At 62.7% G+C, this 55,011-nt stretch carries 59 protein-coding genes, 1 tRNA gene and 1 pseudogene (1 of these 61 cut by a window edge); 21 read left to right on the forward strand and 40 right to left on the reverse strand.

The genetic code is table 11. The features are described from left to right. Positions 1 to 25: 25 nt before the first annotated feature. Complete coding sequence (locus tag EN859_RS02425; protein ID WP_127852228.1) at positions 26 to 769, reverse strand: creatininase family protein; 744 nt, start codon at positions 767 to 769, stop codon at positions 26 to 28. Positions 770 to 774: 5 nt separating this feature from the next. Further along, entirely contained in the window at positions 775 to 1,341 is a 567-nt protein-coding gene (gene hxlB / locus EN859_RS02430; protein WP_127852229.1) for a 6-phospho-3-hexuloisomerase, read from the reverse strand. Between the two features lie 180 nt (positions 1,342 to 1,521). Between hxlB and EN859_RS02435 the strand changes: the two genes are divergently transcribed. Further along, positions 1,522 to 2,541: an aldo/keto reductase gene (locus EN859_RS02435; protein ID WP_127852230.1), complete on the forward strand. Its 1,020-nt coding sequence runs from the start codon at positions 1,522 to 1,524 to the stop codon at positions 2,539 to 2,541. An 87-nt stretch (positions 2,542 to 2,628) separates the two neighbouring features. On the opposite strand, the gene EN859_RS02440 is transcribed toward EN859_RS02435, so the two are convergent. From EN859_RS02440 to EN859_RS02465, 6 genes are all read right to left on the reverse strand, one after another. Beyond that, positions 2,629 to 2,901, reverse strand: a complete 273-nt coding sequence (locus EN859_RS02440; protein WP_006201846.1) for an HU family DNA-binding protein — start codon at positions 2,899 to 2,901, stop codon at positions 2,629 to 2,631. Positions 2,902 to 2,931: 30 nt separating this feature from the next. Next, complete coding sequence (locus tag EN859_RS02445; protein ID WP_127852231.1) at positions 2,932 to 3,144, reverse strand: hypothetical protein; 213 nt, start codon at positions 3,142 to 3,144, stop codon at positions 2,932 to 2,934. 57 nt (positions 3,145 to 3,201) lie between these two features. Continuing rightward, positions 3,202 to 5,613 carry an endopeptidase La gene (lon, locus tag EN859_RS02450; RefSeq protein WP_127852316.1) on the reverse strand — a complete coding sequence of 804 codons (2,412 nt, stop codon included), beginning with the start codon at positions 5,611 to 5,613 and terminating at the stop codon, positions 3,202 to 3,204. A gap of 308 nt (positions 5,614 to 5,921) precedes the next feature. Continuing rightward, positions 5,922 to 7,196, reverse strand: coding sequence for an ATP-dependent Clp protease ATP-binding subunit ClpX (gene clpX, locus EN859_RS02455; protein ID WP_127852232.1), 1,275 nt, complete (start codon positions 7,194 to 7,196; stop codon positions 5,922 to 5,924). A gap of 295 nt (positions 7,197 to 7,491) precedes the next feature. Beyond that, positions 7,492 to 8,121: an ATP-dependent Clp endopeptidase proteolytic subunit ClpP gene (gene clpP, locus EN859_RS02460; protein WP_127852233.1), complete on the reverse strand. Its 630-nt coding sequence runs from the start codon at positions 8,119 to 8,121 to the stop codon at positions 7,492 to 7,494. Between the two features lie 193 nt (positions 8,122 to 8,314). After that, positions 8,315 to 9,418 carry an FAD-dependent oxidoreductase gene (locus EN859_RS02465; protein WP_127852234.1) on the reverse strand — a complete coding sequence of 368 codons (1,104 nt, stop codon included), beginning with the start codon at positions 9,416 to 9,418 and terminating at the stop codon, positions 8,315 to 8,317. A 105-nt stretch (positions 9,419 to 9,523) separates the two neighbouring features. Between EN859_RS02465 and EN859_RS02470 the strand changes: the two genes are divergently transcribed. Continuing rightward, on the forward strand, positions 9,524 to 10,765 hold the full coding sequence (locus EN859_RS02470) for a cytochrome P450 (protein ID WP_127852235.1): 1,242 nt from the start codon (positions 9,524 to 9,526) through the stop codon (positions 10,763 to 10,765). 2 nt (positions 10,766 to 10,767) lie between these two features. Here EN859_RS02470 and EN859_RS02475 read toward each other — a convergent pair whose 3' ends face one another. The 5 genes from EN859_RS02475 to EN859_RS02495 all read right to left on the reverse strand — a co-directional run bounded on the left by EN859_RS02475 (position 10,768) and on the right by EN859_RS02495 (position 14,403). Continuing rightward, positions 10,768 to 11,118 (reverse strand): cupin domain-containing protein, encoded by a 351-nt coding sequence (locus EN859_RS02475; RefSeq protein ID WP_127852236.1) that lies wholly within the window; start codon positions 11,116 to 11,118, stop codon positions 10,768 to 10,770. A 5-nt stretch (positions 11,119 to 11,123) separates the two neighbouring features. Beyond that, positions 11,124 to 12,404, reverse strand: coding sequence for an O-acetylhomoserine aminocarboxypropyltransferase (locus tag EN859_RS02480; RefSeq protein ID WP_127852237.1), 1,281 nt, complete (start codon positions 12,402 to 12,404; stop codon positions 11,124 to 11,126). A 149-nt stretch (positions 12,405 to 12,553) separates the two neighbouring features. Then, complete coding sequence (locus tag EN859_RS02485) at positions 12,554 to 13,075, reverse strand: CoA-binding protein (RefSeq protein WP_127852238.1); 522 nt, start codon at positions 13,073 to 13,075, stop codon at positions 12,554 to 12,556. A gap of 79 nt (positions 13,076 to 13,154) precedes the next feature. Then, the gene (locus EN859_RS02490) at positions 13,155 to 13,577 is read right to left on the reverse strand and encodes a VOC family protein (protein ID WP_127852239.1); all 423 of its coding nucleotides are present in this window, start codon (positions 13,575 to 13,577) and stop codon (positions 13,155 to 13,157) included. 4 nt (positions 13,578 to 13,581) lie between these two features. Beyond that, entirely contained in the window at positions 13,582 to 14,403 is an 822-nt protein-coding gene (locus EN859_RS02495) for an enoyl-CoA hydratase (RefSeq protein ID WP_127852240.1), read from the reverse strand. Between the two features lie 193 nt (positions 14,404 to 14,596). On the opposite strand from EN859_RS02495, the gene EN859_RS02500 reads away from it, so the two are divergent. The 5 genes and pseudogenes from EN859_RS02500 to rpsI all read left to right on the forward strand — a co-directional run bounded on the left by EN859_RS02500 (position 14,597) and on the right by rpsI (position 16,910). Beyond that, positions 14,597 to 15,052 (forward strand): PaaI family thioesterase, encoded by a 456-nt coding sequence (locus EN859_RS02500; protein ID WP_127852241.1) that lies wholly within the window; start codon positions 14,597 to 14,599, stop codon positions 15,050 to 15,052. Between the two features lie 56 nt (positions 15,053 to 15,108). Next, positions 15,109 to 15,285 (forward strand): annotated as a pseudogene (locus tag EN859_RS02505) (type II toxin-antitoxin system HicA family toxin). 28 nt (positions 15,286 to 15,313) lie between these two features. Further along, complete coding sequence (locus EN859_RS02510) at positions 15,314 to 15,712, forward strand: type II toxin-antitoxin system HicB family antitoxin (RefSeq protein WP_127852242.1); 399 nt, start codon at positions 15,314 to 15,316, stop codon at positions 15,710 to 15,712. A gap of 255 nt (positions 15,713 to 15,967) precedes the next feature. Then, positions 15,968 to 16,432 carry a 50S ribosomal protein L13 gene (gene rplM, locus EN859_RS02515; RefSeq protein WP_127852243.1) on the forward strand — a complete coding sequence of 155 codons (465 nt, stop codon included), beginning with the start codon at positions 15,968 to 15,970 and terminating at the stop codon, positions 16,430 to 16,432. A 1-nt stretch (position 16,433) separates the two neighbouring features. Next, on the forward strand, positions 16,434 to 16,910 hold the full coding sequence (rpsI, locus tag EN859_RS02520; RefSeq protein ID WP_127852244.1) for a 30S ribosomal protein S9: 477 nt from the start codon (positions 16,434 to 16,436) through the stop codon (positions 16,908 to 16,910). 112 nt (positions 16,911 to 17,022) lie between these two features. On the opposite strand, the gene EN859_RS02525 is transcribed toward rpsI, so the two are convergent. Continuing rightward, complete coding sequence (locus EN859_RS02525; RefSeq protein WP_127852245.1) at positions 17,023 to 17,916, reverse strand: LysR family transcriptional regulator; 894 nt, start codon at positions 17,914 to 17,916, stop codon at positions 17,023 to 17,025. A 95-nt stretch (positions 17,917 to 18,011) separates the two neighbouring features. On the opposite strand from EN859_RS02525, the gene EN859_RS02530 reads away from it, so the two are divergent. Then, the gene (locus EN859_RS02530) at positions 18,012 to 18,884 is read left to right on the forward strand and encodes an aldo/keto reductase family oxidoreductase (RefSeq protein ID WP_127852246.1); all 873 of its coding nucleotides are present in this window, start codon (positions 18,012 to 18,014) and stop codon (positions 18,882 to 18,884) included. An 88-nt stretch (positions 18,885 to 18,972) separates the two neighbouring features. On the opposite strand, the gene EN859_RS02535 is transcribed toward EN859_RS02530, so the two are convergent. Further along, positions 18,973 to 20,031, reverse strand: coding sequence for a glycerophosphodiester phosphodiesterase family protein (locus EN859_RS02535; RefSeq protein WP_127852247.1), 1,059 nt, complete (start codon positions 20,029 to 20,031; stop codon positions 18,973 to 18,975). 277 nt (positions 20,032 to 20,308) lie between these two features. Here EN859_RS02535 and speB point away from each other — a divergent pair, with 277 nt between their 5' ends. Together speB and argC are read left to right on the forward strand one after the other, a co-directional pair. Then, complete coding sequence (gene speB / locus EN859_RS02540; protein ID WP_127852248.1) at positions 20,309 to 21,316, forward strand: agmatinase; 1,008 nt, start codon at positions 20,309 to 20,311, stop codon at positions 21,314 to 21,316. Between the two features lie 29 nt (positions 21,317 to 21,345). Next, positions 21,346 to 22,278: an N-acetyl-gamma-glutamyl-phosphate reductase gene (gene argC / locus EN859_RS02545; RefSeq protein WP_127852249.1), complete on the forward strand. Its 933-nt coding sequence runs from the start codon at positions 21,346 to 21,348 to the stop codon at positions 22,276 to 22,278. Positions 22,279 to 22,320: 42 nt separating this feature from the next. On the opposite strand, the gene EN859_RS02550 is transcribed toward argC, so the two are convergent. Beyond that, entirely contained in the window at positions 22,321 to 22,692 is a 372-nt protein-coding gene (locus EN859_RS02550) for a DUF559 domain-containing protein (RefSeq protein ID WP_127852250.1), read from the reverse strand. A gap of 74 nt (positions 22,693 to 22,766) precedes the next feature. After that, the gene (locus EN859_RS02555; RefSeq protein WP_127852251.1) at positions 22,767 to 23,861 is read right to left on the reverse strand and encodes a COX15/CtaA family protein; all 1,095 of its coding nucleotides are present in this window, start codon (positions 23,859 to 23,861) and stop codon (positions 22,767 to 22,769) included. Between the two features lie 252 nt (positions 23,862 to 24,113). Here EN859_RS02555 and EN859_RS02560 point away from each other — a divergent pair, with 252 nt between their 5' ends. Then, positions 24,114 to 24,329: a DUF2842 domain-containing protein gene (locus tag EN859_RS02560; protein WP_127852252.1), complete on the forward strand. Its 216-nt coding sequence runs from the start codon at positions 24,114 to 24,116 to the stop codon at positions 24,327 to 24,329. Between the two features lie 155 nt (positions 24,330 to 24,484). Here the strand turns inward: EN859_RS02560 and EN859_RS02565 are convergent, their stop codons facing one another. Further along, on the reverse strand, positions 24,485 to 25,543 hold the full coding sequence (locus EN859_RS02565) for a polysaccharide deacetylase family protein (protein WP_127852253.1): 1,059 nt from the start codon (positions 25,541 to 25,543) through the stop codon (positions 24,485 to 24,487). Positions 25,544 to 25,632: 89 nt separating this feature from the next. On the opposite strand from EN859_RS02565, the gene EN859_RS02570 reads away from it, so the two are divergent. Then, complete coding sequence (locus EN859_RS02570) at positions 25,633 to 26,859, forward strand: GNAT family N-acetyltransferase (protein ID WP_127852254.1); 1,227 nt, start codon at positions 25,633 to 25,635, stop codon at positions 26,857 to 26,859. A gap of 145 nt (positions 26,860 to 27,004) precedes the next feature. Here EN859_RS02570 and EN859_RS02575 read toward each other — a convergent pair whose 3' ends face one another. Further along, on the reverse strand, positions 27,005 to 29,197 hold the full coding sequence (locus tag EN859_RS02575) for an exopolysaccharide transport family protein (RefSeq protein WP_127852255.1): 2,193 nt from the start codon (positions 29,195 to 29,197) through the stop codon (positions 27,005 to 27,007). 265 nt (positions 29,198 to 29,462) lie between these two features. On the opposite strand from EN859_RS02575, the gene EN859_RS02580 reads away from it, so the two are divergent. The 6 genes from EN859_RS02580 to EN859_RS02610 all read left to right on the forward strand — a co-directional run bounded on the left by EN859_RS02580 (position 29,463) and on the right by EN859_RS02610 (position 35,344). Continuing rightward, positions 29,463 to 30,026, forward strand: a complete 564-nt coding sequence (locus tag EN859_RS02580) for a polysaccharide biosynthesis/export family protein (RefSeq protein WP_127852256.1) — start codon at positions 29,463 to 29,465, stop codon at positions 30,024 to 30,026. A gap of 12 nt (positions 30,027 to 30,038) precedes the next feature. Then, on the forward strand, positions 30,039 to 31,178 hold the full coding sequence (locus EN859_RS02585) for a glycosyltransferase family 4 protein (protein ID WP_127852257.1): 1,140 nt from the start codon (positions 30,039 to 30,041) through the stop codon (positions 31,176 to 31,178). Positions 31,179 to 31,260: 82 nt separating this feature from the next. Then, positions 31,261 to 32,796: an undecaprenyl-phosphate glucose phosphotransferase gene (locus EN859_RS02590; protein ID WP_127852258.1), complete on the forward strand. Its 1,536-nt coding sequence runs from the start codon at positions 31,261 to 31,263 to the stop codon at positions 32,794 to 32,796. Continuing rightward, the gene (locus EN859_RS02595; protein WP_127852259.1) at positions 32,793 to 34,040 is read left to right on the forward strand and encodes an O-antigen ligase family protein; all 1,248 of its coding nucleotides are present in this window, start codon (positions 32,793 to 32,795) and stop codon (positions 34,038 to 34,040) included. The genes EN859_RS02590 and EN859_RS02595 overlap by 4 nt, the downstream gene beginning before the upstream one ends. Positions 34,041 to 34,199: 159 nt before the next feature. Then, positions 34,200 to 34,276 (forward strand) — tRNA-Pro (locus EN859_RS02600). 522 nt (positions 34,277 to 34,798) lie between these two features. After that, the gene (locus tag EN859_RS02610; protein ID WP_245525443.1) at positions 34,799 to 35,344 is read left to right on the forward strand and encodes a hypothetical protein; all 546 of its coding nucleotides are present in this window, start codon (positions 34,799 to 34,801) and stop codon (positions 35,342 to 35,344) included. Positions 35,345 to 35,348: 4 nt separating this feature from the next. Here EN859_RS02610 and EN859_RS02615 read toward each other — a convergent pair whose 3' ends face one another. Together EN859_RS02615 and EN859_RS02620 are read right to left on the reverse strand one after the other, a co-directional pair. After that, positions 35,349 to 35,810, reverse strand: a complete 462-nt coding sequence (locus tag EN859_RS02615) for a YbaK/EbsC family protein (protein WP_127852261.1) — start codon at positions 35,808 to 35,810, stop codon at positions 35,349 to 35,351. Positions 35,811 to 35,935: 125 nt separating this feature from the next. Continuing rightward, a complete protein-coding gene (locus EN859_RS02620) occupies positions 35,936 to 36,214 on the reverse strand; it encodes a helix-turn-helix transcriptional regulator (RefSeq protein ID WP_127852262.1) in 279 nt (92 codons plus the stop codon). A gap of 360 nt (positions 36,215 to 36,574) precedes the next feature. Here EN859_RS02620 and EN859_RS02625 point away from each other — a divergent pair, with 360 nt between their 5' ends. Further along, the gene (locus EN859_RS02625; RefSeq protein WP_127852263.1) at positions 36,575 to 36,847 is read left to right on the forward strand and encodes a hypothetical protein; all 273 of its coding nucleotides are present in this window, start codon (positions 36,575 to 36,577) and stop codon (positions 36,845 to 36,847) included. Positions 36,848 to 36,922: 75 nt separating this feature from the next. On the opposite strand, the gene EN859_RS02630 is transcribed toward EN859_RS02625, so the two are convergent. The 7 genes from EN859_RS02630 to EN859_RS02660 all read right to left on the reverse strand — a co-directional run bounded on the left by EN859_RS02630 (position 36,923) and on the right by EN859_RS02660 (position 41,786). Continuing rightward, the gene (locus tag EN859_RS02630; protein ID WP_127852264.1) at positions 36,923 to 37,225 is read right to left on the reverse strand and encodes a hypothetical protein; all 303 of its coding nucleotides are present in this window, start codon (positions 37,223 to 37,225) and stop codon (positions 36,923 to 36,925) included. Positions 37,226 to 37,323: 98 nt separating this feature from the next. After that, a complete protein-coding gene (locus EN859_RS02635; RefSeq protein WP_127852265.1) occupies positions 37,324 to 37,866 on the reverse strand; it encodes a MerR family transcriptional regulator in 543 nt (180 codons plus the stop codon). Between the two features lie 208 nt (positions 37,867 to 38,074). Then, complete coding sequence (locus EN859_RS02640) at positions 38,075 to 38,398, reverse strand: integration host factor subunit alpha (RefSeq protein WP_126041188.1); 324 nt, start codon at positions 38,396 to 38,398, stop codon at positions 38,075 to 38,077. Positions 38,399 to 38,501: 103 nt separating this feature from the next. Next, the gene (locus EN859_RS02645) at positions 38,502 to 39,473 is read right to left on the reverse strand and encodes a beta-ketoacyl-ACP synthase III (RefSeq protein WP_127852266.1); all 972 of its coding nucleotides are present in this window, start codon (positions 39,471 to 39,473) and stop codon (positions 38,502 to 38,504) included. A gap of 9 nt (positions 39,474 to 39,482) precedes the next feature. Continuing rightward, the gene (gene plsX, locus EN859_RS02650) at positions 39,483 to 40,553 is read right to left on the reverse strand and encodes a phosphate acyltransferase PlsX (protein WP_127852267.1); all 1,071 of its coding nucleotides are present in this window, start codon (positions 40,551 to 40,553) and stop codon (positions 39,483 to 39,485) included. Positions 40,554 to 40,683: 130 nt separating this feature from the next. Then, positions 40,684 to 41,232 (reverse strand): YceD family protein, encoded by a 549-nt coding sequence (locus tag EN859_RS02655; RefSeq protein ID WP_127852268.1) that lies wholly within the window; start codon positions 41,230 to 41,232, stop codon positions 40,684 to 40,686. Between the two features lie 11 nt (positions 41,233 to 41,243). Then, positions 41,244 to 41,786 (reverse strand): ubiquinol-cytochrome C chaperone family protein, encoded by a 543-nt coding sequence (locus EN859_RS02660; protein ID WP_127852269.1) that lies wholly within the window; start codon positions 41,784 to 41,786, stop codon positions 41,244 to 41,246. A gap of 114 nt (positions 41,787 to 41,900) precedes the next feature. Here EN859_RS02660 and EN859_RS02665 point away from each other — a divergent pair, with 114 nt between their 5' ends. After that, positions 41,901 to 42,431, forward strand: a complete 531-nt coding sequence (locus EN859_RS02665; protein WP_127852270.1) for an outer membrane protein assembly factor BamE — start codon at positions 41,901 to 41,903, stop codon at positions 42,429 to 42,431. A gap of 150 nt (positions 42,432 to 42,581) precedes the next feature. Here EN859_RS02665 and EN859_RS02670 read toward each other — a convergent pair whose 3' ends face one another. From EN859_RS02670 to EN859_RS02685, 4 genes are all read right to left on the reverse strand, one after another. After that, on the reverse strand, positions 42,582 to 42,803 hold the full coding sequence (locus EN859_RS02670) for a hypothetical protein (RefSeq protein WP_127852271.1): 222 nt from the start codon (positions 42,801 to 42,803) through the stop codon (positions 42,582 to 42,584). Between the two features lie 297 nt (positions 42,804 to 43,100). Next, positions 43,101 to 43,376: a hypothetical protein gene (locus EN859_RS02675; RefSeq protein WP_127852272.1), complete on the reverse strand. Its 276-nt coding sequence runs from the start codon at positions 43,374 to 43,376 to the stop codon at positions 43,101 to 43,103. A gap of 320 nt (positions 43,377 to 43,696) precedes the next feature. Then, on the reverse strand, positions 43,697 to 44,563 hold the full coding sequence (locus tag EN859_RS02680) for a class I SAM-dependent methyltransferase (protein WP_127852273.1): 867 nt from the start codon (positions 44,561 to 44,563) through the stop codon (positions 43,697 to 43,699). 432 nt (positions 44,564 to 44,995) lie between these two features. Next, the gene (locus EN859_RS02685; protein WP_127852274.1) at positions 44,996 to 47,137 is read right to left on the reverse strand and encodes a sodium-translocating pyrophosphatase; all 2,142 of its coding nucleotides are present in this window, start codon (positions 47,135 to 47,137) and stop codon (positions 44,996 to 44,998) included. 411 nt (positions 47,138 to 47,548) lie between these two features. On the opposite strand from EN859_RS02685, the gene EN859_RS02690 reads away from it, so the two are divergent. Beyond that, the gene (locus tag EN859_RS02690; RefSeq protein ID WP_127852275.1) at positions 47,549 to 47,695 is read left to right on the forward strand and encodes a type II toxin-antitoxin system HicB family antitoxin; all 147 of its coding nucleotides are present in this window, start codon (positions 47,549 to 47,551) and stop codon (positions 47,693 to 47,695) included. Positions 47,696 to 47,955: 260 nt separating this feature from the next. On the opposite strand, the gene EN859_RS02700 is transcribed toward EN859_RS02690, so the two are convergent. From EN859_RS02700 to EN859_RS02735, 8 genes are all read right to left on the reverse strand, one after another. Beyond that, positions 47,956 to 48,705, reverse strand: coding sequence for an ABC transporter permease (locus EN859_RS02700; RefSeq protein WP_127852276.1), 750 nt, complete (start codon positions 48,703 to 48,705; stop codon positions 47,956 to 47,958). Further along, a complete protein-coding gene (locus EN859_RS02705; protein ID WP_127852277.1) occupies positions 48,702 to 49,640 on the reverse strand; it encodes an ABC transporter ATP-binding protein in 939 nt (312 codons plus the stop codon). The genes EN859_RS02700 and EN859_RS02705 overlap by 4 nt, the downstream gene beginning before the upstream one ends. Further along, complete coding sequence (locus EN859_RS02710; protein WP_127852278.1) at positions 49,637 to 50,803, reverse strand: ABC transporter permease; 1,167 nt, start codon at positions 50,801 to 50,803, stop codon at positions 49,637 to 49,639. The genes EN859_RS02705 and EN859_RS02710 overlap by 4 nt, the downstream gene beginning before the upstream one ends. 24 nt (positions 50,804 to 50,827) lie before the next feature. Then, positions 50,828 to 51,739 carry an ABC transporter substrate-binding protein gene (locus EN859_RS02715; protein WP_127852279.1) on the reverse strand — a complete coding sequence of 304 codons (912 nt, stop codon included), beginning with the start codon at positions 51,737 to 51,739 and terminating at the stop codon, positions 50,828 to 50,830. Between the two features lie 240 nt (positions 51,740 to 51,979). After that, complete coding sequence (locus EN859_RS02720) at positions 51,980 to 53,203, reverse strand: MFS transporter (protein WP_127852280.1); 1,224 nt, start codon at positions 53,201 to 53,203, stop codon at positions 51,980 to 51,982. Then, complete coding sequence (gene nusB, locus EN859_RS02725; protein WP_127852281.1) at positions 53,200 to 53,700, reverse strand: transcription antitermination factor NusB; 501 nt, start codon at positions 53,698 to 53,700, stop codon at positions 53,200 to 53,202. Before nusB ends, EN859_RS02720 begins: the two co-directional genes overlap by 4 nt. Beyond that, complete coding sequence (gene ribH, locus EN859_RS02730) at positions 53,697 to 54,191, reverse strand: 6,7-dimethyl-8-ribityllumazine synthase (RefSeq protein ID WP_127852282.1); 495 nt, start codon at positions 54,189 to 54,191, stop codon at positions 53,697 to 53,699. The genes nusB and ribH overlap by 4 nt, the downstream gene beginning before the upstream one ends. Before the next feature lie 244 nt (positions 54,192 to 54,435). Continuing rightward, positions 54,436 to 55,011, reverse strand: partial view of a riboflavin synthase gene (locus EN859_RS02735; RefSeq protein WP_127852283.1) — the 3' portion only. The gene runs 42 nt beyond the window's last position; the window shows 576 of its 618 coding nt (coding positions 43-618); the start codon falls outside the window, past its right edge; its stop codon occupies positions 54,436 to 54,438.

The raw sequence follows: 55,011 nt of genomic DNA on the forward strand, positions 1-55,011 counted from the left end.
TTCATTCTGCACCACTGCATTCGCACTAGCGCGACAGTATCTCCCGCAGATGATCGAGGATCATGGCGACGCCCTTTTGCCCCAATTCCGCCGAAGCGTCAGGCGCGGTCGCCGTGTACCAGCCCTTGTTGTCGGCGAAGTGGCCGGCGTCCACCGCTTCCGGGCACAATGCCAGCATCAGCGAGGTCTCGCCGATACCGGCGTGGTCGAACGGGTATTGGCCGTTCATTGCGGCCGGCATCAGCGGATGCACCTGTACCCAGTTGAAGAAATTGGCCCCCTCGGCGTGCGCGGCATAGTAGTCGGCCATCGTCTCGGAGCCCCACCAGCCCTCACCGCGTTCCTTTTCGAGGAAGCGGAAGATCGCCTGCCGGCCAGCGGTCTTGAAAGAGAGATCGGTCGGCATGCCGGCGGCAAAATTCTCGGTCTGGTGGTGGATGATGGCGTGGATGTTGCGGAAGCCGATGCGCAGCAGGCTATAGAACAGCTCCTCAGCGAACGGCGCCAGCGCATTGCCACCAACCTGCACCGAGCCGCTGCCCTCGGGCGGCGCCACCGCGTAGCTCGCCGCGCCGTAGTAGAAGGGCGGAAGGATGACGATGTCAGCCTCTTTCTCGAACAGTTCCAGCGTCTTGACGACCGCCAGCGTGTCCATGCCGACGGCCATGTGCTCGCCATGGTATTCGAGCACGCCGAGCGGGAGTACGACCGGCCAGTTCTCGGCGATCGCCTTGCGGATCTGGTGTGGCAGCATCAATTCGTAGCGCATGGCGGCTACTCCATGTTGGCGTGGCGGGCGCGCATCGTCTCCGGTGACTGGCCCGTCAGATCTCGGAGCTTCAGCACCATCACCTCGAACAGAACGAACAATGCGCCTTCAAACACCGATCCCATCGGCAGCACGGATGTCTTCTCCGACCCCTGGTCGTTGGCCATGGTCTGAGCGGGAATGAGCAAGCTGAAGTCGGCAAGTCTTGCCGCGCTGCTCTCGCCTTGTGCGGTCAGCAGCAGGATCGTGGCACCCGCTTCGCGGGCGATTTGCATCAAGGTCAGCACGGTAGAAGTCTCGCCCGGGCCGGAGCTGACGAGGAACACATCGCCCGAGCCCAGCGGCGGCGTGGTCATGTCGCCGACCACCGACACCGGCAGGCCGAGATGGTAGAGCCGCATCGCGAAACCCTTGACCTGCAGCGCCTCGCGACCGCAGCCATAGACGGCGATCTTTCTCGCGCCGGCCAGCATGGCGCAGGCGGAATCGATGCGGCTCTCGTCGACCCTTGCCAGCACGTTGCCGAGCTCGTTCAGCGCAATACCGAACAGATCCGTGCCGGCATTGGTCATGACGGTTGTACCCGCTTACCGGAACCAGAAAACCGTCTGGATTCTTTGGCCATTTCTTCCCCGAACAGCTTGTTTTTGTTCATGCTATCACCGCGAAAATCGGTGTCCAACGGCACGCAGCGCTTTTGATGGGCCACAAGCGTGATAGTGTCAGGGCAAACAGAGAGGAAACGGCAGAATATGAAGACACGGCATTTCGACCGCATCGGCAATGGCATCGACTTCACGGAACTTGGCTTCGGCACGGCGCCGCTCGGAAACCTCTACCGCGCCGTCTCCGACGAGGATGCCAATTCCACGCTGGAGGCGGCGTGGCGGGTCGGCTGCCGTTACTACGACACCGCGCCGCTCTATGGGCTCGGCCTGTCGGAAACGCGGCTCAATCCGTTCCTGCGCTCGAAAAAGCGCGACGACTACGTGCTGTCGAGCAAGGTTGGGCGCCTCATGCGCGCCTGCCCGCCGGAACAGCGCACCGGCATCGGCAAGTTCTTCGACACGCCGTCGCGGCAGGAAGTCTACGACTACAGCTATGATGGCGTCATGCGCTCGTTCGAAGCCTCGCTCGAACGGCTCGGCGTCGACCGCATCGACATCCTCTTCGTGCATGATGTCGACATCTTCACCCATGGCAGCAAGGAAGCCTCGGACCAGCGCATCGAGGAGTTCATGCGTTCCGGCTATTACGGGCTGCTGGCGCTGCGCGACCAAGGGGCGATCAAGGCTTTCGGCGGCGGCATCAACGAATGGCCGGTCGCCCAGACGCTGGCCGAGCGCGGCGACTTCGACCTTTTCCTGCTCGCCGGGCGCTACACGCTGCTGGAGCAGGAGGCGCTGGAATCGTTCCTGCCGCTGTGTCAGAGGCGTGGCATCGGCATCGTTCTCGGCGGGCCGTACAATTCCGGCATCCTGGCAACCGGACCGAAGCCCGGCGCCTTCTACAATTATTCCGAAGCGCCGCAGGACATCCTCAATCGTGTCGCCGGCATCGAGGCGGTCTGCAAGCGCCACGGCGTGCGCCTGATCGAGGCAGCGTTGCAGTTTCCGCTGCTGCATCCTTCTGTGGTGTCGGTGATCCCCGGCGGCCAGCGGCCAAGTGAGGTCGAAAGCAACCGGTCACTGCTCGACGCCAAGCTGCCCGCAGCACTCTGGGCCGATCTCAAGAAGGAAGGGCTGATGCGCGCCGATGCGCCGACGGGATAAAGCCCCTGCCCTCCAACGCATCTGCGCCGAACGCAAAAGAAAAGCCGAGCAAGCCCGGCTTTTCTGATCTCTGAAAAGAAAAGGGTCTTAGTTGACCGCGTCTTTGAGGCCCTTGCCAGCCGAAAACTTCGGCACGGTGCGCGCGGGGATCTTCACTTCCGCGCCGGTCTGCGGGTTGCGGCCGGTCGACGCCGCGCGCTTTGACACGGTGAAATTTCCGAAGCCGACAAGCCGGACATCGCCGCCCTTTTTCAACTCGCCGGTGATTACGGAAAACACCGCATCCACAGCCGATTGCGCGTCGCCCTTCGAAATGCTCGCGGCGTCGGCGACAGCGGACACCAGTTCGTTCTTGTTCATCAAAATTCCCTTCCATGAGAAAACCGGAACTTACGACTCATCCGGCAGGAAACGGACTTTAGAAAGAAGCGCTTCGGCAACCAAGTCGAAAAGCGCCAGAAAAAACGAAAAAAGCCCGGAATTCCGGGATTCTTCACATGAAAAAGCCGGGTTTTTGGGCCCGGCTCTCTCTTTGTGCATTGCAACCTTAGCAGCAACTAATGCATAGCCCCGAAAACCAGCTTCGGTTTTCGGAAGGACCATGCATAGACTCAAGAGCGTTAGCGCGTCCTTTGCCAGTCCAACAGGACGCGCGATGCTCTAATGTGCAAGCGTCTTTCCAGCGTCGTCTCCGGTATCAACCGCAGCCGGCGGATTGACCGGTTCGACCCACTGGATCGGCTCCGGCATACGCACCAGCGCATGGCGCAGCACCTCACCGACCCGCGAGACCGGAATGATCTCCATACCGCTCTTCACGTTGTCTGGAATCTCCGCCAGATCCTTGGCGTTCTCTTCCGGGATCAGCACCTTTTTGATGCCGCCGCGAAGCGCCGCCAACAGCTTCTCCTTGAGACCGCCGATCGGCAGCACCCTGCCGCGCAGCGTGACCTCGCCGGTCATCGCGACATCGGCCTTGACCGGGATACCGGTCAGCACAGAGACGATCGCCGTCGCCATCGCCACGCCAGCCGAAGGTCCGTCCTTGGGCGTAGCGCCCTCGGGTACGTGGACGTGGATGTCGCGCTTGTCGAACAGCGGCGGCTCGATGCCGAAATCGATAGCCCGCGAGCGGACGTATGAGGCCGCCGCCGAGATCGATTCCTTCATCACGTCGCGCAGGTTGCCGGTCACCGTCATGCGGCCCTTGCCGGGCATCATGACGCCTTCGACCGTCAGCAGCTCGCCGCCGACTTCCGTCCAGGCAAGACCGGTGACGACGCCGACCTGATCGTCGGCTTCGACCTGGCCGAAGCGGAAGCGCGGAACACCAAGGTAGTCGGCGAGATTGTCCGCCGTGATGTTGATCGTCTTCTTCTTCGTCCGCAGGATCTCGGTCACCGCCTTGCGCCCGAGCTTCATCAACTCGCGCTCCAGGCTCCTGACGCCCGCTTCACGGGTGTAGGTCTGGATGATGCCGCGGATCGCGTCCTCGCCGACGGCGAACTCCTTCGGCTGCAGCGCGTGATCGCGGATCACCTTTGGCATCAGGTGACGCTTGGCGATCTCGATCTTCTCGTCCTCGGTGTAACCGGCGATACGGATGATCTCCATGCGGTCCATCAGGGGCGCAGGGATATTCAGCGTATTGGCGGTCGTCACGAACATCACGCTCGACAGGTCGTATTCGACCTCGAGATAGTGGTCCATGAACGTCGAGTTCTGTTCGGGATCGAGAACCTCGAGCAGCGCCGACGACGGATCGCCCCGGAAATCCTGGCCCATCTTGTCGATCTCGTCGAGCAGGAAGAGCGGGTTGGATTTCTTCGCCTTCTTCATCGACTGGATGACCTTGCCGGGCATCGAGCCGATATAGGTGCGCCTGTGGCCACGGATCTCGGCCTCATCGCGCACGCCGCCCAGCGCCATGCGGATGAACTCGCGGCCGGTCGCCTTGGCGATCGACTTGCCGAGCGAGGTCTTGCCGACGCCGGGAGGTCCGACGAGGCACAGGATCGGCCCCTTCAGCTTCTTCTGACGACTCTGCACGGCGAGATACTCAACGATGCGGTCCTTGACCTTGTCGAGGCCGAAATGGTCGGCGTCGAGCACATTCTGCGCGAAGGCCAGATCATGCTTAACCTTGGAGTTCTTGCCCCACGGTATCGACAGGATCCAGTCGAGATAATTGCGCACAACGGTCGACTCGGCCGACATCGGCGACATCGTCCTCAGCTTCTTCAATTCGGCTTCCGCCTTTTCGCGGGCCTCCTTGGAGAGCTTGGTCTTCTTGATGCGCGCCTCGATCTCGGCGGCCTCGTCGCGGCCATCCTCGCCCTCGCCGAGCTCCTTCTGGATCGCCTTCATCTGCTCGTTGAGGTAGTATTCGCGCTGCGTCTTCTCCATCTGGCGCTTGACGCGCGAGCGGATACGCTTCTCCACCTGCAGGACGGAGATTTCGGCTTCCATGAAGCCCATCGCCTTTTCCAGCCGCTCCTTGATCGAAAGCGTGGCCAGCATTTCCTGCTTCTCGGGAATCTTGATGGCAAGATGCGAGGCAACCGTATCGGCGAGCTTGGAATAGTCGTCGATCTGGCTGGCGGCGCCCACCACTTCGGGCGAGATCTTCTTGTTCAGCTTGACGTAGTTCTCGAAGTCGGTGACGACTGAACGGGCCAGTGCCTCGATCTCGACCTCTTCCTCGTCCGGCTCGACCAGAGCCGAAGCACGGGCCTCGTGGAAGTCGGGACGGTCGGTGAACGAGACGATTTTCGCGCGCGAGGCGCCTTCGACCAGCACCTTAACGGTGCCGTCGGGCAGCTTCAGCAATTGGAGCACGTTGGCAAGCGTGCCGATGTCGAAGATAGCATCGGGCTGGGGATCGTCGTCGGCGGCATTCATCTGGGTCGCAAGCAGGATCTGCTTTTCCTGACCCATCACTTCTTCCAGCGCCTTGATCGACTTTTCACGCCCGACAAAGAGCGGAACGATCATGTGCGGAAACACCACGATATCTCGCAGTGGGAGAACTGCGAAGACGCCGTCGCTGGGAGCCTTGGGTAATTTGGCCATTGTCCAACCTTTCATGTCGCGACTGCCAATCGGCCAACCGCGAATCTTATATTAACGACCGGGGATCGTTCCGCCTACCACCGTTTGTGACGGGAGTTTTACAGCACAGAATTTTGGCACCACGGCCTTCTGCTGTTAGTTGGAGGCACCGGGGGCAAAGATCAAGGGTAAACACAATTCGTTCTCCAGTCCGTCACAAGGCGACCCCTCCGCAGCAGCAAAATTGGCGCAAACAACAGCAAAACGGGCGCAACAGCAAAAACGGCGCCTCACGGCGCCGTTTCAAAAAATCCTGCAGCCGGCTCACGTCAGGCGCTGACGCTGCCCTTCTTTTCCTTTTGCTCGGAATAGATGTAGAGCGGCCTAGCATTGCCGGAAACCACTTCTTCCGAAATAACCACTTCGCGCACGCCTTCCAGCGCCGGCAGTTCGAACATGGTGTCGAGCAGGATCGCTTCCATGATCGAGCGCAGGCCGCGGGCGCCGGTCTTGCGCTCGATGGCGCGTTTGGCGATCGCCGACAGCGCATTCTCGTGGAAGGTCAGGTCGACATTCTCCATCTCGAACAGCCGCTGGTACTGCTTGACCAGCGCGTTCTTCGGCTCGGTCAGGATCTGGATCAGCGCCGGCTCGTCGAGATCCTCCAGCGTCGCCAGGACCGGCAGGCGGCCGACGAATTCCGGGATCAGGCCGAATTTCAGCAGATCCTCGGGCTCGACCAGGCGGAAGACGTCGCCGGTGCGGCGATCCTCGGGCGAAGCGACGATGGCGCCGAAGCCGATCGAGGTCTTGCGGCCGCGATCCGAGATGATCTTGTCCAGCCCGGCAAAGGCGCCGCCGCAGATGAACAGGATGTTGGCGGTGTCGACCTGCAGGAACTCCTGCTGCGGATGCTTTCTGCCGCCCTGCGGCGGCACGGAGGCGACCGTGCCTTCCATGATCTTCAGCAGCGCCTGCTGCACGCCCTCGCCCGACACGTCACGGGTGATCGAGGGGTTGTCGGACTTGCGCGATATCTTGTCGATCTCGTCGATGTAGACGATGCCGCGCTGGGCGCGCTCGACATTGTAGTCGGCCGACTGCAGGAGCTTCAGGATGATGTTCTCGACGTCCTCGCCGACATAGCCGGCCTCGGTCAGCGTCGTCGCGTCGGCCATGGTGAACGGCACGTCGATGATGCGGGCCAGCGTCTGCGCAAGCAGCGTCTTGCCGCAACCGGTCGGTCCGATCAGCAATATGTTGGACTTCGCCAGTTCGACATCGTTGTTCTTGCCGGCGTGCGCGAGGCGCTTGTAGTGGTTGTGGACGGCCACCGACAGCACGCGCTTGGCGTAGGGCTGGCCGATGACGTAGTCGTCGAGAACCTTCAAGATCTCCTGCGGGGTCGGCACGCCCTCGCGCGACTTCACCATCGAGGTCTTGTTCTCCTCGCGGATGATGTCCATGCACAGCTCGACGCATTCGTCGCAGATGAAAACCGTCGGGCCGGCGATCAGCTTGCGCACTTCGTGCTGGCTTTTGCCGCAAAACGAGCAATAAAGCGTGTTCTTGGAATCACCGCTGTTGTTGCCGACCTTGCTCATTTTCATGTCCTTTCATGGCCGCCCGCCGATGGTCTGGTTGAAAGGGCGCATATTCAATCTATCGCGGGAATCCGCCGCCGCCAGTATCCCGGCTCCCGCAACGCATTCCGTACGAAACACAAATCAGAAAACGTGGCAATGATTCGCAGCAACCCCACGCAAAGCTAAGCCGTCGAAAATCAACATAGCCTTAACGTAGGCAATCCCGTCCGTCGAGGGAACAGCCAATTGTGGCCGAAATGCCGCAAGCTGCGCCAAAAGCGCGTTATCCCGCCATTCAACTGCCATCGCGCGCTTATGCGGCGGCAACTTCAGCCGGCTCGCGCGACGAAATGACCTTGTCGATGAGGCCGAAATCCTTGGCCTCGTCGGCAGTCATGAAATGGTCGCGGTCGAGCGTTTTCTCAATCTCGTCATAGCTCTTGCCGGTGTGCTTGACATAGACCTCGTTCAGACGACGCTTCAGCTTGATGATGTCCTGAGCGTGGCGCTCGATGTCGGAAGCCTGGCCCTGGAAGCCGCCAGAAGGCTGGTGGACCATGATGCGGGCATTCGGCGTGGCGAAACGCATGCCCTTCTCACCAGCGGTGAGAAGCAGCGAGCCCATCGAGGCCGCCTGGCCGATGCAGAGCGTCGCTACAGCCGGCTTGATGAACTGCATTGTGTCGTAGATCGCCAGGCCGGAGGTGACCACGCCGCCGGGCGAATTGATGTAGAGGTTGATTTCCTTCTTCGGGTTCTCCGCCTCGAGGAACAGAAGCTGCGCGCAGACCAGCGTCGCCATGCCGTCCTCGACGGGGCCGGTGATGAAGATGATGCGCTCCTTCAGCAGCCGCGAGAAAATGTCGTAGGCTCGCTCGCCGCGATTGGTCTGTTCGACCACCATCGGAACGAGGTTCATGTAGGTTTCGACGGGGTTCTTCATGGACTATCCCTTTTTGGAGATGGGATTCCGGCGCCGGGAAATAGCAAGTCGGGCAGAATCGGATCTTGATCGTTATCATGTAAATAGGATGCCGGCTCACCCTTACGCAAGGCCGCCCACTCCTAGCCATCTGGTTAAGTCGAATCAAGCTTCCTGCGCAAGGATTCGCGCGAGGCAAATGCCGGCAGCTTTCTCAGGCCACCTCGGCCCTGAGCCATTTCTTCAAGCCCGCGACATCGCCGTTGCCGACGCAAGCCGCAACCCGTCTGCCGACCGCCGCGCCGAACTTGTAGCCGTGGCCGGAGCAGGCCGAAACGATCAGGCATCGGCCCTTCTCATACGCCAGGAATTTCTCGTCGGCGGTGAAAGTGTAGGCGCAGGTGACGACCTCGGTCACCCCATACTCCTCGATACGCGCGATCGGCGGCGAAAACAGGTTGCGGATCGCCTCGCCCTCGCCCGGCACCGGCTTGCGGTTCCAGTCGGCGTCGCTGGTCGGTACCCTGTGCAGCCCTGAGCCGAATTTCATGCCGGCGCCGCCAGTAGGCGGGATCACGTGGCCGTCGACGGTGCCGCCGACATCCAGGACGACAGGCGCCGCCTGCCAAACGGCCTTCAAATCCGCCGGCGGTTCGACATAGGTGAGCGCGTTGCGCCAGGTCTTCAGCTCGCCGCCCAGTTCCGGGAACAGCTTCAGTACCCAGGCGCCGGCGCTGACGACGATTTGGCCGGCCTGCATCGTTTCGCCGCCGGCAAGCACGATGCGGCCGGCCTCGGCGTCGACCTCCACCACCTTGCTGTTTTCGTAAACGTTGGCGCCGTTGGCGCGCAGCCATTTGGCGAGGCCGGCGGCGATCCTGCGGCAATGCAGCGCACCGCCGTCCGGCGAGAAATAGGCGTAGCGGAACGAGCCGGTTTCCAGGAAGCGCCAGCGTTCGACGGCGGCGTCGGGATCGAACAGTTCGAATGGGTAGTCCCCGGCTTCCATGCCTTCGCGGTACTCCTCGGCCTCGTCTCCGGGCTCGCGCGAAATGCACAGGAAGCCGCGCGGATCGAGATGGCTTTCGCCGAGGTCGGCCCACATCTCGTCCCAGGCCTCGTAGGCTTCAGTGATCAGCCGGCCATAGCCCGTTGCGGCCCGATAGGCGCGGCGGATGATGCGGTGATGATCGCCGGACGCGGCAAGCGGATTGGGGATCGGTCCTTGCTCGACGATCGATACAAGGTGCCCGGCCTTGACCAGCGACCACGCCGTCGAAAGCCCGGCAATGCCCGCACCGACTACGATCACATTCATCGAAACCGTCCTTCCGCAGCCATCTCGGCTGGCTCAACGCATTGGCTTGCCGGGCGTCAACATACGGTCTGGCACCCGCGTGGCAAGCCGCGCTAATGATTCAGAATGATGCCAGATTATCTTGCCTTCGATCCCTCCACACGCAGCGTGCGGCTCGATCCTCACGAACCGGCTTTCTTCCAGAACCCCTACGAGGCCTATGCCTTCATGCACGGCGTATCGAGCGGCTTCTTCTGGGAAGAGTTCGGCTTCTGGTGTTTTGGCGGCTTCGACGACGTCAACCGGCTGATGCGCGACCGGCGCTTCGGCCGCCAGAACCCGGCCGGCATCCTCGATAGCCGCGGCATCGGCCAGGACCGCACGCATCTGAGCGCATTCGACGGCATCGAGGCCAATTCGATGCTCGAGCTGGAGCCACCCGTGCACACCAGGCTGAGAACGCTGGTCAACCGCGCCTTCGTCTCGCGCCAGGTCGAGCGGCTGCGGCCGCGCGTCGAGGCGCTCGCCAACGAATTGATCGACCGTTTCGAGCCCGGCCAGGTCGACCTGCTGCCGGCTTTCGCATCGCCTTTGCCGATCACCATCATTGCCGAAATGCTCGGCGTGCCGGTCGAAATGGGGCCGCAACTGCTCGACTGGTCGCATAAGATGGTTGCGATGTACATGCATGGCCGCACGCGCGAAACGGAGGAGATTGCCAATCACGCGGCGCAGGACTTTTCGGATTTCCTGCGCGGCTATGTCGCCGAACGCCGCAAGCAGCCGGGCGATGATCTGTTGTCGCTGCTGATCTCGGCGCAGGAGGATGGCCAGAAACTATCGGAGGACGAGCTGGTGTCCTCGGCGATCCTGCTGCTCAACGCCGGCCATGAGGCGACCGTGCACCAGACCGGCAATGCGGTGCGGACGATCCTCGCGCAAGGCGGCGACACGCGCCGCTTCTTCACGTCCGCCGATGCGACCGCCGCCACGGTCGAGGAGTGCCTGCGCTTCGACGCGCCACTGCACATGTTCAGGCGCTACGCCTATGAGCAGATCGAGGTCGCACCAGGCATCCTCGTGCGGCCGGGCGAGACGATCGGCCTGCTGCTCGGCATGGCCAATCACGACCCGGTCGCCTTTGCCGAACCCCTCGCCTTCAGGCCGGACCGTGCCGACCAGAAGAACGTCTCATTCGGCGCCGGCATCCATTTCTGCATCGGCGCGCCGCTCGCGCGGCTCGAATTGCAGGTGTCGCTGAAAACCCTATTCGAGCGGCAGCCGCGGCTCGGCCTTGCTGAACAGCCGCGCTTCCGCGACACCTATCATTTCCACGGGCTGGAAACGCTCGCCGTGCGCACCGGATAAGATCAAAGCTTGATCACATATTCCTTGCGGGTCGTTTCAAGCACTTCCCAACTGCCCTTGAAGCCGGGCCTGAGCACGAAGCTGTCACCAGCCCTGACGGTGCGCGCCTCGCCACCGTCCTCGGCAATCACTGAAACACCTGACAGGATGTGGCAGAACTCCCATTCGTCATACTCGATGCGCCATTTACCCGGCGTCGCCTCCCAGATGCCGGCATAGAGCCCGCCGTCCTGTTCCTCAACATTCCAGGTGCGAAATTTCGGATCGCCCGAAATCAGCCGATCCGGCGCCGGCGCGCCAGGTTCCGGTTCGACGGCGTCGACATCGACGGAAAGAAATTTCGTTGCGGCCATGGCAATCAAACCTTGGCGAGGGCCTGCTCCAGATCGGCGATGATGTCGTTGACATCCTCGATGCCGACAGAGAGCCTGACGGTATCCGGCCCAGCGCCGGCCGCGATCTTCTGCTCGTCGGAGAGCTGGCGATGCGTGGTCGACGCCGGGTGGATTACCAGCGACTTGGTGTCGCCGACATTGGCGAGATGCGAGAACAGTTCGAGCGCCTCGACGAACTTGACGCCGGCCGCATAGCCGCCCTTAAGGCCGAAGGTGAACACAGCACCGGCGCCGAGCGGCGAATATTTCTTCTGCAGCGCATTGTTCTTGTCGCTGGGCAGGCCAGGATAGGACACCCAGGCGACTTTGGGATGGTTGGAGAGCCAGCCGGCGACGGTCACGGCGTTGTCGCAGTGGCGCTGCATGCGCAGCGGCAGGGTTTCCAGGCCGGTCAGGATCAGGAACGCGTTGAACGGCGAGATCGCCGGGCCGATGTCGCGCAGGCCAAGCACGCGCGCGGCGATGGCGAAAGCGAAATTGCCGAAGGTTTCGTGCAGTACGATGCCGCCATATTCGGGGCGCGGCTCCGACAGCATCGGATATTTGCCTGATTTCGACCAGTCGAAGGTGCCGCCGTCGACGATGGCGCCACCGATCGAATTGCCGTGGCCGCCGATGAACTTGGTCAGCGAATGCACGACGATGTCGGCGCCATACTCGATCGGCCGCAGCAGATAGGGCGAGGCCAGCGTGTTGTCGACGATCAGCGGCAGGCCATGCTTGCGGGCGATGTCGCCGATCTTCTCGATGTCGACGAAGATGCCGCCCGGATTGGCCAGGCTCTCGACGAAGATCGCCTTGGTCATCTCATCGATCTGGCTTTCGAAGGTCGAGATGTCGTTGGTGTCGGCCCAGCGCACCTGCCAGCCGAAATTCTTGAAGGCGTGGCCGAACTGGTTGATCGAACCGCCGTAAAGCTTTGTCGCGGAGACGAAATTTTCGCCCGGCTGCATGAGATTGTGGAACACCAGCACCTGCGCGGCATGGCCGGATGCGGTAGCAAGGGCGGCGGTGCCGCCTTCGAGTGCCGCAATGCGCTCCTCCAGCACCGCCTGCGTAGGGTTCATGATGCGGGTGTAGATGTTGCCGAAGGCCTTCAGCCCGAACAGCGAGGCGGCGTGGTCGGTATCGTCGAAGACATAGGAAGTGGTCTGGTAGATCGGCGTCGCCCGCGCCCCCGTCGCCGGATCGGGCTTGGCGCCGGCATGGACGGCGAGCGTGTTGAAGCCGGGCGTACGCGTCATAGAAAAACTCCCTCGTGAACCTTCTGAAAAAACGTCGGGCATTCTTGGCGAAGCCCGCTTGCGAATGCAAAGAAGAAAATACCCTGCAGCGTATGATCCTGGAATGACCTGTCGGACAAACGCATGCAGGACGAAATTTAGTTCCGCATCTATTTCTGGCGCACGCCGAAGCTCTGGAACCCCTGGCGCATCAGCGGTTTCTTCGACGACAGAACGCCTGAGTTGACGCCGGTCCAGCCGATCTCGCCGGACAGCTTGCCGTATTCGATCTTGGGGCAGCGGTTCATCACCGCCTTGATGCCGGCAGCCTCGGCGCGCGCCGCCGCCTCGTCATGGCGCACGCCAAGCTGCATCCAGATGACTTTGGGCAACGGATCAAGCTGCAGGATTTGATCGAGGATGCCGGGCACTGCCGCCGAGCCACGAAAAACATCGACCATGTCGACGGATTCGGGAACATCGGCGAGCCTGGCATAGGTCATCCGGCCAAGGATCTCCTTGCCGGCCTGGCCAGGGTTGATCGGGAACACCGAGAACCCCTTGCCGAGCAGATATTTCAGCACGAAATAGCTCGGCCGCACGTCATTGGCCGACGCTCCGATCATGGCAATGGTTTTCACCGAATTGAGGATGCCGGCGATGTAGGCATTGTCGTAGGCGTCGTGGTTCATGCGGCATCCTGATACAGCGCTTCAGATAAGAGTGCTATCAGCCGCGTCGGTTGCTTGTGATGAGCCACCTGGAATGTCGTCAGCCCGGCAGTGAGATGCTGCCGTCTTCCGCGATCGGAAAGGCCGGATTGTGCGCCACTTCCCAGATATGCCCGTCCGCATCGGCGAAATAGCCATACCAGCCGCCCCAGAAGGCGCGGCTGGCCGGTTTGATGACACGGCCGCCGGCCCTCTCGGCCAGCGCCAGCACCTCGTCGACTTCGGCGTCGGAGCGGGTGTTGTAGGCGAGGTAGACTGCCGACGGCGCTTTGCTGAAGGTAACGCCCGAATCCTGTTCGGCGCTCTCGCGCGGAAACAGGCCGAGAATTGCGCCGCCCATCTGGAAGAAGGCGACACCTTCGGTGATCCCGACATGGCGAGCGAGGCCCATCGCCTCGTAGAAGCGCACGGCGCGGTCGAGATCGTCGGTGGCGATGGTGATGATGGAGATGCGCGGTTCCATGTCCCTACTCGTCCGTCCATTCCGGCTTGCGCTTGCCGACGAAGGCGCCGATGCCTTCCTCCGCGTCGCGCGCGAGCATGTTCTCGACCATGACGCGGCCGGTGTAGGCATAGGCATCGGCAAGCCCCATCTCGGCCTGCGCGTAAAAAGCTTCCTTGCCGGTCTTAACCACCAAAGATGATTTGGAAGCAATGGTTTGCGCGTACTTGGTGACAATCTGATTCAGGTATTCGCGCGGCACGACACGGTTGACGAGGCCGAATTCCTTCGCCGTTGCCGCATCGATCGTCTCGCCGGTCAAAAGCATCTCCATGGCATGTTTTCGCGTAACGTTGCGCGACAGCGCCACCATCGGCGTCGAGCAGAACAGGCCGATGTTGACGCCCGGCGTGCAGAATGTCGCTTCATGCGAGGCGATGGCGAGATCGCAGCTGGCGACCAGTTGCAGCCCGGCTGCCGTCGCCAGACCGTCGACCTCGGCTATCACCGGTTTGGGATGGTGGACGATTGCCTGCATCAGCGCCGCGCAAGCCGAAAACGTCTTTTCGAAGAAAGCCTTGCCGCGATCGGCGTCGGCGCGGTGCGCGCTCAGTTCCTTGAGGTCGTGGCCGGCGCAAAACACTTTTCCGGCCGCCGCCAGGACGATGACGCGAACTGATCTGTCATCCTTCGCGCGGTCGAGTTCCGCCGCCAGCGCTGCCATGACGTTCAGCGACAAGGCATTGGCCGGCGGGTTGGCTAGCGTGAGGCGAAGCACGCCCTTGTCCAGCCTTGTGGCTACCGGCCCTTCGGCTATGGCAGGCTTGATGGCGACGATTTCGGCCATGTTTTCCAAAACCTCTCTGCCAAATCTCTCTACCGGCTCGCTGCAACGATTTTCGCGGGCCATGGAACAAAAGAACTAGCACGCTGCGGATTGAAGAAAAGCCGCGTGGCGTGTTTTCTCAGCCGCAACATTTGGTCCAGGCGCCCCGCCTCAAGAGCGGCGCCCCTGCCAGATTCATATAGGGAAATCGCTGATGCCCGTCCAAGACACTCTCAAGCCGGTGCTAACCGCGGCGGAAGTCAACCGGCTGATGGAAAGCGTCTATCCCCAGCTCAATGACCAGTTCGCCTTCTATGAGGCACTAGAGGTGTTCCCGGGCGGCTGCATCGTGCGGCTGAATGCCGACGAGCGGCACCTGCGCGCCGGCGGAACCGTGTCAGGCCCGTCGCTGTTCACGCTGGCCGACATCGGCGGCTATGTCTGCGTGCTATCGCATGCCGGGCCGGATGCGCTTTCAGTCACCACCAACCTCAACATCAATTTTGTCCGCAAGGCCGAAGCCGGGCCGATCGACGGCCATTGCCGCATCCTGAAGCTGGGCAAGAGCCTGATGGTGTTCGATATCGACATCGTCGCCGGCCCTGAGGGACACACGGTAGCGCACGCTACTGGCACCTATTCGATTCCGCCGGAGCGGGTGCCGGCGTGATGCTTTCGATTGATTTTTTCCCTGATGTGTATATATGTGCGCATAGGTGACCTGTGCTGGAGCGTGACAGCCGCAAAATCGTTTAGCGTCTCAAGGATGACGGTTTCGAGCTGGTTTCCGTACGCGGCTCACATCACAAGTTCCGAAAGGGTGACATCGTGTTGATCGTTCCGCATCCGGAGAAGGATCTGCCAACCGGCACAGCTCGCGCTATCGCCAAGCGGGCTGGATAAGGGCGACCTGAAGCGTCTTGGAGGCTGAATGAAGAACTATTTCGCATTGGTCGATAAAGATCCCGACAGCGCGTTCGGCATTCGCTTTCCCGACATTCCCGGCTGCTTTTCAGCTGCGGACGAGGCGGAAGACATCGTGCCGAATGCAGTCGAAGCATTGCAGCTGTGGGCAGAGGACATGCCTATTCCCGAACCGTCTAGCCACGAGACGATTGTCGCGCTTCCGGACATACGCAAAGCACTCGCCGCAGGAGGCTATCTGGTCTCGGTGCCGCTCATTGACAATGACAGCGCCGTCGTGAGGGCGAACGTAACTTTCGAGCGTGGCGTTTTGCGGGCGATCGACGCCGCAGCGCGCGACCGAGGCATAACGCGATCTGCGTTCCTCTCCAGCGCGGCTCGCAAAGAAATCGAGGCAAAGCACTGAGGCAAGTCTAATGAAACGCCAATTGCATGTGGTAAAATAATACCTTTTTCTCAAACCCTTGTTTTTACTACATTTTACCTGCTATCCGGCTTTTCTCATGCCTTGACGCGATCAGTGCCCTGCCCTATAAGCCCTGACCAAACAGCGGCCCGCAAAGGCCGCCGTTTTGTTATTGGCGGCGGGCAAGCGCCTTCGCCAATCCAAGCAACAAGAAACGCCTTCTCCGGAAGGTCCGAACCGAAAGCAAACAAATCCATGACAACCTTTTCGCAGAAGCCTGCGGATGTGGTGAAGAAGTGGGTGCTGATCGACGCCGAGGGTCTCGTCGTCGGCCGCCTCGCCACTGTCATCGCCAATCATCTTCGCGGCAAGCACAAGCCCACCTTTACCCCGCATGTCGACGACGGCGACAACGTTATCGTCATCAATGCCGACAAGGTGGTGTTCACAGGCAAGAAATTCACCGACAAGGTCTATTACTGGCACACCGGCCACCCCGGCGGCATCAAGGAGCGCACCGCGCGCCAACTGCTCGAGGGCCGTTTCCCCGAGCGTGTCGTTGAGAAGGCCGTCGAACGCATGATCCCGCGTGGCCCGCTCGGCCGTCGCCAGATGAAGAACCTCCGCGTCTATGCAGGCGCTGAACATCCGCATGTCGCCCAGCAGCCCGTCACCCTCGACGTGGCCAAGCTGAACGCCAAGAACAAGAAGGTTTCGTAAGATGGCTGAGCTTTCCTCGCTCGCAGAACTCGGAACTGCCGCCGTCTCGACGCAGCCGGCCGCACCCGTCCACGTCCAGAAGCTCGACAAGTCGGGCCGCGCCTATGCCACCGGCAAGCGCAAGAACGCCATCGCGCGCGTCTGGGTGAAGCCCGGTTCCGGCAAGATCATCGTCAACGACAAGGAATTCGCGAGCTACTTCGCGCGTCCGGTCCTGCAGATGATCCTCAACCAGCCGATCATCGCCGCCAACCGTACCGGCCAGTACGACATCGTCGCCACCGTCATTGGCGGCGGCCTTTCCGGCCAGGCCGGTGCCGTGCGCCACGGCATATCCAAGGCACTGACCTACTACGAGCCGGCGCTGCGCGCCGTGCTCAAGAAGGGCGGCTTCCTGACCCGCGACAGCCGCGTCGTCGAGCGCAAGAAGTACGGCAAGGCGAAGGCCCGCCGCAGCTTCCAGTTCTCGAAGCGCTAAGCGCAACGCATCTGCACGCTATCGAAAGGCCGCCTCCGGGCGGCCTTTTCTTTTCTACGATGGCGGCACTAATCACCTTACCCTGCGCGGCTCGCTCGCATGGTGGCAGACCTCAGGCCTTGATGAAGTCGATGAATGCCCTGAGCGGCGCGGGCACGAGGCGCCGGCCGGGATAGTAGAGGAACGGTCCCGAGAAGCGTTGCCACCATGGTTCAAGCACGGGTTCGAGGGCACCGCTCTCAAAATGAGGGCGAAGCCAGTCCTCGAAGAGGCTGACGATGCCGGTGCCGGCGATGGCTGCATCGACGGCGAGATCGGCCCCTCCGCCCAGGGTCACGAGAAGCGGTCCCGTAGGATCGACGCGCACCACCTCGCCGTCGCGCTCGAATTCCCACGGCGGCAGCGCACCGCTGGCGAAGCGGCCGCGCAGGCAAGCGTGGCCAAGCAGGTCGCTCGGGTGTTGCGGCCGGCCATGACGATCGAGGTAGGCAGGGCTGGCGGCGGTGGCGAAGCGCTGCAGGCGCGGTCCGATCGGCACCGCGATCATGTCCTGTTCCAGCCGCTCATCGTAGCGGATGCCGGCGTCGCAGCCGGCCGCCAGCACGTCGACAAAGCTCTCCTCGGCGATCACCTCCAGCCGGATACCGGGATAGGCGGCAAGAAACCGCGGGACGATGCCGGGCAGGACCAGCCGCACCGCGCTGACCGGCACATTGAGGCGCAGCGTACCTGCCGGCCGGTCACGGAAGCCGTTCACCACGTCAAGTGCTGCCTGGACCTCGTTCAGGGCTGGGCCGAGCCGCGTCAGCAGGCCTGAACCCGCTTCGGTCAAGGCGACGCTGCGCGTCGTGCGGTTGAGCAGCCTGACACCGAGCTGCGTCTCCAGGCGGCGGACCGCTTCGCTCAGACCCGACGCGCTGCCGCCGCTCGCGCGCGCACCCTCGCGAAAGCCGCCAGCACGCGCCACCGACAGGAAGGCGTTGAGATCACCCAGTTCGACATTCACTGTTCGTAATCCTGCACAAGCTGTGCGGATTATAGCGGGTTATCGGGACAGCGGACAGCGTCTATTTCTGCCTCGTCCTTCAAAGGAGAAAGATCATGTCCAGCATTGACCAGTCCGATACTTTTACCCTCGGCGACCGCTCCGTGAAGCGGCTTGGCTATGGCGCCATGCAACTCGCCGGACCCGGCGTGTTCGGCCCGCCCAGGGATCATGACGCGGCATTGGCCGTGCTGCGCGAGGCCGTGGCGTCCGGGGTGAACCACATCGACACCAGCGACTTCTACGGCCCGAATGTCACCAACCAGCTGATCCGCGAGGCGCTCGCGCCCTACTCCAACGACCTCGTCATTGTTACTAAGATCGGCGCCCGTCGCAGCACGGACGGCTCATGGCTGCCGGCCTTCTCACCCGAAGCGCTGACCCAGGCGGTGCACGACAATCTGCGCAATCTCGGGCTCGACGTGCTGGACGTGGTCAATCTCAGGATCATGTTCGACACGCATGGGCCCGCCGAAGGGTCGATCGAGGCGCCGCTGACCGTCCTGGCCGAACTTCAGCGGCAAGGCCTGCTGCGTCACATCGGGCTGAGCAACGTCACCCGCGCGCAGATCGCGGAAGGACGCCGGATCGCCGAGATCGTCTGCGTCCAGAACCAGTATAATCTCGCACACAGGGCCGATGATGCCCTGATCGACGAACTTGCTCGCGACGGCGTCGCTTATGTGCCGTTCTTCCCGCTCGGAGGCTTCAGCCCGCTGCAGTCGTCGACCTTGTCGGACGTCGCGGCGCGCCTTGGCGCTACGTCGATGCAGGTCGCGTTGGCCTGGCTGCTCCGCCGCGCACCCAACATCCTTTTGATCCCCGGCACCTCGTCGGTCGCACACCTGCGCGAGAACCTTGCCGCCGCCGAGTTGCAGTTGCCGGAAGATGCGCTCCGGGAATTGGACGGCGTGGCGATGGCGGCCTGACCGCGAGCGAGGCGCTGGGCAGCCTCATCAGCGAAAGGCCGCCTTCGGGCGGCCTTTGGTGCTGGGCTCACCCACCCGCGTCGAATTTCTAGTTGATGCTCGCCGTGCTCGCCGGATCCGCCGGCCGCGCCTCGTCGGCATAAGGCACGCGAAAACCGTTGGCCGCCAGCCAGCCGATCGCCGCTTTCGGTTCGTCGGTCTGGATGATGGTGACCCCGCGCTCGACCCAGAAACCGTAGGTCTCGCGCGGCAGGCGAGCCTGCACCGCCAGTTCATCGCCGCGGCCGCCGGCAAGGAAGCCGCCCGGCTTGTTGGCGATGGCGTAGGTATCGGCCCAGATGTGCCAGTCGCCCCTCACCGCCACAGCGCGCATGCGGGGGCTGAACAGCGGCCCGCCGGTCTCGGTCAGTGTCTCGGCGCCGGCCCGCCAGTTGATCAGCTCGATCGCGCGCACTGAAAAGGCCCGACCGACTTTCTCGGCGAAACCGGCATCGCGAACCGCATCGTCGGCGACGATCGGCATGAACTGGAAGCCGCCGCCGATCGCATCCATGGCGGCCTTCACCTTGGCGATCCTCTCCGCATTCCACAAATTCTCCTTGACGATCACCTGATCGGCCATGCCGAGATCGCGGGCGACCGCGATCATACCAGCAAGGCTTTCGACATCGAGCTTGTTGTCGATGTTGATGAGGATCCGGCCCCTGGTCGCCGTCAGCATCTCGCGCAGCGTCGAGACGGTTTCATCGGTTACGGCGCCGGTGCCTTCGACCACCAGCCTGCATGCTTTGAGCTCGGCCACGGTGCGCTCGGCCACCTCGCCCTTGCAGGTCGTCGTGCGGTCGAGCCAGCTGTCGTGCATGACGACGAAATCTCCATCCTTTGAGCGCCTGACGTCGACCTCGACGATTTCGGCGCCGAGCGCGATCGACGCCTCGACGGCGGCGATCGAGTTTTCCGGATAAAGCGTCTTGCCGGCCTGCATGCCGCCTGCGCGGTGCGCCGCCACCATGACATGGTCGCGCCACTGGTTGGCGTGCTCGAAGCGGTCGAGTATCTGCCCGGCGCGCGTTTCGCCGGCCGAAGCCTCGCCTATGGAGGCCGCAAGTGCAGCGGAAAGCAGAAGGCTCAGCCAGATGGTCCGCATCGAGAATCGCTCCGTTCCGGGTCGCAACCCGGATAGGCGATGCTCGTGACAGGCCGGTGAACGAAGCCGGCTACGGGACTGTCCGAAACACCTGGCCGAAACACCTGGATGATTGCCGTGACGCGGCTGGGATTGAGAAACGTGGCCTGCGTCATGATGATACAAATCCTGTTTTGCCATGGCACTCACCGAGCGCCATTGCGTCTCCCCAAGCTGTGACTGGCATGTTCCGTGGCGGTTCTGTAGTTGTTGCTGCCCGATGAACTGAGGACCCGCGATGCCGAACAGAAACATCGACCACGCCTTCACCGCCCGCTCCAGGACGGGCGCTTCCTTCGAGCCGACCTATGCTGGCGCGCTGTCGTTCATGCGGCGCAAGTACACGAAGGATGTGAAGGGCGCGGACGCCGTGGTGTGGGGCATCCCCTTCGATGCCGCCGTCACCAACCGGCCGGGTGCGCGTTTCGGGCCGCAGGCGATTCGCCGCGCCTCGGCCATCCTCGACAACGACCCGCAATATCCGTTTTCGCGCGATCTGTTCGAGCAGCTTGCCGTGGTCGACTATGGCGATTGCCTGCTCGACAGCGGCAACCACCAGAAGACGCCTGCTACAATCGAGCGCGAGGCGGCGAAAATCCTGAAATCAGGCGCGTTCCTGCTGTCGCTGGGCGGCGATCATTTCGTCACCTGGCCGCTGCTCAAGGCGCATGCCGCCATCCACGGGCCGCTGGCCCTGGTGCAGTTCGACGCCCATCAGGATACCTGGCCGGACGACGGCAAACGCATCGACCACGGTTCGTTCGTCGGCCGCGCGGTGAAGGAAGGCATCATCGACCCCGACCGCTCGATCCAGATCGGCATCCGAACCCATGCGCCCGACACGTTCGGCATCAAGATCCTCTATGGTCATGAGATCGAGGAGACGCGCGCCTCGGACATCGCCTATGCCATCGTCGAGCGCACCGGCGGCAGGAAAACCTATCTCACTTTTGACATCGATTGCCTGGACCCGGCCTTCGCGCCCGGCACCGGCACGCCGGTTGCCGGCGGACCATCCTCGGCGAAGATCCTATCGACGCTGCGCCAGCTCAGCCAGGTCGCTATTGTCGGCGCCGATGTCGTCGAGGTTGCGCCGGCCTATGATCACGCCGATATAACGGCAATTGCCGGTTCGATGGTGGCCATGCACTATTTAGGCCTGGTGGCCGAACGAAAGGCCCGCCACGAAGAGTTGAACCCCAGCAACCACGGCGCTACCGGATTGAATCAGGCAGCCGGTATATAGTTTTGAAATAGCAGGAATTTAGGCAGGCAATGAAACCGAAAATCTTCATCGACGGCGAACACGGCACCACCGGTCTGCAGATCAGGGCGCTGCTCGCCGAGCGCGGCGACCTGGAGATCATCTCCATTCCGGCGGAGCGGCGCAAGGAAACGGCCGCCAGGGCCGAATTCCTCAACGCCGCCGATGTCGCAATCCTTTGCCTGCCGGACGCAGCCGCCAAGGAGAGCGTGTCGCTGATCAGCAACGACACCACCAGGGTGATCGACGCCTCGACCGCGCATCGCGTCGCCGACGGTTGGGAATACGGTTTCGCTGAAATGGACAAGGGCCAGGCGAAGAAGATCGCCGGGGCGAAGCGCGTCGCCAATCCGGGCTGCTGGCCGCAGGGGCCGATCGCGACACTGCGGCCGCTGGTGGCGGCCGGGCTGTTGCCGCCCGATTTTCCGGTCACCGTCAACGGCATTTCGGGCTATTCGGGCGGCGGCCGCCCGATGATCGAGGAGTATGTCGCCAAGGGCGAGGACGCTTCGGAATTCCTGCCCTACGGGCTGACCCTCCAGCACAAGCACGTGCCGGAGCTGAGGACCTATGCCAAGCTGTCGCATGATCCGATTATGCAGCCGGCGGTCGGCAACTTCGCCCAAGGCATGATCACGGTGGTGCCGCTGCAACTCGGCGGCCTCGACCATGTGCCGACCGGCGCCGAGCTTCATGCGGCGATTGCCGACCATTTCGCCGCCATCGACGGCGGCGTGGTCGAGGTGGCGCCCTATGTGCATCTGGAGCGCGTACCGGAGATCGATCCGGAAGTCTACAACGGCACCAATCGGATGAAGCTCTACGTGTTCGCCAACGACGGCAGGGGGCAGGCGCTGCTGCTCGCCGTCTATGACAATCTCGGCAAGGGCGCCTCGGGCGCCGCCGTGCAAAACATGGACCTGATGCTCGGCCTCAAGCACTGAGCGTTGAAGATTCTGATCCGGCGCCTTCTGCGAGACCGAGCCTCAGCGCCATGGCTGCAGGCTCATATCCCGTACATAGGCGATGATCGTGTCGCAAACGGCGCTCAGGTCCCTGAGAATATCGTCGTTCCAGAAGCGCAGCACGCGAAAGCCCCTCCCCTTCAAGTCGGCATCGCGGATCCGATCAGAATCTGATTCAGCATGCTGGCTGCCGTCGATCTCGATGATCAGTCTGGCTTCAAGACAGACGAAATCGGCCACATATTTTCCCACTGGCATTTGGCGCCGGAATTTTATCCGGTCGAGCCTAGGGTCGCGCAGCTCGTGCCATAGTCTTTCTTCCGCCGCCGTCATTTCGCGCCGAAGCGAACGGGCAAAACTGCGCTTGGTTGGGCGAACGGGTTGATGTGGCATGATGCCAGATTAATCAGCTATGGCATTCCGTCCAGCACCCCTTGGCAGATACAAGGGCGCTGGGCCCGCCCGGCTCAGCTCCTGACGGCAATCTCATGCGGCAGCGGATAAGCGCCCTTGGTGCCGCGCCAATGTGCGGCGGCAAAGCCCAGCAGGACAAGCGCAACGCCCTGATGCGTCAGCGCCATGTGCAGCGGCACGTGCATCAGCAGCGTGCCGATGCCGACCGCGGCCTGCAGCAGCACCAGCAGAAACAGCAGCGTTGCACGACGAGCATGCGTCGAGCCCGGCAGGCGGCGGCGCGTTGCTATCATATGCCATAGGGCCACGGCAAAGACCGTGTAGGCGCCGAGCCGATGAACGAACTGCACCGTCTTCGGATTCTCGAAAAAGTTGCGCCATGCCGGTTCAAGCAGCAGCAGATCGCCGGGGATCAGCTTGCCGTCCATCAGCGGCCAGGTGTTGTAGCTCAGCCCCGCATCGAGGCCGGCGACCAGGCCGCCAAGGTAGATCTGGACCAGCGCCAGCAGCACCAGGAAGCCGGCCAGGCGTTGCGTCGAGCGACCAGCGGCAGGCTCGGAATGGGGAGCGAGCCCTCGCGCGACCACCATGGTCGCAGTGAAGATCAGCGCCGCCAGCGTCAGATGTGTCGCCAGCCGGTACTGGCTGACCGAGACCCGTTCGACCAGCCCTGACGCCACCATCCACCAGCCGATGGCGCCCTGCAGGCCGCCAAGCAGCAGGATGCCGACGAGCTTCGGCCCAAGTCCGGGCTCGATGCGGCGCGTCGCCCAGAAAAACACCAGCGGCAAGGCAAAAACCACGCCGACGCTGCGCGCCAGGATGCGGTGCACCCATTCCCACCAGAAGATCGTCTTGAAGGCCTCGATGCTCATGCCGTTGTTGAGCTCGGCATATTGCGGGATCTGCTGGTAGCGCTGGAACTCTTGCTGCCACTCGGCGTCGTTGAGCGGCGGGATGACGCCGTGGATCGGCTGCCATTCGGTGATCGACAGGCCGGATTCGGTGAGCCTGGTGGCGCCGCCGACCAGCACCAGCGCAAACAGCACCAGCAGCACGACATAGAGCCAGCCGCGCAGCAGCGCCCGGTTGTGCAGATCACGGTCGCGGGCCAGGTACGGCGCAGTGTCGGTTATGGCAGCAGCCATGGGCTTGTCCCGGCAGGTTGAGGTCGCGGATTGGTGAACCATCGCCACCCGGCTTGCAAGACCGCACGGCGCGGCACGCCGTCGCGCTGTTTATCGCAGGTTGCGCGTCATCCGTTCAAGGCTTATGCGATGCGGTTGGAGCGCCGCGCATCCGTTCGGACAGGCAGCGGACGCTCTGACACTCTGACTGCGCATGATCCTATCCGAACACCGATTTCATTTTTTCGGGATCATGCACTTAGAGGCTACGCCATGCCCATTCGCCTGAAAAAACTGATCGGAACCTTCCTGCTGGTGGCGCTGGTCATCATCTATGCGCTGGTCGCGTCGATCGTGGCGGTTGCCCAGCTATCGCAGTCGGGGCCCCTGGTGCATTTCCTGTTCTTCCTGCTCAGCGGCCTGCTCTGGGTGCTGCCGGCGATGGGCATCATCAAATGGCTGATCCTGGAGCCGCGGCCAAAGGGCTGAAGCGCAGCCTTTGGCTAGATCATTTGATAACTCGCTCAGCCGAGATGAATGGCGTGGTTTGCGAGAACCGGAGCGCAGCGGACATTTGAGTCCGTGAGCACCGGAAGCGGAGAAAACCGCGTCAGGCATCCGGCTGAGTAGAGTTTGCGAATGATCTAGATCGTCACGACCATCTTGCCGGCATTTGCCAGCGGCGTCGTCACACCCGACAGCATGGTGCGGATGTAGGCGACGTTCTGATAGCGGCCGTTAACCGAAATGCGCGGCAGCGCATGCAGGAAGCCTGAATGTTCGGCATGCAGCAGGCCGTGGCGCGTCGTCACTGCCGAAGCATAGCCCGCGTCGCGGGCAAAACCCACTTCGCGGCCACCGACGGCAGTAGCATAGCCGTAGGGATAGGCGAGATGGTGCGGCTCCTCGCCAAGCTCCGCTTGCAAGATGCGCTTGACGTCTCCGATTTCATGCCGCGCATCGGTTTCGGAAAGCCGCTTCAGATTGCGGTGGTTGACCGTATGCGCGCCGATCGTCACCAGCGGATGCGCGGCGATGCTGCGGATTTCGTCCCAGTTCATCAGCGTGCTTGGGCGCGGCGCTTCCAGATCGATGCCGTTAGCCCGTGCCAGCTCGCGCAGCACTATGCGCTGGTCCTCCTCGCGGACCTCCAGCGTGAGGTAAGCGTGCAGGCGCGCATTGGCCTGGAGCTTTTTGGCCGGGGTCGAGCAGTCGATCATCGCCGGGCCGCTGGACGTCATCAGCGTCAGGCGATCGCGGGCGTTGACAAGGTCCTCGATCACGTCCCACCAAAGGTCGGCGGCGCCGTTGATCAGCCCCGGCGCGACATAGATGGTGATCGGCGCGCCGTGCTTTTCCAGCACCGGCAGCGCCTCGGTCATGTTGTCGCGATAGGCATCGTCGGCGGTGATGGTGGCGAACTGGCCGTCCTTGCCGCCGGCCTTGATGCGCTCGATCGCCTCGTCAAGCGTGACGAAGGCGTAGCCGCTCGCCTTCATGTCGGCGATCACGGCATCGAGGAACTCGGGTGCGATGTTCAGATGCCGGTTAACGCCGTTCGGCTTTTCCGGCGTGGCGGTGACCCGGTGCAGCATTAGGATGGCGCCGACGCCGCCGACAAACGGCTTTGCCAGCGGTGCAAGGCCGGTATAGCGGGCGATGTTGAGCGCCAGTTTCCGGATTGCCTCGCGCCCGTCGAACATTCATTCACCTTTTGCGCCTAGGCTCATCCAAGCACGGAATGCGCCTACGCGAACCCCATCGCGATGAATACGCCTTAAAGGATTGAGGTATGGTTGACGCAACCGCGTCATTTGACGGCAATCGGCTCGCCGCAACCGAGGCGTCGCCACGCGCGCTGCCGACCGACACAGCCGGCCTGTCGGTGTCCGTCGCCGACAGCGCAGCACTGGTCGCTTATGCCGAATTCTGCCGTTCGGCCCTGTTCGCCCCGGCGCAGGGCGCGCTCTGGATCCTGAACTGGGCTTCGCAGACTGGAGCGGACGCCGTCGTGGCAACGCTGAGTGCCGAAGGCAGGCCGGTTTTTTCGCTGGCGCTGGAAGTCACCCGCCGCGGCCCGTTTCATGTTGCCTGCTTCATGGGCGACCGCCACGCCAACGGCAATTTCGCCGCCGCCGACCCGCGCTGGCTGCCCAGGGTGGATCGTGCGGCCATCCGCTCGACGCTGGCAGCAATCGCCAAGGCCCGGCCGGACATCGACCTCATCGCGCTGGGACGGCTGCTGCCCGATCTCGACGGCGTTGCCAATCCGCTAGCAGCCCTGCCGCATTTTCCGAGCCCCAATCTGTCGCTTGCCGTCAATCTTGCCGACGGCTTCGATGCACTGTTGTTGCGCGCCAGCGGCAAGCGCAAACGCAAGAAGCACCGCTCGCAAGCGCGCAAGTTCGAGGCCGTCGGCAGTTGCCGCCGCGTCGAGGCACGGACGGCGGACGAGGTGAACAGGCTGCTCGACGCCTTCTTCGAGATGAAGGAATTCCGCTTTCGCAAGATGGGCATCGCCAATGTCTTCGGCGACAGCCAAGTTCGCGCCTTCTTCCGCGCGTTGTTCGTTGAAGCGCTTGCCGAGGAAAACCCCTCCTTTGTTCTGCACGGGCTCGAGGTCGCCGGCAAGCTTCGCGCGATCACCGGATCGAGCCGCTCCGGCAAACGCCTGATCTGCGAATTCGGGGCGATCGCCGAGGACGATCTCGCCCACAGCAGTCCCGGCGACTTCCTGTTCTTCGACAACATCGAGGAGGCCTGCGAAACCGGCTTCGAGGTCTATGATTTCTCGGTCGGCGACGAACCCTACAAGCGTCTGTGGTGCGATATCGAAACCCGGCATTTCGAGGTGCTGGTTCCCTTGACGCTGAAAGGCCGCGCGCTGGCACTTGTCCTGCAGCAGGGCGCTCAGCTAAAAGCCTACATCAAGAGCAGCCCGCCGATTTGGAAGCTGACCAAGATATTGCGCCGCAAAGCGGTAGGGCAGGCACCGGCGCCTGTCGAGGATGAGGGCTGAATCGCTCGGTAGCGAACGGAATTGGAGCTGAGCCCAGTAGGCGGAGACAGCTTGCCCTACATCTCGTCGCGCCTCGAAAGTTTCCATAATCTGCGCCGCTGCAGCCTCTCGGAAGTCACGGCTTGATGGGGTGGACGGCTCCGCTTCAAGCAGCCGTGCGCCGTCCCGGCACCGGGGTCCCCGGCGACTCGTGGCCGATCGGGGTCACCAGAATGAGATCGGGATAGCCGCCCTCGATCAGCGTGACCGCCGCCTGCGCCACCTCGTCGTCCGGCTCCAGCATGGAGAGGAAGACCTCGGTGGCCTCGCCCACCAGCCGGCTGATGCCTTGCGCGTCGGCGGGGCCGCATTCGACGACGACCAGATCGTATGCAGTGGTCAGCGACTGCATGATGATCGGCAGCCGGTCGGCGGCGCGCATGGCGCGGACCGGATCGGCGGTGCCGACAGGAATGACGTGGCAGTCCGAATAGAGATCGGGATGGATCACGTCGCTGAACTGCGCTTCGGAGGCGAGCAGATTGGTGATGCCCGGGAAGAGCCCGCTGTCCAGCATTGGTCGCGAGGCGGCGCCCGAAGCGGTGAGATCGAGCAGCAGCACGCGCAGGCCGGCATCGGAGACTTCGCGCGCCACCAATACCGCCGAGGCTGCCGCCTCGTCGCCTTCAGGCGACACGAATATGGCGCGCGCGGCGCCAGTTTCGATCAGGTTTTCCGCCGCCTTTTCGATGTCCACCTCGCCAAGAATGGAGCGCACCGGTTCGGCGTCCGCGGCAGTCGCATCTTCGGCAACCTCTTCCGCCACCGCTGCGGGCAGCTCGGCATCCGCCGTGCGATCCAGTGCCGCGTGGTCATCGGCCTCCTTGATCTCGGCAAGCGCAGGTTCCTGCCGGGTCGCCGGCATTGCCACCTGCTCGATCTGCCCGAAGCGAGCGCCGGTGGCCGGGCGCATGGCGCGACCCGAAAACAATTCCTGGAGAAGCGTCACAATCGCCATCAGCAGCAACGAACCGACGAAGGCCGCGCCGACGATCGGCCCGATCTTCGGGAAATAGGGCTCGGACGGCGCCACCGCAGGGGAAAAGACGCGGGCATCGACCGGCAGATAGTTGCGGTCCTTGCGCGAGGATGCCTCGCGATAGCGGGTCAGATAGGTTTCGAGCAGTTGGCGCTGAGCAGTCGCTTCGCGCTGCAGGGCATCCAGCTCGACCTGCTGCTCGCCGGCGCGAGCCGATGCTGCCTTGAGCGTGTTGACGTCGGCCATAAGTTGGTTTTCGCGGGCCTGTGCGGTCTGCGCCTGGGTCAGCAGCCCCTTCATGATCTTTTGCGCTTCGCTGCGGATCTGACCGTCGAGATCGGCAAGCTGCGACTTCAGCGCCCGGATGCGCGGATGATTGCCGAGCAAGGTGGTGGATAGATCGGCGATGTTGGTTTTCAGTTCGACCTGGCGCTCGCGCAGGCGCTGGATCAGTTCAGAAGACAGCACCTCCGGCACTGCATCCAACGAACCGCCATTCTGCAGCGCTTTGCGCACGCTGTCGGCGGTCGCTTCCGCCGAAGCACGGTTGGCGCGCACCCGCGACAGTTCGCTCGACAGTTCGGAAAGCTGCTGCGTGGCAAGCACCGAATTGTTGCCGCCCATCAACAGGTCCGACTGGGCGCGGTAGCTTGCTACCTTGGCCTCGGCATCCTTCACCCGCTTCGACAGGTCGGCGATTTCCGGCGCCAGCCAGTCGGTCGCGGCAGAATTCGATTCGAGCTTGGCGTTACCCTGGAGGGCGATGTAGGCGTCGGCAATCGCGTTCGGAATGTCGGCAGCGAGCCTGGGATCCTCCGACGAGAATTCGATGACGATGACGCGAGATTTTTCAACGCTATAGACGTTGAGCTTCTCGCGCATCTTCTTCAGCACGCGCTCTTCCGGCGGAATCTCGTTGGGATCACTCTTCAGCCCGGCTATGACGAGCAGGCGACCCAACGCCGACATGTTCACCGTCTCGTCGAACTCGGGCAGGCGCGACAGGTGCAGCTTCAACGCCACCTGCTTGAGGATGCCGGTCGAAGCAATTACCTCGACCTCGCTGGCCACGCCTTCCTCATCGAGAATCGGCTTGTCGTTGTCATTGGCGCCGTCAGGGCGGGTGAACACCGATTCGCGCGTTTCGATCAGCAGCTTCGTCTCGGCTTTGTAATGCGGCGCGGCGAACCATGCGAGCGCAAACGCTAGGCCGTTAACAGCCAGCGTCACCACAAGAATGCGCAGCCAGTTCCTCGCTAGACTGGCGAAGAGATGCCTGAGATCGACGTCGACATCTGCGGCCGCGGACTGAACGGACATGCATCCCTGCTCCGGTACTAGAGTCTAGGACGCACCGTAAACAACTATGGTAACTCAGCCGTTAAGATCGCGGTAAGCATCCATTAGGTTTTACTGACGAGCCGCAAACAACAGCCGGAAAACACCTCGGCTTTTTTGTCGATTGCCGCCGCTTCACCCACGCACCTTTACCGGTCATTAACCCTAACAGGATGATAACGGGCTTCGTTCCCTGGGGTTTGCCGCAGCATCTGGCGGCTTGAGCGATGAAGGTACGTGTCCGGTCATGAAAAGCACTGCTTGCCTGTTTCGTGCTCTGCTTGCCGTGTCGATGCTTGCCGGCTGTTCCAGCTACAGACCGACGCCGGCAGCCTTCCATGAAATTCTCGACCAGCCCTACCGCCTCGGCGCCGGTGACCGCGTCCGCGTCACCGTGTTCGAGCAGGATGGATTGACCAACACCTACAGCGTCGACCAGTCCGGCTACCTCTCCTTCCCGCTGGTCGGCGCCGTGCCGGCACGCGGCCACACAGCGCAGCAGCTCGAGAAAGCGATCGCCGACAAATTGCGGCAAGGCTATCTGCGCGATCCCGACGTATCGGTCGAGATCGACCGCTACCGGCCGATCTTCGTTATGGGCGAAGTGGGCGCAGCCGGCCAGTATTCCTACGTGCCCGGTCTGACCGTGCAAAAGGCAGTTGCCATCGCCGGCGGTTTCACGCCGCGCGCCAACCAGGAAAGTGTCGACATCACCCGCGACATCAACGGCAAGGTGATAACTGGACGCGTGGTCACCTCCGACCCATTGCTGCCGGGCGACACCGTCTATGTTCGCGAACGCCTGTTTTGATGTCCTGACAACGTGGCGGACACGCTCAGGATCGTCCACTGCTTTCGCTCACCCGTCGGTGGGATATTCCGGCATGTGCGCGACCTGACCGAGGCGCAGGTCGCCGCCGGCCATTCCGTCGGCATCGTCTGTGATTCGACCACGGGCGGCGATTTCGAGGAGCAGCTGTTCGAACCGATGCAGGCCAGTCTGGCGCTCGGCATCCATCGCACGCCGATGCAGCGGCATGTCGGCCCCGGCGATGTCGCGTCGGCTTGGCGCACCTTTGGGATTATCAAGGAATTGCGGCCGGACGTGCTGCACGGGCACGGCGCCAAGGGTGGCGTCTATGCCCGTCTGTTCGGCTCATTGTTGCGGGTATCAGGGTCTCGCGTCGCCCGCCTTTATTCGCCGCATGGCGGCTCTCTTCATTATGACGAGACGACGGCCATGGGAAAGCTGTTCTTCGGCCTCGAACGCTTCATGGCGCGTTTCACCGACTGCCTGCTGTTCGTCTCCGACTATGAAAGGCGGACCTATCGCAGCAAGGTCGGCGAACCGCCGATCCCGAACAATCTGGTCTACAACGGCCTGCGCGCCGCCGAGTTCGAGCCGGTGCACGGCCCCCCGGACGCCGCCGATCTCCTCTATATCGGCATGATGCGCGACCTCAAGGGGCCCGACATCTTCATCGATGCGCTGGCGCTCGCCGCAACCCGGCTTGGTCGCCCTCTCAGCGCCGTGATGGTCGGCGACGGCGACGACCTGCCGCGCTACCACGCGCAGGTGAGGCGGCTCGCGCTCGACGGCCATGTCCGCTTCCTGCCGCCAATGCCGGCCAGGGCCGCCTTCGCTCTGGCAGAGCTGATCGTGGTTCCCTCGCGCGCCGAAGCCATGCCCTATATCGTGCTGGAGACGCTTGCCGCCGGCAAGCCGATGATCGCCACCGCTGTCGGCGGCACACCGGAGATCTTCGGCGAGGGCTCCCCTGCCCTGATCCGACCCGATCCGCGCGAACTTGGCGACAAGATGAGCGAGGCGCTGGCCGACCTCGGCGCCTACAGAAACCTGATGCCTGATGCCGCAGACCTCAAGGCGCGCTTCGGCGCCGACGTGATGGCGGCCGACATCGAGAAGGCCTATTTCGCCGCGCTCTCGCGCTACCGGCGCTAAACCCCCTCCAAAGCCACCAGTTGTTTCAAGGGTTTCTTAGCTCTCTTTTGCTATTCACCTGAGGGAAGCTTGCGGACAGCCCATGAACGAGATCGACCCCGCGCGTCGCTTTTCCCTCGACGCGGTGCGCAAATTCGACAGCCCTGCCGAAGGCGACACGCCCGGCGCCATGAACAGCGTGGCCCGCCAGGTCGCTTCGCAATACAGGCGCGATACGATGTCGCCGATCATGGTCAGCGGCGTGCTGCGTATGGTCGAATTCGCGCTGCTGTTCCTGTCGGGCCTCTGGGTCTACTTCCACTATGTCGGCTTCTTCAACTATCTCGCCTGGCAATATCCGCTGACGATCGCCGCCACCTCGTTCCTCGCCGTGGTATTGTTCGATGTCACCGACTGCTACCAGATAGCCGCCTTGATGCGGCCGATCGCCAATTCCGGCCGCCTGCTGCTGGTCTGGGCCGGCACCTTCGCCCTGATGGCCCTGACGGCTTTCGCCATGAAGATGTCGGAGGACTATTCGCGCCTGTTATTCGGCACCTGGTTCGTCGCCGGTTTCGTGCTGATCTTCGGCCTCAGGCTGGTGATGTCGAAGTTGATCCGGCGCTGGGCGCGCGACGGGCGCATGGAGCGCCGCGCCGTGATCGTCGGCGGCGGCAAGGCGGCGGAAATGCTGATCCGCTCGGTCGAGAAGCAGCCCTACAACGACATCCGCATCTGCGGCATCTTCGATGACCGCGGCGACAAGCGCTCGCCACCGATCGTCGCCGGCTATCCCAAGCTCGGCACCGTTTCCGAACTGATCGAATTCGCCCGCATTGCCCGCATCGACATGCTGATCGTGTCGCTGCCGCTGACCGCAGAATCGCGCGTCCTGCAACTGTTGAAGAAGCTGTGGGTGCTGCCGGTCGATATCCGGCTGTCGGCGCATTCGAACGCGCTGCAGTTTCGTCCGCGCGCCTATTCCTACATCGGCTCCGTGCCGATGCTCGATATCTTTGACAAGCCGATCAACGACTGGGATTCGGTCGCCAAGCGCGCCTTCGACGTCGTCTTCTCGATCATCGGGATCATCGTGTTCATGCCGGTCATGCTGGTCATGGCAATTGCGATAAAACTGGACAGCAAGGGCCCGGTGCTGTTCCGGCAGAAGCGGCACGGCTTCAACAACGAGGTCATCGAGGTCTACAAATTCCGCTCGATGTACAGCGATAAGGCAGACCCGACCGCCAAGCAGACGGTGACCAAGAACGATCCGCGCGTCACCCGCGTCGGCCGCTTCATCCGCAAGACCTCCATCGACGAACTGCCGCAGTTCTTCAATTCGCTGTTCGGCTCACTGTCGCTGGTCGGTCCGCGCCCGCACGCCATCGCAGCCCAGTCGCACAATCTTCTCTACAACGAGGTGGTCGACGGTTATTTCGCCCGCCACAAGGTCAAGCCAGGCGTCACCGGCTGGGCGCAGATCAATGGCTGGCGCGGCGAGATGGACACCAACGAGAAGATCCGGATGCGGACGGAATACGACCTCTATTACATCGAGAACTGGTCGCTGCTGTTCGATCTCAGGATCCTGTTCCTGACACCGGTCCGGCTGCTCAACACGGAAAACGCTTATTGAGCGCCGTCGTCCATGAGCTGCCGCCGGCCGCGGTCAACGCCAAGCTGATCGCGCTGATCGCGTCGGGCGCGGTTTTCCTCGGCGTTTTTCTGTCCGGCTTCGTCATCGACGAGCCGGCGCCCTACGATCTCTACATGGCCGGGCTGATCGTGGTATGGGCACTGTTCGGCCTGCGCATATCACGCGCGGCGGTGCCGCTGCTGGTGCTGCTGGTGACGATGAACATCGGCGGCATGATCTCGATGACGCAGATGGCGGACCTTGCCAGCACGCCGCTCTATCTCGCCGTCTCGCTATTCCTGGCCATGACCGCGGTGTTCTTCGCCTCGGTAACCGCAGTCCAGCCCAGCCTCTACCGGCTGATCTTCCTTGCCTACATCGTGTCGGCGGTGCTGACCTCGCTGCTCGGTATCGCTGGCTATTTCCATGCCTTTCCCGGCGCGGAGATATTCACCAAATACGACCGCGCCGCCGGTGCTTTCCAGGATCCGAACGTGTTCGGGCCGTTCCTGGTGCTGCCAGGCATCTATCTGCTCTATCTCCTGCTGACCGGGTCGATCGTGCGCATGCCGCTGCTGGCGGTGCCGCTGCTGATCATCACGGCCGGCATTTTCTTCTCCTTCTCGCGCGGCGCCTGGGGCATGTTCGGCGTTTCGGCGATCCTGCTCACCGGAGCCCTGTTCCTGCAAAGCGCCAGCGGCAAGTTCCGGCTGCGTGTCGTTGTCATGACCATTGCCGCCATCTCGCTGCTGGTCATTGCGATGATCGTCATCCTGCAGCTGCCGGGCGTGGCCGAGATGTTCTCCAGCCGCGCCCAGCTCGAACAGAGCTATGACACCGCTCGGCTTGGCCGCTTCGCCCGCTACACGATCGGCTTCCAGATGGCGCTGGAGCATCCGTTCGGCATCGGCCCGCTGGTCTTCGGCAAGATCTTCGGTGAAGACACCCACGACATCTGGCTGAAGACGCTGATGGACTATGGCTGGCTCGGCTTCGTGTCGTTCCTGACGCTGACCTGTTGGACGATCGCCGCCGGCTTCCGCATTCTCCTGCGCGACAGGCCCTGGCAGCCCTATCTGCTGTGCGCCTATGTCGCCTTCATCGGCAATATCGGCCTGGGCACATTCATCGACATCGACCACTGGCGCCATGTCTATCTGCTGCTCGGCCTGATCTGGGGCGCCATCGCGCTCGAATACCGCCACCAGCGGCAGTTGCGGCCGGCGGCGCTGCCGGCGCGTTGACCGCACTGCCTTCAGTCATCCAAAGAACGGCCCGTGAACATCCGTGGGATTTTTCGCTGGGTTGCGCCAATATTCATCTGGCTTTGATCGGGTTCTGTTCCAAACAGCCGTTTTAGCGCTTGCGCCACAACCCCTGAAAATATATGGCTTTCCGCGGTCCGGAGTGTAGCGCAGCCCGGTAGCGCACTTGACTGGGGGTCAAGGGGTCGTCGGTTCGAATCCGGCCACTCCGACCATTAATATCAAAGGCTTAGAGCCTTCCCGAAAATCCCCCACCTTTGGTGCCACCGGCATAAAACCCGCCGAAGCGGGCCAATCAGCGCCATTCGACTAAAATCCATCTGTGTATATTAGCGATCGCTCAACTTACCGGGCGGACACTATTTTGTGCGGTGGGCAGATCGATGGTGCTACCATGCAAAGCGACTTTGCCGTCGTGCGCGAGCTCTTGGAGTGCGCACAGAACCACCTATGCGGCGGGGACGAAACGAGCCAAAGCGTCCGCTGGGCACTCGAGTCCCTGATTGAAGAAATAGCCATCGCGGAATTCCGGAAGGGACCCGTGACGGTCATCCCGTTTCCGCGGGCCCGACTACCAAGGCATATTCGGTAAAGCGCTCTACCCGCCTTTGTTGCTGGTGGCCTGTTGCCATGCGTCTCCCGAACGAATCATCGACAACAACGAAATGTAACAGAACGGCTTGCGCTAGGCGCCAACTGGCAGGATGCTAGACGAGGGAAACGGGAGGCGAACCGGCATGCCGGCACCGATCTACGGCTGCTGGAAACATCTGAAGTCGCGGGCTTGCTTCGCCTTTCTTGCCCTGATTGCTGTCTTTATGATGCCGGTCGAGGCAAGCAAGCGGATTTCTCATCTACTTGACCGCTCCAATATGGCGATAGCCTATTCAGGCGAATCAGACCTTGTAACCGCTTACACGACGGGGATGGCGCGCATGCGTTTGAATCTCGCAGGGCGTGCCGGCGAAACCAAGCTTGCGGTCCCTCTCGAGCCAAGGCTGTTGCGGCCGGAATTCCGGGCGCGGACATGGCGCGCAGCGGACGGCAGTCTGTTGCAGGGCTTCGCAGGTACTGGCGGCTTCCGGCTGACGATCGGAAATTGCCTTGCCGCCTTCTGCGCGGCCAGTGAATGCGCCGATGCCGGCTGGCCGGTTTACAGCTGTAGCGACGGCCGTAAGCGCAAGGTATCGGTGACGGACTTTGCGACGGCAATCTTCGACGGCGTTTCCTACCGGCGATTAAGCGCCCCTTCAAAAGCACCACCGATCGCTGTTCGCCCCTGATCAACTATTCCCGGCAGACGTCGACCCACTCGGCATCGACGATTTCGGCCATGCGTTCAGGGCTCAGTCGCACGGCGGCGTTCGTTGCGCCTGCCGCGGGCACGACTTCTTCAAAGGCGCGCAGCGACACGTCGCAATAGACCGGGAGCGGTGCAGGCAGGCCGAACGGGCATACCCCTCCGACCGGATGGCCTGTGGCAGAGAGCACCTGTTCGGCGTCCAGCATTCGCGCCTTGCCACCAAACCGATCCTTGAATTTGCGATTGTCCAGCCTGGAGGTTCCGCCGGCCACGATCAGCATCGTCTGATCGTCGACGCGCAAGCAGATCGTCTTCGCGATCTGCGCCGGCTCCACGCCATGTGCCTCGGCCGCCAGAGCCACTGTCGCCGAACTGGCCTCGGTCACCACGACGTCGATGTCGGGCGCATGAGTGGCGAAGAAGGCACGAACGGATTCAAGGCTCATCTCGGGCGTCTCCCTGTCCCCGGCCCTTCTGGGGCGACCGGCAAATCCGCCATGCGGCTTACATACAAGGAAGCCCGTCACGGCAAAACGTGACGGGCTTGCTGAACAGACGCCTTGCGTCGCTGCTATGAAACAGATCGACCGGGCGGTGTTGGCACGGCTGCATCGATCAGTGCGTCCTCCGGAAGTCGAAGCGCAGAGGCAATACGCCGAAGCTTCGACGGGTCAGCATCCTTGCCGTTCTCAATATCCGCAATCTCATTGATCGCCAGGCCGCACGTCAGAGAAAGCTCTTCCATGCTGTATCCACGGGTTTCCCGGAAGGCTCTGAGCGTACTGTGGTCAGGCGTAATATGGGTCGCCACCGGTTCGGAGAAGGGTTCGCGTTTTGCTATTTGGGGCATTGGCAACTCCGTGAGCTGAAAGAGTTTGATTTCAAATCATGCGTTGCCTGAGACGAGCGAGAGAATGCCCGCTCGCCAACGATTTGCCAAGCGCCAAAAAAAACGTCACGGCATCGTGAACCAGCACCGGAAGGAACGCCACTCGCCGACGAAAAGACCGGCTCGGGTTTTCGCCAGAGCCGGTCTTTTCTCTTTTTTGTTTTTGCCGCTCCAAGTCCCTCAATCCTGCTACGTGATTTTTGGGACCCAGGCATGAACCCTTCCCCTGCTGGCGCCACTCACCGGCCATGGACGCCAAGGAGGCGCTCCCCAACTAGACGGACGCCGGCAAGGCGATCCCCAACAGGAGGAAATGCTCAAATGACCAATATCTCGAACCTCAAGCGTCTCTCGCTCGCCGCTGCCGTCGCCCTTTCGGCGATCGGCTCGGTTTCCGTGCCGGCTTTCGCCAACGGCACGCATCCGACCGCCGACGGCGGCGCGGTGTGCAAGGGTTCCGGCCACTGTCTGGTGCTGCAGATCGAGTGCAAAGGCACCTATACCGACGCCACCGACAAGAACGGCACCGTCTACGGCAAGTGCAGCCAGACCGCTCAGGTCGACCCGAAGGGCAGGATCAAGCTCGCCAACTGATTGCAAAGCCGGCAACGGCGGCTGTCGCTCGACGGCCGCCGGTTCGACTTGCTTCGAATTCGTGTGTGGGAGCCGCTATCGCCGGTTGAGCAACAGGCTGGCGAGAAGTCCGAGAACGACCAGCCCCATGGCAGCGGACGTCGCAGGATGATTACGGGCGGTCCTCTCGATCGCCCTGCCCCGCTGTCTGATCGCCGGCAGCGCATCGCCGAGGCGTTCGGCAATCTCTGAATAATAGTCCGATACGACGTCGCGACCATCTTCGAAATAGACGCTGCCGCGGCTGGCCACGGCCTTCTTGAGGGCGTCCAGTTCCCTCGACAGGGCTGCGACTTGGCTGTGAAGGTCGACGTCGGAGGGGGTCGAAAACGATGCCATGACAAGTTCCTTCATCTGCTGAAGGAATCGTAACGCATCACCGGAAGACGAGTTCCGGCACTACCCCGAAGCCGCCCGAGGCAGCCTCGATCCGCGGGTCAGCGCACCTGATCGAGCAGGCGCTTGCATTCCAGCAGGTCGAACAGCGCCTCCTGCAGCAAGGCGCGGTTGTCGCGCGAAAGCTTGGAGGTGTCCGGCTGAACCGGGCCTTCCTCGTCGCCCTTGCCCAGGCCGAAGAAACGGCGGCTCGGCTTGACCTTGGGCTGGCCGACCAGCATCTCGTCGTCGGCACCGCGCGGCTGCGCGGCTTGCGTCAGCGGAACTGCATCGGCCTGCCGGCGTTGCGAGATCGCCTCGACGGCCGCCATGTCGCCACTGCCGATGGCGACCAGGAAATGGTTGCCGTTCTCGCGCAGCAGCTTCTGCACGCCCTTGATCGTATAGCCCTGGTCGTAGAGCATATGGCGGATGCCTTTGATCAGTTCGACATCCTGCGGCCGGTAGTAGCGGCGGCCGCCGCCGCGCTTCATCGGCTTGATCTGGTTGAAGCGCGTTTCCCAGAAGCGCAGCACATGCTGCGGCAAGTCGAGATCTTCTGCGACCTCGCTGATGGTGCGGAAAGCATCGGGGCTCTTGTCCATGGGCGAAATCCTCACGCTAGAGCATGATCCCGAAAAGTAGGAACCGGTTTCGGACAAGATCATGCTTACAACGAAGCAGAATGGATCGTGCGCAATACCGATTCAGCCACTCTGCCGAATCGGACCTTATTTCAGCGGTTTATGAAACGATATTCAAGCCCGGCGTCAGACAGACGGCCGTTTTCAACCGGGCTTTGCAGCACGGGCGCTACTTGCCGCCCTTGGCCTTGCTGTTCTGATGAGCCCGCAGGATGCGGTTCTTCAGCACGTTCGATGATTTGAAGGTCATCACCCGGCGCGGCAGGATCGGCACTTCTTCGCCGGTCTTGGGGTTGCGCCCGATGCGCTCGTTCTTGGAGCGGACGTGGAACGTCGCAAAGGACGACAGCTTCACCGTCTCGCCGCGAACGATGGCTTCGCAAATCTCGTCCAGAACCGCTTCGACAAGTTCGGCCGATTCAGTACGCGACAATCCGACCTTGCGGTAAACGGCTTCAGCAAGGTCGGCGCGCGTAAGTGTCTTTCCCCCCATGCGACCGTCCCATCAGCTCAAAAACATAAATCGATACAAGCAACGGCAGAGCCTAAGTAATTGATCCGTCAAGGTCAAGGGACCGAACCCGTTAGTTCGGCACTTACCAACGGACCAAAACCGCGCCCCAGGTGAAGCCCCCGCCCATTGCCTCAAGCAGCACCAGGTCGCCCTTCTTGATGCGGCCATCGGCGACGGCCACCGAGAGAGCCAGCGGCACGGAAGCAGCCGACGTGTTACCGTGCAAATCGACGGTAACCACCACCTTCTGCTCCGCTATCCCGAGCTTTTTGGCGGAAGCGTCAATAATCCGTTTGTTGGCCTGATGCGGCACGAACCAGTCGAGATCGGCAGCGGTTATGCCGGCTTGCGAGAATGTCGCCTCGATGACGTCGGTGATCATACCGACCGCGTGCTTGAACACTTCGCGACCCTCCATCCTGAGATGGCCGACCGTGCCGGTGGTTGAAGGCCCGCCGTCGACAAAAAGCTTGTCCTTGTGGGTGCCGTCCGAGCGCAGGCTGGCCGCAAGCACGCCACGGTCGGTGATGCTCCCAGCCCCCTCGCCCGCCTCCAGAACCAGCGCGCCGGCGCCGTCGCCGAACAACACGCAGGTCGAGCGGTCATTCCAGTCGAGGATGCGCGAGAAGGTTTCCGAGCCGATTACCAGCACCCGCCTCGCCAGACCGCCTCTGATATAGAGGTCGGCGGTCGCCACCGCATAGACGAAGCCCGAGCACACCGCCTGCATGTCGAAGGCGAAACCGTGATGCATGCCGAGCCGGTTCTGGATCTCGACGGCTGTCGCCGGGAAGGTGTTGTTGGGTGTCGAGGTCGCCAGCACGATCAGGTCGATGTCGGCCGCAGTCAGTCCGGCGCTTTCGAGGGCCGCGCGCGCCGCCGCCTCGCCCAGCGAAGCCGTCGTTTCGTCATCGGCCGCGACATGGCGCTGGCGAATGCCGGTGCGCTGGACGATCCACTCGTCGGAGGTCTCGACCATGCCTTCGAAATCGGCATTCTTCATGATGCGGCGGGGCAGCGCGGCGCCCGAGCCGCGCACGACTGATCTGATCAATGCTCTTTCCTATTCCTTCGCGTCGATAGCGACGTCGGATTTCCTGTTTGCCTGGGCATGCGGATTGCGCGCATGGAACAGATCGAGATCGGCCTCGATGCGGTCAAGCAGATTGTTGCGCACCATGTCGTAGCCAAGTTCGATCGCCGCCGCGAAGCCGTCCGAATCAGCGCCGCCATGGCTCTTCACCACGATGCCGTTCAGGCCAAGGAAGACGCCGCCATTGGAGCGGCCGACATCCATCTTTTCGCGCAGGCGGTCAAAGGCGCCCCTGGCGAAGACATAGCCGATCTTGGCCATCAGCGTTCGGCTCATCGCAGCGCGCAGATAGCCGGCGATCTGCCTGGCCGTGCCTTCCGCCGTCTTCAGGGCGATGTTGCCGGCAAATCCCTCGGTGACGACCACGTCGACCGTGCCCTTGCCGATGTCGTCGCCCTCGACGAAGCCACGATAGTTCATTGAGGCCATATTGGCCTCGCGCAGCATGCGCCCGGCCTCCTTGACCTCTTCTTGCCCCTTGATCTCCTCGACGCCGACATTGAGCAGGCCGACGCTCGGCCGGTCGATGCCGAAAACCGAACGTGCCATGCCGGTGCCCAGAATGGCGAAATCGATGAGCTGATGCGCGTCCGCGCCGATGGTGGCGCCGACGTCCAGCACCACGCTTTCGCCGCGCGAGGTGGGCCACAAAGCCGCGATCGCCGGGCGGTCGATGGTTGCCATGGTGCGCAGGCAGAACTTCGACATTGCCATCAGCGCGCCGGTGTTGCCGGCCGAGATGCAGGCCTGTGCCGCACCTGATTTGACCGCCTCGACCGCCTTCCACATCGACGATTTCCAGCGGCCGTGGCGCAGTGCCTGGCTCGGCTTGTCGTCCATCCGCACCGCGACTTCGCAATGGACGAATTCACTCGCCTCAAGCAGTTTGGGGAATTTGGCGAGTTCGGGACGCACCAGCTCCTCGCGTCCGTAGATCACGAAACGGATGTCGGGACGACGGATAGCGACCGTCATGAGCGCCGGGATGACCACGCTTGGCCCGTGATCGCCGCCCATGGCATCGATGGAAATCCTGATCACGCGGTGTCTATCTCACGGTTTGCTTGGCCAGCGCCCCTGGGGGCGAAGGTAAGGGGGGCTCGCGAAGGTTCGGCGAAAATACCGGTTTTGGGCTGCCGCACAACCGACTTTTCCAAGATTGGAGTGGCTTTCAGGATTTTCCCAGCAGGGAACGCAGCTTTTGCTGGAATTCATTCTCCACGGGCTCGGCATCGCCGGCGGCCTCCAGCGAGGCACCTTGCTTGCGCGGATAAGGGTCGATCGCCAGCCCGAAGAACTGTTCGGCAAGCGCCCCGACATCGATCGTGTCACCGGAAAATGTTTCCGGGCTGTCCGGCCCCTCGGCATCGAGCAGGATCTCGCCGCCGCCCTCGAAGCCCTGCCGCCCGAGGTTGGACTCTTCCTGCAGGAACAGTGCATCGATCGCCTCGTCGATATGCGCCTCGACCGGATCGAGGGTGACGATGCAGGCCTGCGTGATGTCGGCCTCGACACGGCCGCTGACCTTGACGCCGTGGCGCTTCCATGGCGCCACCAGCAGTTCGGCACGGTAGCGTTCAACCGAAAGCAATTCATGCTCCTCGGCCAGCGCGACGCGCTGCCGGGCATCGGCCTCGATCACTAGCGGCAGCCCCTTTTGCGGCAGCCGGGCGACATTGGTCACGAAGGACACAGGGCTCTGGGGATCCGCACGCCTCATCTTCTCCTCCTTCACGCCGCCTTGGCCACCGGAAACGCCACTGTGCCGGAAACGATCGAATCGGTCGGCTGTTCCGTCAATTTGCTGACGGCATCGACGACATAGGAGGCCAGTTGCGGTGCTTGCGGCCAGTTGCCGGCATCGGGCCTGACATTGCGGGCAAGCGCGGCAGCGAGCGCATCGCGGTCGTCGCGTTGCAGGGCGTCGTCATAGGCTGCGGTGCGGCCGTAGAACATCTTCGCCAGCTTCCTCATGCGCTTCGGCACACCGACATCGCCGATACCCAATTCGCGCAGCGAATGTTCGACATCCATGAAGAACTCGTCGATCAGCACCTGCGCAACCTCGCCCGCAACGCCGCCCTGCCCGCGCAGCCGGTGCTGAAACAGGAACATGTGCAGCGACAGTATCTCGAAACGGCCGAGCGGCGTATCCGGTACATTCCACTCGGAATAAAACACGGTTTGCCGCGCCGCTGCCACGATTTGTGCGTAAAGCGCCTCGGTGATGGCGCGGTTGGCGTGACGTTCGCGGCCAAAAAGGCGCTGAAACATTGAGGGTGGTCTCCCGGGGACCGTTTGTTGAATTGGCCTTGTTGCATCGGCAAGCAAGCTGGTTTACCGGTTTTGCGGCCCAGCGCAAGTTGCGGCAGTTTGAAGGAGTTGTTGTTGCGCGCGCTGAAATTCAAGTCGACTTTTCTGCCCAGGTCCGCCGGCGTGATTTCGCTGCTGGTGGCGGCTTCTGCGCTTTCCGCCTGCAATTCGTCCAAGATGATCGGCGATCTCAATCCGAGCGAGACGCTGACGCAGGGCTATGTCATCGACCAGCAGGCAATCGACCTGGTGCCGGTCGGCTCGAGCCGCGAACAGGTGCTTCTGGCGCTCGGTACCCCGTCGACGACGGCGACCTTCGACAACGAGGCCTTTTATTACATTTCGCAAACCCGCAAGCGTTACGTCGCTTTCGACAAGCCGAGGCTGGTCGACCAGCACGTGCTGGCGGTCTATTTCGGCGACGACGGGCGCGTCAGCCAGATCGCCAATTACGGCCTGAAGGACGGCAAGGTGTTCGACTTCATCTCGCGCACCACGCCGACCGGCGGCAAGGACCAGAACTTCCTTAGCCAGATCATCAACGGCGCCAGCAAGCTGGCACCCGGCATTCCCGGTGGCGGAGGCAGTTCGCTGGGCGGCACCTGATCCATCCCGACAGAATCGGCCTCTCTTCCTTTTGCTTCCTTGGAAGCAGCACCATCTCAGGCGACCAAAAACCCGCGGGAGCGATCCGGCGGGTTTTTGTTTTCAGAACGGCACCACGCCGCTGCCGTCCGCCTCGGAGCTCCGACGGCATCACTCGACCGCAACCGCGGCCGCCGCGGCGACCAACAGCAGCGTCACCAGCCCGACCACCGGCATGACACGGGCGAACGTCCTGTCGCGCATCAGATGCATGGCCGTGTACTGGCTGGCGGTGAGGTCATCGATGCGGTGATCGTGGATCGCGCCCGCAACATAGATGCCGGCAAGCAATCCGGTCAGCGCCAGCGATGCCGTCATCAAAAACGTGGCCATCTCCTTCTCCCTGTTCGTGCCGGTCCATCTCGAAGTGAGTCAGACGCAGTGCGAAACCCGCGATCCTTCAGAACCGGCAGGTTTCACCGATCGGCGGGGTATTAGCGCAGGCCGATTGCCCACGCTTGGGCAAGGCGGAACCAAGTTTTGGGAAATGCGGCCCTGGAACCACACCCATCACGCGCCCTTCGAGGTAAGGCAATCGTCATAGCGAACCGAAGCCGCGAGGTGGTCGAAGCGGCGGGGCAAGCCCGCCGCTTCCAAGTCGGATGTCGGCCGTGCCGGCCGACTTCGTTGTCAGCGCCCCCAGATCCCCTGTCCGGCTGCGGGGATATCGAAGTTCGAGGTTCCCCCCACGGCCGGTGCGCCGTCGGCAGTGCTGACACTGTTTGTGGCGTTTAGGTCGACCGAATAGGAGGCGTCGGACGTGGCAGAGACCTTTGCCATCGAATAGCCATGACCGGCGTTCGAATAGGAGCCATGGTTGTAGGTCGAGCCATAGTGGTCGCTGCCGGCAAAAGCCATGCCGGAGGCAAACAACAACGTGGCAACGGTAAGAACGATCTTCTGCATTTCAATTCTCCATGTTTGAGGGTTGGTATTGCGGCCTCAACGCGCCGTGCCCCGCACTGCGTTGATGAGGCTCGTCCTTCATGCTGAAACCGACCAACCGGTATCCTTCTGGATTTTCGGCGGCAGGTTGTTCAGCGCACGGGTCGTCTTGTTGCGTCCGTGCGCTGTTCGGATGGCTGCTCCATGGCAGCCGAGACTCCGGAGAACCTTGGTTCTCCTTCCAAGGTTGCGGCTGAACCATTCGGATGGTTCAACGCGGCCTGTATGAATAGCGGTTGTTCCCGATCAACCGCGTGGTGAAGTTGGCGTCCGGCGTCTCATTACGGCAAGCGTGTCCACGCGCCGGTCATTGGCGGAAACATGATGCAGGCGCTGTGCGCAACAGCCTCGTCGCGTAGTCGGTCCGCAAGGTCGTCGATGCCGATATCCGCGGCAGTGGCAATGCCCGTCCGCTCCATCGCGGGAATGAGGCTTCTGACGGTTTGCGCGATGTATTCGTAGCCCAGCGACTCGACGCCGCCTTCGGCGCGGGCGCCGGAGATCATCTGCGGGGCAGGCAAACCGGCCGCGAGATAGGTCGAAAACAGTTTCCCGCCCATGTCCGTCTCGAAACCGGTTAGTACGAAGGCCTCGATGATCCAACGCAACACCTGCATGAATAGCGGCGTTTCGGGAAAGCTTCGTGCGAACGGCATCGACATCTCCTGGAATGCGACGATGCCGCCCGGTCGCAAGAAACCTGCCAGACGGCGCAGCGTCGCAGCCGGATCGGGCAGATACATCAGGACCAGCCGTCCAATGATCGCGTCGAACTCTCTCTCCGGAACGAAGCTGGCAAGATCTGCCGAGGCGAAGCGCACCCAGTAGCATTGGCCCGTTTCGACTGCGCGCCGTTGCGCCGTCTTGACCGCATCCTGCGACCGGTCGATGCCCAGCACCGACCCGCCCGGACCAACCAGTTGCCCGGCAAGCAGCGATACGTCACCAACGCCACAGCCCAGATCGAGCACACGCATCCCTTGCTTCAGTCCGGCTCGGCGCAGCACATCCTCGGTCAGATCACGCACAAAATCACCCTGCAGCTGAAGACGTTTGAATTCGCCTTCGGAATAGCCGAGCGTATAGCGTTCACCATCGCAGATCTCGCTCTGGCCGTTTGGCCGGCGTTCGACAATGCTGGTGTTCACAGTCCCGTCTCCTCATCGGTTGTGTTTCGGCATCGGCTGGGCGGAACCTCACGCTCCACGTCACCGGCCGGTGCCGGATCCGAGTTGCTTTGGAGATATCCGCCGCCCCGCAATTGCGGCACGGGAACGCAAATCCCGCCGATAATCGAACGCAATCAACAGGCCGCAAGATGGAGGCGTCGCGTTTGAGCAAGCGTTGGTAGCCAGCGTAGTAAGAACCGCCAGAAGCGTGGTATTTTGCGATGAAGCAGCCGGAGGAGCGCCACTGGATGGCGGGCACGCTCTTATCTGATCGCCAACAACCGTTGGCGCGATACTCGAACCGATTTCCGAGACCGCAGACTGTCCGCCGTCAGGGTCCAAAAACAAAAAACCCGCGAGATCGCTCCCGCGGGTTTGGTAAATTCAGCCTCGAATAGAGGCCGGGCGGCCTCAGCCGTGCGCGAGCACGGCCAGCAGCAGCAGGGCGACGATGTTGGTGATCTTGATCGCCGGGTTGACCGCCGGGCCGGCGGTGTCCTTGTAGGGATCGCCGACCGTGTCGCCGGTGACCGAGGCCTTGTGCGCCTCCGAACCCTTCATATGCTTGACGCCGTCCTTATCGGTAAAGCCGTCCTCGAATGACTTCTTGGCGTTGTCCCAGGCGCCGCCGCCCGAGGTCATCGAGATGGCGACGAACAGGCCGTTGACGATGACGCCGAGCAGCGAGGCGCCGAGCGCGGCAAAGGCCGACGCCCTCGAACCCGAGATCAGCAGCACGCCGAAATAGACGACCAGCGGCGCCAGCACCGGCAGCAGCGACGGAATGATCATTTCCCGGATTGCCGCCTTGGTCAGAAGGTCGACCGCGCGCGCATAGTTCGGCTTCGATGTTCCGGCCATGATGCCCGGATCCTCGCGGAACTGCTTGCGCACCTCCTGGACGATGGCGCCCGCTGCGCGGCCGACGGCCGTCATGGCGATGCCACCGAACAGATACGGGATCAAACCGCCGAAGATCAGCCCGGCGACGACGTAAGGGTTGGAGAGGTCGAAGGAGACGTCGCCCGTGCCCTGGAAGTAAGGGTATTTGTCGCCGTTGGCGGCAAAGAACTTCAGGTCGTTCGAGTAGGCTGCGAACAGCACCAGGGCACCGAGACCGGCCGAACCGATGGCGTAGCCCTTGGTCACCGCCTTGGTGGTGTTGCCGACCGCGTCGAGCGCGTCGGTGGACTGGCGCACTTCCTTGGGCAGGCCGGCCATTTCGGCAATGCCGCCGGCATTGTCGGTGACCGGGCCGAAGGCGTCGAGCGCGACGATCATGCCGGCAAGACCGAGCATCGTGGTGACCGCGATCGCCGTGCCGTAGAGGCCGGCGAGCTGATAGGTCGAGATGATGCCGCCAACAATGACGATCGCCGGAAGCGCCGTCGATTCCAGCGACACCGCAAGGCCCTGGATGACATTGGTGCCGTGACCAGTCACCGAGGCCTGGGCGATGGAATTGACCGGGCGCTTGTTGGTGCCGGTATAGAATTCGGTGATCACCACGATGAGCCCGGTCACCGCGAGGCCGATCAGGCCGCAGATAAACAGGTTCTTGCCGGTGATGGCCATGCCGGCAACGGTGCCGATCTCGCCCCAGCCGAAGGCCGCCGAGGTAGCGGCGGCAAGGCCGACGATGGAGAGCAGGCCGGTGACGATCAGGCCCTTGTAGAGCGCGCCCATGATCGAGCCGCTGGGGCCGAGCTTGACGAAGAAGGTGCCGACGATCGAGGTCAGGATGCAAGCACCGCAGATGGCCAGCGGGTAAAGCATGGCGGCGCCGAGAACGGCGGTGCCGCTGAAGAAGATGGAGCCGAGAACCATGGTGGCGACGACCGTCACCGCATAGGTCTCGAACAGGTCGGCGGCCATGCCGGCGCAGTCGCCGACATTGTCGCCGACATTGTCGGCGATGGTGGCCGGGTTGCGCGGATCGTCTTCTGGAATGCCGGCTTCGACCTTGCCGACCAGATCACCGCCGACGTCGGCGCCCTTGGTGAAGATGCCGCCGCCGAGACGGGCGAAGATCGAGATCAGTGATGCGCCGAAGCCGAGTGAAACCAGCGAGTCGATGACGACGCGGTCGTTTGGCTGAAGACCCATGAACTGGGTCAGAATGAGGTAGTAGATCGAGACGCCCAGCAGTGCGAGGCCCGCCACCAGCATACCGGTGATGGCGCCCGACTTGAAGGCGATGTCGAGACCAGCGGCGAGGCTGTTGGAGGCCGCCTGCGCGGTGCGCACATTGGCGCGCACCGAAACGTGCATGCCGATGAAGCCGGCGGAGCCGGACAGCACGGCGCCGATCAGGAAGCCGATCGCGGCGGTGATCGAAAGCAGCCACCAGGCGAGCAGCAGCACGACGATGCCGACGATGGCGATGGTGGTATACTGGCGCGCCAGATAGGCCTGCGCACCTTCGCGGATGGCCGCGGAGATTTCCTGCATGCGTGCATTGCCCTGATCGGACGCGAGGACCGAACGAGTCGCCCAGATGGCGTAAAGGACTGAAAGCAGGCCGCAGGCGATGACGGCGGAAATTATGGTCATTGCCGAATTTTCCTCGATTGATGGCCCAAAAGAACCCCTCCCTGGGCCGTTGAGACGGGGAGCGGACCCCGCGCACGGAATCCACCCCTTCGCAGCGGCTTATGCGAAACAGGGCTCGGAACGTCAAGATATTGTTCGGTTTTTGCCCGGCTTTCGCCAAAAGACATAGACGGTAGCGCGCCTGTAGGCGCCGCCGTCTCATTAGATCGATTGAAATCGGCGGAACGGCCCTGTGTCAGCCTTTACGCAGGTCGCCGTCGGGCTGGATCAGCGGCGAAACCGGCGTCAGGCTCGAACTGACGCTCGATCACCCGGCGCGAAGCTGATCAGGTGCCGTAGAAGGCAGCGCTTATCCTGCTTTGCAAGCACCGACGGGGTAGCCTATCTTCGAGGTCGACCTGGAGTTAATTCATGAAGTTCAAGGCGATCATTCACGAAGCTGAAGAAGGTGGTTACTGGGCAGAGGTCCCGGCAATTCCCGGCTGCGCGACTCAGGGCGAAACCTTGGAGGAGCTTGTCGAAAACTTGCATGAAGCGATCGAAGGCTGCCTCTCGTAGAGCCTATGTCTTTCACCTCGGAACCCGGCCGGATCGTGGAAATCGCTGTTTGAAGGCCATTTCCGGCAAGGAGCTAGCACGTGCGGTCGAACGGCAAGGCTGGAAGCTTTTGCGCGTCGCCGGAAGCCACCACATCTATGGTGAGCAGCATTGTGCGCCTTTCAATTCCTATTCATAGCAACAAGCCGCTCAAAACTGGGCTCTTGCGACACCTCTTGGCGCTGGCCGAAATCAACGAGCGCGATATTTGACGTTATTGGCTACGCCGTTTCCTGCCCCATACGGCGCGCTGTATAGCGCTCGATCGCCGACAGCCCGTCATAGATCAGCACGGCCAGCGCGGCGACGATCAGGCCGCCCTGCAGGACGAAGGCGAGGTTGTTCGATAGCAGCCCGGCGATGATCACCTCGCCCAGCGTCCTGGCCGCAACGGTTGAGCCGATCGTCGCGGTGGCGAGGCTGATCACCACCGACAGCCGGATGCCGCCCAAGATGATCGGCGCGCTGAGCGGCAACTCGACCTTGAGCAGCCTTTGCCAGCCGGTCATGCCGGCGCCGCGCGCCGCCTCCATCACATTGCCGGGCAGCGTGGTCAGGCCGGTCAGCGCGTTCTCGAAGATCGGCAGCAGGCCGTAGAGAAACAGCGCGATGAGCGTCGGCTTCTCGCCGAAACCGACGGCCGGCACGGCCAGCGCCAGCACCGCCACGGGCGGAAAGGTCTGGCCGATATTGACCAGACTACGCGATAGCGGCAGGAACTCGACGCCGGCCGGGCGGGTGACCAGGATGGCGAGCGCCACGGCGACGACAGTCGCGGCCAGTGTGGCGATCAGTACGGTCCTCAGATGCAGCAGCGTCAGCGTCAACAGGCTGCCCTGATTGTAGATTACCGGCGCGCCATCCTGGGTCAGCGGCCTCAGCAGCGGCTCGAACCAGCCGGGATTGGTGACGAAGGCAACCAGCAGCACCACCAGAACAAGCCTGAGCAGCGACGGAAGCCAGGCTTTCATGCCGGCCTCGCCGCGCGCTTCACCAGCCCGTCCACCGTGACGCGGCCGAGCGGCTTGCCGTCGGCACCTTTCACCGGCAGCGCCGGGCGGCCCGACCACAGGAGTTCAGCCAGCGCATCTCGCTGGCTGGCGTCGCCGGGGATCGCCTCGCCTTCGGCGGCGCCCTTTTCCACTGCATCGCGCACGCGGCCGAGCGACAACAGCCTGAACGGTTTTTCACTTGCGCCGACCAGGGTCTCGACGAAGGCGCTGGCCGGTCTCGCCAGGATCTCGGCGGGCTTGGCATATTGCACCAGCTTGCCGGCATCCATCACCGCGATCTTGTCGCCCATATGCACCGCCTCTTCCATGTCGTGGGTGACCAGGATGATGGTGGTGCCGAAGCGCTTCTGGATCGCCAGCAGATCCTCCTGCGCCTTGTTGCGGATGATCGGGTCGAGCGCGCCGAACGGCTCGTCCATCAACAGCACGTTGGGTTCCGCCGCAAGCGCGCGGGCGACGCCGACGCGTTGCTGCTGGCCGCCGGAAAGCTCGTGCGGATAGCGTGGCCCGAAGGCCTCGGGGTCGAGCTGGTAGAGCGTCATCAACTCCTCGACGCGGGCCTTGATGCGCTTGGCGTCCCAGCCGAGCAGCACCGGCACGGTGGCGATGTTCTGCGCCACCGTTCGATGCGGAAACAGGCCGTGGCCCTGGATGGCGTAGCCGATGCTGCGGCGCAGCTCGTAACCGGGCAGCGAGCGGTTGTCGGCGCCGTCGAGCCTGATCACGCCCGAGGTCGGCTCGACCAGCCTGTTGATCATACGCAGCAGCGTGGTCTTGCCGGAGCCGGAGGTGCCAACGATAACGGTGATCGTGCGCGGCTCGACCACCATCGACACGTCGTCGACCACCGCTGTCGCGTCATAGCGCTTGGTAATGCCTTCGATCTCTATCATGCGGGGCTTTCCTCGCGTCGTTTGGTCGCCGTCATTTCGATCACCGCGTCGAGGATGATGGCGGCGGCAAAGGCCAGCGCCACCGTCGGCACGGCGCCGAGCAGCACGAGGTCCATCGCGGTCTGGCCGACGCCCTGGAACACGAACACGCCGAAGCCGCCGCCGCCGATCAGAGCGGCGATGGTGGCGAGGCCGATGTTCTGCACCAGCACGATGCGGATGCCGGTGAGTATCACCGGGAAGGCGAGCGGAAATTCGATGCCGAATAGGCGTTGCCGGTCGGTCATGCCCATGCCGCGCGCTGCATCGTTTGCCGCACGCGGCACGCCGGCAAGGCCGACCACGGTGTTGGCCACCACTGGCAGCAGCGAATAGAGGAACAATGCGACGAAGGCGGGCGCAGTGCCGATGCCGCGGATGCCAAGCGCGGCTGCGCCGGGTACATGCGAGGCGACCCAGCCGAGCGGCGCGATCAAAAGGCCGAACAACGCGATCGAGGGAATGGTCTGGATAATGTTCAGCACGTTGAGCGCGGCAGCCCGCAATTTTTCGACGCGATGGCAGAGGATGCCGAGCGGCACGCCGACGATCACCGCCGCCGCCAGCGAGCCCAGCGCCAGCGTCACATGCTTGGAGCCCTCCGCCCAGAAACTGTCGGCACGGTTGGCGTATTCTTTGAGGATCGACAGATTGTCCCAGCTTCCCGTGACCAGTAGCAGGCCGATCGCCGCTGCCGCAACCACAAGCATGCAGACCCGCGCCCATGGCGCCAGGTTCAGCCTTGTCAGCACGTCGGTGAGCAAGAGCGTGAAAGCGAAGACGAGCAGCCAGAAACCGGAAGCCGGCGAGATACGGGCAAACGTATTGCCCTCAGGCGTCAGGAAACTGCCGGCGACGCCGATCAGCAGCGCCAGTGCTGCAAGCACAACCACGCTGGCGGCGAGGCGCAGGATGAGCGGCGTCTTCAGCAATGCAATAACCGCGGCGACGACCACGATCGCTAGCAGCAGCGGGCCTATCGCCGACGGCAGCGCCCCCAAAATCGAGCGCGCCTCGCCGGGAACGATGCGGTTGGCGCGAAAGGTGACGAACGGTGCTGCGAAGGCCGCATAGGCTGATATCGCGGCGATGACCACGCCGAGCTTGTCCAACCGGATGGTCATGGCGCGACTTCAGGTGCGGGCCACCTACTTCAGAAAACCGTTCTTCTTCAGAAAGTCCTCGGCGACGCCCTTGACGGGCTCGCCGCCGACCTGGACGCGGCCGTTGAGCTCCTGCAGCGTGACGAGGTCGAGCTTGGCGAAGACCGGGTTCAACAGCGTATCGATCTCGGGATGCTCTTTCAGCGCCGCCTCGCGGATGATCGGCGCCGGCTGGTAGACCGGCTGCACGCCCTTGTCGTCCTGCAGCACGACCAGGCCGGACGGCGCGATACCGCCATCGGTGCCGTAGACCATGGCGGCGTTGGCGCCGTTGGTCTGGTTCGCCGCCGCGGCGATGGTCGCCGCCGTATCGCCGCCCGACAGCGTGATCAGCTGGTCGGGCTTCAGTGTGAAGCCATAGATGGTCTGGAAGGCCGGCAAGGCAGCCGCCGAATTGACGAACTCGGCCGAGGCCGCCAGCACCACCTTGCCGCCACCCGCGACGTATTTGCCGAAGTCGGTAAGCGTGACCAGCTTGTTGGTGTCGGCGACGTCCTTGCGCAGCGCAATCGCCCATGTGTTGTTGGCCGGCGATGGCGACAGCCAGACGATCTTGTTGGCATCGTAGTCGAGCTTTTTCGCCGTTTCATAGGCCTTGGCGGCATCCTTCCATACCGGATCGTCGGTGTTTTGGAAGAAATAAGCGGCGTTGCCGGTGTATTCCGGATAGATGTCGATCTCGCCGGCGGTGATCGCCTTGCGCACCACCGGCGTGCCGCCGAGCTGGATGCGGTCGGTCGTCTTGATGTTATTGGCGTTCAGCACCAGCTGGATGATGTTGCCGAGCACGCCACCCTCGGTGTCGATCTTCGAGGACACGACCACCTGGGCATTTGCCGAGGCCGCGGAAATACCGAGCGCAAGTGCGGCGCCGGCCAGAAGCTTGATGGAAAGCATTGTGAAAATCCCTTGCTGTGAACCGGAATACGGTTGCCGCATATGAGCATGGCTTCAACGCCCCGTCGGGGTACACGGTTTCATAAGAAGCGGGATCAGTGCAATAATTTTGTTTGGACGCGCAAAAAATCCGGCGCCGCTTCGTCCCGACAGCATGATGTCAGCACAGCGCCACGCGTTCTTTCAGGACGCTGTAGCGCTTTGATTTGGTGCATGATCTTTCCCGACCTTTGGGTCAGGTCATGCGCTCTGGCGCCAGCCTGTCACCTTCAGCGCGCCCAATGCCACGAAGCAGAGCATGGTAACGGGAAAGATCATCCAGTTCAGCATTTCCCAGCCCCAGGCGTTGTAGACAGCGCCCGACATCAGCGAGGCAAAGGCGACGGAGCCGAACAGCACGAAATCATGAAAGCCCTGCACCTTGCCTTTCTCGGATGGCCGGTAGCTGGCCGCGACCATGGAGGTGGCGCCGATGAAGCTGAAATTCCAGCCGAGGCCAAGCAGGATCAGCGCCGTCCAGAACTGCCATAGCGCCAGTCCCGACAGCGCCACGACGGCACAACCGATCAGCAGCACAAGTCCGGTCGCGACGATCCGTTCGGCGCCGAAGCGGTAGATCAGCGAGCCGGTGAAGAAACTCGGCGCGAACATCGCCATGACATGCCAGGAAATGCCGAGCGTGGCTTCATCCGTCGACAGGCCGCAGCCGACCATGGCAAGCGGCGCGCCGGTCATGACGAAGCTCATCAGCGCATAGCTGCCGACGGCGCAAAACAGCGCCGCAATGAAGCGCGGCCTGGTGACGATCTCGGACAGCGGTCGGGCGTCGCTGTCGGCAACTTCTATTTTGCCACTTGCCTTGGCCGGGATGCGCAGGAACGAAAGAATGATGGCGCCGACCGCTGCCAGCACGAGGATGGACGCGAACGCGCCGGCAAACATCACCGGTGCAAGCAATTCGCGCGTGAAGATGACGATCTGCGGCCCGAGTATGGCAGTGACGATGCCCCCGGCCAGCACGAAGGAGATGGCGCGTGCCTTGAACTCCTGCGGTGCGTTGTCGGCTGCGGCGAAGCGGAATTGCTGGACGAAGGCACCGCCGACGCCGATCACCAGCAGGCCGAAGGCGAACAGCCAGAAGCTGGCCTGGAACAGCGCCAATGTGGCGATTAGGCCGCCCAGCGCGGTGACAACCGTGCCGGTCATAAAGCCATCGCGCTGGCCGAGCCGGCGGATGATCGCTGCGGCCGGCAATGCACCGAGCGCCACGCCGAGGTTGAACCCGGTAATTGGCGCCGTTGCCAGCGACTTGTCGGCGGCAAGCAGATATTGCCCGGCCAGCCCACCCATGGAAACGGCGATCGGTGCAGCCGAACCGATGATCGCCTGCGAAGCAGCAAGAATGAATGCCGTGCGGCGTGCTTCCCTGCCCGCTTCGGCAGCGACGACGGCCGTGGCCGTCATGAAGCGTCCTTGCCGCGTCCTTCGCCGCGCACCCGGCGCGACACGCGATCGAGCACCGCATTGGTCAGCTTCGGCTCGTCCTCTTCGTAAAAGGCCTTGGCGATGTCGACATATTCGGAGACGATGACGGCGACCGGCACATCCTCGCGCTTCATCAGTTCGTAGACGCCGGCGCGCAGAATGGCGCGCAGCGTCGAGTCGAGCCGGGACAGCGGCCAGTCGTCGGTCAGAGCCTGACGGATGATCGGATCGATGGTCTTCTGGTTCTCGACGACGCCGGTAAGGATGGCGCGAAACCATTGCGCGTCGGCTTCGCGATAGAGCGCGCCGTCGACTTCCTTGCCGAGCCTGAATGCCTCGTATTCGGCGGTGATCTCGAAGACGCCGCTGCCGGCCACATCCATCTGATAGAGCGCCTGCACGGCGGCCAGACGGGCGGCACCGCGCTTGTTGGCATGGCGCACCGCGGGTTTGGCCGGGGACGCGGGTTCGCTCACGATCGCTCCCCCAGCTGTTGCTTGAGGGCGATCATGGTCAGCGCCGCGCGCGCCGCAAAGCCGCCCTTGTCGCCTTCCGAGCGCCTGGCCCGCATCCAGGCCTGCTCGTCGTTCTCGGTGGTGAGAATGCCGTTGCCGATGCAGACCGAGTCCTGCACCGACAGATCCATCAGCGCACGGCTGGATTCATTGGCGACGATGTCGAAATGATAGGTATCGCCGCGGATGATGGTGCCGAGGGCGACAAATCCGTCATAGTTCGCCCCGCCTTCGGCGGCGCCGTCGAGCGCGAAGGAAATCACCGCGGGAATTTCCAGCGAACCCGGAACGGTGACGACGTCGTATGTGGCGCCCGCTTCCTCGAGCGCGCTGGTCGCGCCTTCGAGCAGCGCGTCGGCAAGGTCGTCATGAAAGCGCGCCTCGATGACAAGAAGGTGGGCCTTCTTCTTCGGACGGATGAACGCTTTGCCGTGTTGGGATGTGCCAGCCATAGATGTCTCCGGGGATCGCCGGTGACTTAGGCCGAAGCCGGTTTGATCGCAAGCGGAAGATTGGTGAAGGCGCGGAGGTCTGGCGAACTATCCCGTTTTCCAGCGCGGCGCCTGAAGCGGATAATCGGTATCAAGGCTCGAAGCCCAAGCCTGTGCGACGCGATGATCATCACAAGACCGGCACCCACGTCGGCCAAGGCTTCGCGAGTCAGTTGTTCTTCCTTATTGGAAGTTCCTCTAACCATCAGAGCCCCCCTTTCGCGGCCTCTGCCAAGCGCGCCGCGTAGCGGGCCATGGTGTCGATCTCCAAGTTCACTAGGTCGCCGACCTGGCGTTCGCCCCAGGTGGTGACGGTCAGCGAGTGATGGATCAACAGCACGTCGAAGCGGGTGCCTTCGACCTTGTTGACGGTGAGCGAAGTGCCGTCGAGCGCGACCGAGCCCTTGGGCGCGATGAATTTCGCCAGATCGTGCGGCGCTTCCAGCGTGAAACGCACGGCGTCGCCCTCCTCCTTGCGCGCCACGATCTCAGCCGTGCCGTCGACATGGCCTGATACAATGTGGCCGCCGAGCTCGTCGCCGATCCTGAGCGCCCGCTCCAGATTGATGCGCGTGCCGGATCTCCAGTCAATCGCCGTCGTCAGCCTGAGCGCCTCTTCCCAGGCCTCGACCTCAAACCAGCGTGCATTGGCACCGCTTTCCGGCAGTCCCGTCACCGTCAGGCAGACGCCGCCACAGGAAATCGAAGCACCAATGGCAATCGTCTCAGGGTCATAGGCGGTGTCGATGCGCAGGCCGACCCCTTCCCTCAGCGGCCTGAC

This window comes from Mesorhizobium sp. M00.F.Ca.ET.216.01.1.1, assembly GCF_004010325.2.
In the GTDB taxonomy this organism is placed as follows: Bacteria; Pseudomonadota; Alphaproteobacteria; order Rhizobiales; family Rhizobiaceae; genus Mesorhizobium.

Coding starts and splice junctions, on each gene's coding strand:
- EN859_RS02530 (WP_127852246.1), top strand. CDS start 18,012: ATGTCCAGCATTGACCAGTCCGATACTTTTACCCTCGGCGACCGCTCC.
- speB (WP_127852248.1), top strand. CDS start 20,309: ATGCCGAACAGAAACATCGACCACGCCTTCACCGCCCGCTCCAGGACG.
- EN859_RS02440 (WP_006201846.1), bottom strand. CDS start 2,901: ATGAACAAGAACGAACTGGTGTCCGCTGTCGCCGACGCCGCGAGCATT.
- EN859_RS02445 (WP_127852231.1), bottom strand. CDS start 3,144: ATGGTCCTTCCGAAAACCGAAGCTGGTTTTCGGGGCTATGCATTAGTT.
- EN859_RS02720 (WP_127852280.1), bottom strand. CDS start 53,203: ATGACGGCCACGGCCGTCGTCGCTGCCGAAGCGGGCAGGGAAGCACGC.
- EN859_RS02465 (WP_127852234.1), bottom strand. CDS start 9,418: ATGAATGTGATCGTAGTCGGTGCGGGCATTGCCGGGCTTTCGACGGCG.
- EN859_RS02475 (WP_127852236.1), bottom strand. CDS start 11,118: ATGGCCGCAACGAAATTTCTTTCCGTCGATGTCGACGCCGTCGAACCG.
- EN859_RS02640 (WP_126041188.1), bottom strand. CDS start 38,398: ATGGGGGGAAAGACACTTACGCGCGCCGACCTTGCTGAAGCCGTTTAC.
- lon (WP_127852316.1), bottom strand. CDS start 5,613: ATGGCCAAATTACCCAAGGCTCCCAGCGACGGCGTCTTCGCAGTTCTC.
- EN859_RS02565 (WP_127852253.1), bottom strand. CDS start 25,543: ATGTTCGACGGGCGCGAGGCAATCCGGAAACTGGCGCTCAACATCGCC.
- EN859_RS02620 (WP_127852262.1), bottom strand. CDS start 36,214: ATGCCCCAAATAGCAAAACGCGAACCCTTCTCCGAACCGGTGGCGACC.
- EN859_RS02560 (WP_127852252.1), top strand. CDS start 24,114: ATGCCCATTCGCCTGAAAAAACTGATCGGAACCTTCCTGCTGGTGGCG.
- ribH (WP_127852282.1), bottom strand. CDS start 54,191: ATGGCTGGCACATCCCAACACGGCAAAGCGTTCATCCGTCCGAAGAAG.
- EN859_RS02575 (WP_127852255.1), bottom strand. CDS start 29,197: ATGTCCGTTCAGTCCGCGGCCGCAGATGTCGACGTCGATCTCAGGCAT.
- rpsI (WP_127852244.1), top strand. CDS start 16,434: ATGGCTGAGCTTTCCTCGCTCGCAGAACTCGGAACTGCCGCCGTCTCG.
- EN859_RS02625 (WP_127852263.1), top strand. CDS start 36,575: ATGACCAATATCTCGAACCTCAAGCGTCTCTCGCTCGCCGCTGCCGTC.
- EN859_RS02590 (WP_127852258.1), top strand. CDS start 31,261: ATGAACGAGATCGACCCCGCGCGTCGCTTTTCCCTCGACGCGGTGCGC.
- EN859_RS02715 (WP_127852279.1), bottom strand. CDS start 51,739: ATGCTTTCCATCAAGCTTCTGGCCGGCGCCGCACTTGCGCTCGGTATT.
- EN859_RS02425 (WP_127852228.1), bottom strand. CDS start 769: ATGCGCTACGAATTGATGCTGCCACACCAGATCCGCAAGGCGATCGCC.
- EN859_RS02535 (WP_127852247.1), bottom strand. CDS start 20,031: ATGCGGACCATCTGGCTGAGCCTTCTGCTTTCCGCTGCACTTGCGGCC.
- EN859_RS02615 (WP_127852261.1), bottom strand. CDS start 35,810: ATGAGCCTTGAATCCGTTCGTGCCTTCTTCGCCACTCATGCGCCCGAC.
- EN859_RS02495 (WP_127852240.1), bottom strand. CDS start 14,403: ATGGCCGAAATCGTCGCCATCAAGCCTGCCATAGCCGAAGGGCCGGTA.
- rplM (WP_127852243.1), top strand. CDS start 15,968: ATGACAACCTTTTCGCAGAAGCCTGCGGATGTGGTGAAGAAGTGGGTG.
- EN859_RS02675 (WP_127852272.1), bottom strand. CDS start 43,376: ATGCAGAAGATCGTTCTTACCGTTGCCACGTTGTTGTTTGCCTCCGGC.
- EN859_RS02710 (WP_127852278.1), bottom strand. CDS start 50,803: ATGACCATCCGGTTGGACAAGCTCGGCGTGGTCATCGCCGCGATATCA.
- EN859_RS02700 (WP_127852276.1), bottom strand. CDS start 48,705: ATGAAAGCCTGGCTTCCGTCGCTGCTCAGGCTTGTTCTGGTGGTGCTG.
- EN859_RS02610 (WP_245525443.1), top strand. CDS start 34,799: ATGCCGGCACCGATCTACGGCTGCTGGAAACATCTGAAGTCGCGGGCT.
- EN859_RS02500 (WP_127852241.1), top strand. CDS start 14,597: ATGCCCGTCCAAGACACTCTCAAGCCGGTGCTAACCGCGGCGGAAGTC.
- EN859_RS02630 (WP_127852264.1), bottom strand. CDS start 37,225: ATGGCATCGTTTTCGACCCCCTCCGACGTCGACCTTCACAGCCAAGTC.
- EN859_RS02490 (WP_127852239.1), bottom strand. CDS start 13,577: ATGGAACCGCGCATCTCCATCATCACCATCGCCACCGACGATCTCGAC.
- EN859_RS02670 (WP_127852271.1), bottom strand. CDS start 42,803: ATGGCCACGTTTTTGATGACGGCATCGCTGGCGCTGACCGGATTGCTT.
- EN859_RS02655 (WP_127852268.1), bottom strand. CDS start 41,232: ATGAGGCGTGCGGATCCCCAGAGCCCTGTGTCCTTCGTGACCAATGTC.
- argC (WP_127852249.1), top strand. CDS start 21,346: ATGAAACCGAAAATCTTCATCGACGGCGAACACGGCACCACCGGTCTG.
- EN859_RS02435 (WP_127852230.1), top strand. CDS start 1,522: ATGAAGACACGGCATTTCGACCGCATCGGCAATGGCATCGACTTCACG.
- EN859_RS02510 (WP_127852242.1), top strand. CDS start 15,314: ATGAAGAACTATTTCGCATTGGTCGATAAAGATCCCGACAGCGCGTTC.
- hxlB (WP_127852229.1), bottom strand. CDS start 1,341: ATGACCAATGCCGGCACGGATCTGTTCGGTATTGCGCTGAACGAGCTC.
- EN859_RS02550 (WP_127852250.1), bottom strand. CDS start 22,692: ATGCCACATCAACCCGTTCGCCCAACCAAGCGCAGTTTTGCCCGTTCG.
- EN859_RS02480 (WP_127852237.1), bottom strand. CDS start 12,404: ATGACGCGTACGCCCGGCTTCAACACGCTCGCCGTCCATGCCGGCGCC.
- EN859_RS02690 (WP_127852275.1), top strand. CDS start 47,549: ATGAAGTTCAAGGCGATCATTCACGAAGCTGAAGAAGGTGGTTACTGG.
- EN859_RS02470 (WP_127852235.1), top strand. CDS start 9,524: ATGATGCCAGATTATCTTGCCTTCGATCCCTCCACACGCAGCGTGCGG.
- EN859_RS02570 (WP_127852254.1), top strand. CDS start 25,633: ATGGTTGACGCAACCGCGTCATTTGACGGCAATCGGCTCGCCGCAACC.
- EN859_RS02685 (WP_127852274.1), bottom strand. CDS start 47,137: ATGACCATAATTTCCGCCGTCATCGCCTGCGGCCTGCTTTCAGTCCTT.
- EN859_RS02485 (WP_127852238.1), bottom strand. CDS start 13,075: ATGAACCACGACGCCTACGACAATGCCTACATCGCCGGCATCCTCAAT.
- EN859_RS02580 (WP_127852256.1), top strand. CDS start 29,463: ATGAAAAGCACTGCTTGCCTGTTTCGTGCTCTGCTTGCCGTGTCGATG.
- EN859_RS02705 (WP_127852277.1), bottom strand. CDS start 49,640: ATGATAGAGATCGAAGGCATTACCAAGCGCTATGACGCGACAGCGGTG.
- EN859_RS02555 (WP_127852251.1), bottom strand. CDS start 23,861: ATGGCTGCTGCCATAACCGACACTGCGCCGTACCTGGCCCGCGACCGT.
- clpP (WP_127852233.1), bottom strand. CDS start 8,121: ATGAAGAACCCCGTCGAAACCTACATGAACCTCGTTCCGATGGTGGTC.
- EN859_RS02660 (WP_127852269.1), bottom strand. CDS start 41,786: ATGTTTCAGCGCCTTTTTGGCCGCGAACGTCACGCCAACCGCGCCATC.
- clpX (WP_127852232.1), bottom strand. CDS start 7,196: ATGAGCAAGGTCGGCAACAACAGCGGTGATTCCAAGAACACGCTTTAT.
- EN859_RS02635 (WP_127852265.1), bottom strand. CDS start 37,866: ATGGACAAGAGCCCCGATGCTTTCCGCACCATCAGCGAGGTCGCAGAA.